The 56120-nt window shown below is 73.1% G+C and carries 54 protein-coding genes and 1 riboswitch (2 of these 55 cut by a window edge); of the genes, 39 read left to right on the top strand and 15 right to left on the bottom strand.

What is annotated here, in order from left to right:
* On the bottom strand, window positions 1–4 hold the beginning of the coding sequence (locus ACGF15_RS05300; RefSeq protein WP_392796954.1) for an ABC transporter ATP-binding protein. It extends 1916 nt beyond the left edge of the window; only the first 4 of its 1920 coding nucleotides appear in the window; the start codon lies at window positions 2–4; its stop codon lies off the left edge, out of view.
* A 132-nt stretch (window positions 5–136) separates the two neighbouring features.
* Complete coding sequence (glgX, locus tag ACGF15_RS05305; RefSeq protein ID WP_392797056.1) at window positions 137–2479, bottom strand: glycogen debranching protein GlgX; 2343 nt, start codon at window positions 2477–2479, stop codon at window positions 137–139.
* A gap of 336 nt (window positions 2480–2815) precedes the next feature.
* Here glgX and ACGF15_RS05310 point away from each other — a divergent pair, with 336 nt between their 5' ends.
* From ACGF15_RS05310 to ACGF15_RS05330, 5 genes are all read left to right on the top strand, one after another.
* Window positions 2816–4039 carry an Ig-like domain-containing protein gene (locus ACGF15_RS05310; protein ID WP_345614217.1) on the top strand — a complete coding sequence of 408 codons (1224 nt, stop codon included), beginning with the start codon at window positions 2816–2818 and terminating at the stop codon, window positions 4037–4039.
* A 292-nt stretch (window positions 4040–4331) separates the two neighbouring features.
* Window positions 4332–5582 carry an Ig-like domain-containing protein gene (locus ACGF15_RS05315; protein ID WP_345614216.1) on the top strand — a complete coding sequence of 417 codons (1251 nt, stop codon included), beginning with the start codon at window positions 4332–4334 and terminating at the stop codon, window positions 5580–5582.
* Window positions 5583–5669: 87 nt separating this feature from the next.
* Window positions 5670–6437 carry an enoyl-CoA hydratase-related protein gene (locus ACGF15_RS05320; protein WP_345614215.1) on the top strand — a complete coding sequence of 256 codons (768 nt, stop codon included), beginning with the start codon at window positions 5670–5672 and terminating at the stop codon, window positions 6435–6437.
* Between the two features lie 260 nt (window positions 6438–6697).
* Window positions 6698–7198 (top strand): ATP-binding protein, encoded by a 501-nt coding sequence (locus ACGF15_RS05325; RefSeq protein ID WP_345614214.1) that lies wholly within the window; start codon window positions 6698–6700, stop codon window positions 7196–7198.
* A gap of 579 nt (window positions 7199–7777) precedes the next feature.
* On the top strand, window positions 7778–7990 hold the full coding sequence (locus tag ACGF15_RS05330; protein WP_345614213.1) for an EF-hand domain-containing protein: 213 nt from the start codon (window positions 7778–7780) through the stop codon (window positions 7988–7990).
* Between the two features lie 124 nt (window positions 7991–8114).
* On the opposite strand, the gene ACGF15_RS05335 is transcribed toward ACGF15_RS05330, so the two are convergent.
* The 4 genes from ACGF15_RS05335 to gcvT form a co-directional block, all read right to left on the bottom strand.
* Entirely contained in the window at window positions 8115–9482 is a 1368-nt protein-coding gene (locus ACGF15_RS05335) for an L-serine ammonia-lyase (protein ID WP_345614212.1), read from the bottom strand.
* A gap of 161 nt (window positions 9483–9643) precedes the next feature.
* Complete coding sequence (gene glyA / locus ACGF15_RS05340) at window positions 9644–10903, bottom strand: serine hydroxymethyltransferase (protein WP_256522905.1); 1260 nt, start codon at window positions 10901–10903, stop codon at window positions 9644–9646.
* Window positions 10904–10914: 11 nt separating this feature from the next.
* Window positions 10915–11292 (bottom strand): glycine cleavage system protein GcvH, encoded by a 378-nt coding sequence (gene gcvH / locus ACGF15_RS05345; protein WP_256522904.1) that lies wholly within the window; start codon window positions 11290–11292, stop codon window positions 10915–10917.
* 97 nt (window positions 11293–11389) lie between these two features.
* Window positions 11390–12505 (bottom strand): glycine cleavage system aminomethyltransferase GcvT, encoded by a 1116-nt coding sequence (gene gcvT, locus ACGF15_RS05350; RefSeq protein WP_392796955.1) that lies wholly within the window; start codon window positions 12503–12505, stop codon window positions 11390–11392.
* A 156-nt stretch (window positions 12506–12661) separates the two neighbouring features.
* Window positions 12662–12757, bottom strand: a riboswitch (glycine riboswitch).
* Between the two features lie 200 nt (window positions 12758–12957).
* Here gcvT and ACGF15_RS05355 point away from each other — a divergent pair.
* The 10 genes from ACGF15_RS05355 (at window position 12958) to ACGF15_RS05400 (ending at window position 23478) form a co-directional block, all read left to right on the top strand.
* A complete protein-coding gene (locus ACGF15_RS05355; RefSeq protein WP_345614210.1) occupies window positions 12958–13623 on the top strand; it encodes an AAA family ATPase in 666 nt (221 codons plus the stop codon).
* Between the two features lie 95 nt (window positions 13624–13718).
* Window positions 13719–14468, top strand: a complete 750-nt coding sequence (locus ACGF15_RS05360; protein ID WP_392796956.1) for an enhanced serine sensitivity protein SseB — start codon at window positions 13719–13721, stop codon at window positions 14466–14468.
* 275 nt (window positions 14469–14743) lie between these two features.
* Window positions 14744–15538, top strand: a complete 795-nt coding sequence (locus tag ACGF15_RS05365; protein WP_362606718.1) for an enhanced serine sensitivity protein SseB C-terminal domain-containing protein — start codon at window positions 14744–14746, stop codon at window positions 15536–15538.
* Between the two features lie 294 nt (window positions 15539–15832).
* Window positions 15833–17503 carry an ABC transporter substrate-binding protein gene (locus ACGF15_RS05370; protein ID WP_392796957.1) on the top strand — a complete coding sequence of 557 codons (1671 nt, stop codon included), beginning with the start codon at window positions 15833–15835 and terminating at the stop codon, window positions 17501–17503.
* Between the two features lie 84 nt (window positions 17504–17587).
* Complete coding sequence (locus tag ACGF15_RS05375) at window positions 17588–18592, top strand: ABC transporter permease (RefSeq protein ID WP_345614206.1); 1005 nt, start codon at window positions 17588–17590, stop codon at window positions 18590–18592.
* Window positions 18593–18602: 10 nt separating this feature from the next.
* Window positions 18603–19556: an ABC transporter permease gene (locus ACGF15_RS05380; protein ID WP_392797057.1), complete on the top strand. Its 954-nt coding sequence runs from the start codon at window positions 18603–18605 to the stop codon at window positions 19554–19556.
* Window positions 19557–19562: 6 nt separating this feature from the next.
* Window positions 19563–20561 (top strand): ABC transporter ATP-binding protein, encoded by a 999-nt coding sequence (locus tag ACGF15_RS05385; RefSeq protein WP_345614204.1) that lies wholly within the window; start codon window positions 19563–19565, stop codon window positions 20559–20561.
* Window positions 20558–21868, top strand: coding sequence for an ABC transporter ATP-binding protein (locus ACGF15_RS05390; protein WP_392796958.1), 1311 nt, complete (start codon window positions 20558–20560; stop codon window positions 21866–21868). Before ACGF15_RS05385 ends, ACGF15_RS05390 begins: the two co-directional genes overlap by 4 nt.
* Before the next feature lie 56 nt (window positions 21869–21924).
* Window positions 21925–22581, top strand: coding sequence for a trimeric intracellular cation channel family protein (locus ACGF15_RS05395; protein ID WP_345614202.1), 657 nt, complete (start codon window positions 21925–21927; stop codon window positions 22579–22581).
* Window positions 22582–22620: 39 nt separating this feature from the next.
* Window positions 22621–23478 (top strand): thioesterase family protein, encoded by an 858-nt coding sequence (locus ACGF15_RS05400; RefSeq protein WP_345614201.1) that lies wholly within the window; start codon window positions 22621–22623, stop codon window positions 23476–23478.
* A gap of 158 nt (window positions 23479–23636) precedes the next feature.
* Here the strand turns inward: ACGF15_RS05400 and ACGF15_RS05405 are convergent, their stop codons facing one another.
* Window positions 23637–24251, bottom strand: a complete 615-nt coding sequence (locus tag ACGF15_RS05405) for a TetR family transcriptional regulator (protein ID WP_360649225.1) — start codon at window positions 24249–24251, stop codon at window positions 23637–23639.
* 98 nt (window positions 24252–24349) lie between these two features.
* Here ACGF15_RS05405 and ACGF15_RS05410 point away from each other — a divergent pair, with 98 nt between their 5' ends.
* From ACGF15_RS05410 to ACGF15_RS05420, 3 genes are all read left to right on the top strand, one after another.
* Entirely contained in the window at window positions 24350–24502 is a 153-nt protein-coding gene (locus tag ACGF15_RS05410) for a hypothetical protein (RefSeq protein WP_362606705.1), read from the top strand.
* A 46-nt stretch (window positions 24503–24548) separates the two neighbouring features.
* Window positions 24549–24890: a DUF4190 domain-containing protein gene (locus ACGF15_RS05415; protein ID WP_362606703.1), complete on the top strand. Its 342-nt coding sequence runs from the start codon at window positions 24549–24551 to the stop codon at window positions 24888–24890.
* A gap of 159 nt (window positions 24891–25049) precedes the next feature.
* Entirely contained in the window at window positions 25050–26213 is a 1164-nt protein-coding gene (locus tag ACGF15_RS05420) for a cysteine desulfurase family protein (protein WP_392796959.1), read from the top strand.
* 96 nt (window positions 26214–26309) lie between these two features.
* Here ACGF15_RS05420 and ACGF15_RS05425 read toward each other — a convergent pair whose 3' ends face one another.
* Window positions 26310–27002, bottom strand: coding sequence for an N-acetylmuramoyl-L-alanine amidase (locus tag ACGF15_RS05425; protein WP_392796960.1), 693 nt, complete (start codon window positions 27000–27002; stop codon window positions 26310–26312).
* Window positions 27003–27063: 61 nt separating this feature from the next.
* Here ACGF15_RS05425 and mnmA point away from each other — a divergent pair, with 61 nt between their 5' ends.
* Window positions 27064–28191, top strand: coding sequence for a tRNA 2-thiouridine(34) synthase MnmA (mnmA, locus tag ACGF15_RS05430; protein WP_360649210.1), 1128 nt, complete (start codon window positions 27064–27066; stop codon window positions 28189–28191).
* Here the strand turns inward: mnmA and ACGF15_RS05435 are convergent.
* Both ACGF15_RS05435 and ACGF15_RS05440 read right to left on the bottom strand, forming a co-directional pair.
* The gene (locus ACGF15_RS05435) at window positions 28160–28369 is read right to left on the bottom strand and encodes a DUF397 domain-containing protein (protein ID WP_362606695.1); all 210 of its coding nucleotides are present in this window, start codon (window positions 28367–28369) and stop codon (window positions 28160–28162) included. The genes mnmA and ACGF15_RS05435 overlap by 32 nt on opposite strands.
* Window positions 28370–29224, bottom strand: a complete 855-nt coding sequence (locus tag ACGF15_RS05440) for a helix-turn-helix domain-containing protein (protein ID WP_392796961.1) — start codon at window positions 29222–29224, stop codon at window positions 28370–28372. It abuts the gene before it with no gap.
* A gap of 249 nt (window positions 29225–29473) precedes the next feature.
* Between ACGF15_RS05440 and ACGF15_RS05445 the strand changes: the two genes are divergently transcribed.
* Window positions 29474–29959 carry an ATP-binding protein gene (locus ACGF15_RS05445; protein WP_392796962.1) on the top strand — a complete coding sequence of 162 codons (486 nt, stop codon included), beginning with the start codon at window positions 29474–29476 and terminating at the stop codon, window positions 29957–29959.
* Between the two features lie 2 nt (window positions 29960–29961).
* Here ACGF15_RS05445 and ACGF15_RS05450 read toward each other — a convergent pair whose 3' ends face one another.
* A complete protein-coding gene (locus ACGF15_RS05450) occupies window positions 29962–30159 on the bottom strand; it encodes a hypothetical protein (RefSeq protein ID WP_392796963.1) in 198 nt (65 codons plus the stop codon).
* Window positions 30160–30231: 72 nt separating this feature from the next.
* On the opposite strand from ACGF15_RS05450, the gene ACGF15_RS05455 reads away from it, so the two are divergent.
* From ACGF15_RS05455 to ACGF15_RS05475, 5 genes are all read left to right on the top strand, one after another.
* Complete coding sequence (locus ACGF15_RS05455) at window positions 30232–31137, top strand: alpha/beta fold hydrolase (protein ID WP_392796964.1); 906 nt, start codon at window positions 30232–30234, stop codon at window positions 31135–31137.
* 249 nt (window positions 31138–31386) lie between these two features.
* Window positions 31387–31812: a hypothetical protein gene (locus ACGF15_RS05460; RefSeq protein WP_345614188.1), complete on the top strand. Its 426-nt coding sequence runs from the start codon at window positions 31387–31389 to the stop codon at window positions 31810–31812.
* A gap of 19 nt (window positions 31813–31831) precedes the next feature.
* Window positions 31832–34093 carry a hypothetical protein gene (locus ACGF15_RS05465; protein WP_392796965.1) on the top strand — a complete coding sequence of 754 codons (2262 nt, stop codon included), beginning with the start codon at window positions 31832–31834 and terminating at the stop codon, window positions 34091–34093.
* Window positions 34093–34620: a hypothetical protein gene (locus tag ACGF15_RS05470; RefSeq protein ID WP_392796966.1), complete on the top strand. Its 528-nt coding sequence runs from the start codon at window positions 34093–34095 to the stop codon at window positions 34618–34620. Before ACGF15_RS05465 ends, ACGF15_RS05470 begins: the two co-directional genes overlap by 1 nt.
* Window positions 34621–34759: 139 nt before the next feature.
* Window positions 34760–35326, top strand: coding sequence for a hypothetical protein (locus ACGF15_RS05475; protein ID WP_392796967.1), 567 nt, complete (start codon window positions 34760–34762; stop codon window positions 35324–35326).
* Window positions 35327–35432: 106 nt separating this feature from the next.
* Here ACGF15_RS05475 and ACGF15_RS05480 read toward each other — a convergent pair whose 3' ends face one another.
* Window positions 35433–36065: a hypothetical protein gene (locus tag ACGF15_RS05480; protein ID WP_392796968.1), complete on the bottom strand. Its 633-nt coding sequence runs from the start codon at window positions 36063–36065 to the stop codon at window positions 35433–35435.
* Window positions 36066–36456: 391 nt separating this feature from the next.
* Between ACGF15_RS05480 and ACGF15_RS05485 the strand changes: the two genes are divergently transcribed.
* From ACGF15_RS05485 to ACGF15_RS05530, 10 genes are all read left to right on the top strand, one after another.
* Window positions 36457–36996 carry a TIGR00730 family Rossman fold protein gene (locus tag ACGF15_RS05485; RefSeq protein WP_345614183.1) on the top strand — a complete coding sequence of 180 codons (540 nt, stop codon included), beginning with the start codon at window positions 36457–36459 and terminating at the stop codon, window positions 36994–36996.
* A gap of 16 nt (window positions 36997–37012) precedes the next feature.
* The gene (locus tag ACGF15_RS05490) at window positions 37013–37702 is read left to right on the top strand and encodes an SDR family oxidoreductase (RefSeq protein WP_345614182.1); all 690 of its coding nucleotides are present in this window, start codon (window positions 37013–37015) and stop codon (window positions 37700–37702) included.
* 157 nt (window positions 37703–37859) lie between these two features.
* Entirely contained in the window at window positions 37860–38864 is a 1005-nt protein-coding gene (locus ACGF15_RS05495) for a methionine synthase (protein WP_392796969.1), read from the top strand.
* A gap of 30 nt (window positions 38865–38894) precedes the next feature.
* Window positions 38895–41093: an NAD-dependent DNA ligase LigA gene (gene ligA / locus ACGF15_RS05500; protein ID WP_362606666.1), complete on the top strand. Its 2199-nt coding sequence runs from the start codon at window positions 38895–38897 to the stop codon at window positions 41091–41093.
* 413 nt (window positions 41094–41506) lie between these two features.
* Window positions 41507–43621 carry a putative bifunctional diguanylate cyclase/phosphodiesterase gene (locus ACGF15_RS05505; RefSeq protein ID WP_392796970.1) on the top strand — a complete coding sequence of 705 codons (2115 nt, stop codon included), beginning with the start codon at window positions 41507–41509 and terminating at the stop codon, window positions 43619–43621.
* Between the two features lie 184 nt (window positions 43622–43805).
* Complete coding sequence (gene gatC, locus ACGF15_RS05510; protein ID WP_256522873.1) at window positions 43806–44102, top strand: Asp-tRNA(Asn)/Glu-tRNA(Gln) amidotransferase subunit GatC; 297 nt, start codon at window positions 43806–43808, stop codon at window positions 44100–44102.
* A 5-nt stretch (window positions 44103–44107) separates the two neighbouring features.
* Complete coding sequence (gene gatA, locus ACGF15_RS05515; RefSeq protein WP_345614178.1) at window positions 44108–45607, top strand: Asp-tRNA(Asn)/Glu-tRNA(Gln) amidotransferase subunit GatA; 1500 nt, start codon at window positions 44108–44110, stop codon at window positions 45605–45607.
* Window positions 45604–45846, top strand: a complete 243-nt coding sequence (locus tag ACGF15_RS05520) for a hypothetical protein (protein WP_256522871.1) — start codon at window positions 45604–45606, stop codon at window positions 45844–45846. Before gatA ends, ACGF15_RS05520 begins: the two co-directional genes overlap by 4 nt.
* Window positions 45847–45860: 14 nt before the next feature.
* Entirely contained in the window at window positions 45861–47369 is a 1509-nt protein-coding gene (gatB, locus tag ACGF15_RS05525; protein ID WP_345614177.1) for an Asp-tRNA(Asn)/Glu-tRNA(Gln) amidotransferase subunit GatB, read from the top strand.
* A gap of 280 nt (window positions 47370–47649) precedes the next feature.
* Entirely contained in the window at window positions 47650–47934 is a 285-nt protein-coding gene (locus ACGF15_RS05530) for a hypothetical protein (protein ID WP_345614176.1), read from the top strand.
* A gap of 63 nt (window positions 47935–47997) precedes the next feature.
* Here the strand turns inward: ACGF15_RS05530 and ACGF15_RS05535 are convergent, their stop codons facing one another.
* On the bottom strand, window positions 47998–48912 hold the full coding sequence (locus ACGF15_RS05535) for a hypothetical protein (protein WP_345614175.1): 915 nt from the start codon (window positions 48910–48912) through the stop codon (window positions 47998–48000).
* 277 nt (window positions 48913–49189) lie between these two features.
* On the opposite strand from ACGF15_RS05535, the gene ACGF15_RS05540 reads away from it, so the two are divergent.
* From ACGF15_RS05540 to ACGF15_RS05555, 4 genes are all read left to right on the top strand, one after another.
* Window positions 49190–51295 (top strand): phosphocholine-specific phospholipase C, encoded by a 2106-nt coding sequence (locus tag ACGF15_RS05540; protein ID WP_392796971.1) that lies wholly within the window; start codon window positions 49190–49192, stop codon window positions 51293–51295.
* Window positions 51296–51464: 169 nt separating this feature from the next.
* Window positions 51465–53702, top strand: coding sequence for an MMPL family transporter (locus ACGF15_RS05545; RefSeq protein WP_362612783.1), 2238 nt, complete (start codon window positions 51465–51467; stop codon window positions 53700–53702).
* Between the two features lie 71 nt (window positions 53703–53773).
* Window positions 53774–54343 (top strand): GNAT family protein, encoded by a 570-nt coding sequence (locus tag ACGF15_RS05550; protein ID WP_362612786.1) that lies wholly within the window; start codon window positions 53774–53776, stop codon window positions 54341–54343.
* An 82-nt stretch (window positions 54344–54425) separates the two neighbouring features.
* Entirely contained in the window at window positions 54426–55187 is a 762-nt protein-coding gene (locus tag ACGF15_RS05555) for a GNAT family N-acetyltransferase (RefSeq protein ID WP_392796972.1), read from the top strand.
* A gap of 55 nt (window positions 55188–55242) precedes the next feature.
* On the opposite strand, the gene ACGF15_RS05560 is transcribed toward ACGF15_RS05555, so the two are convergent.
* A complete protein-coding gene (locus tag ACGF15_RS05560; protein ID WP_392796973.1) occupies window positions 55243–55521 on the bottom strand; it encodes a DUF6191 domain-containing protein in 279 nt (92 codons plus the stop codon).
* A 107-nt stretch (window positions 55522–55628) separates the two neighbouring features.
* On the bottom strand, window positions 55629–56120 hold the 3' portion of the coding sequence (locus tag ACGF15_RS05565) for a PQQ-dependent sugar dehydrogenase (RefSeq protein WP_392796974.1). It continues 669 nt past the right edge of the window; 492 of the gene's 1161 nt are visible here — the last part of the coding sequence; the start codon falls outside the window, past its right edge; it ends in the stop codon at window positions 55629–55631.

Raw genomic sequence — 56120 nt, forward strand, 5'->3', positions numbered from 1 at the left:
GCATCAGGACCGAGAGTACGGTTCGCCACTGACAGGCTCATCCGAATTTCGCCGCCGGATTCGCCGCCGGATTCCGCCGCCGGGCGAGGGGCGACGGCGGCCTCGGCACACGGGCGCGCCGCGGCCCCGGTCGCCCTCAGCCGTCGGGCGTGTCGTGGGCGCCGGGCGTGTCGGGCGCGCCGGGTGGGTTCTGCGGGTCGGGCGCGTCGTGGGCGTCGGGCGCGCCGGGTGTGTTCTGTGTGTCGGGCGTGTCGGGCGTGCCCCGGGCGGCCGCGGTGCCGGGCGGCTCCCCGGCCGCGCCCCCGGCGGTCACCCGCAGCAGCAGCACCGACCGCGCCGGAACCGTCACCCGCGCGCCTGCCGGGTACGTGGTGCCCGGCGGCCCGGACTGGTCCTCCCGCGAGGTGTCCACCACCGACTCGTACGCCGCCGCCCAGGGCGGCCCGGGAAGCCGGAAGACCACCGGGGCGTCGCCCGCGTGCAGGATCGTCAGGAAGCTGTCGTCGGTGACCTGCCGCCCCCGCGCGTCCCGCCCGGGGATGTCGCGGCCGGAGAGGAACAGCGCCAGGGTCGCCGACGGCGCGTACCAGTCCGCCTCGGTCATCTCGGTGCCGTCGGGCGTGAACCAGGCCAGGTCGCGCAGCCCGTCCGGGGCCTGCGGACGGCCCGAGAAGAAGGCGCGGCGGCGCAGTACCGGATGCGCGTGCCGCAGGGCGATGAGCCGGCGGGTCAGGGCCAGCAGCTCCCTGCTGCCGGGCTGCTCGGGCAGCGACCAGTCCAGCCAGCTGATCCCGTTGTCCTGGCAGTAGGCGTTGTTGTTGCCCCGCTGGGTGCGGCCCATCTCGTCCCCGGCGACCAGCATGGGCACACCGGTCGACAGCAGCAGGGTCGTCAGCAGGTTCCGCAGCTGCCGTCGGCGCAGGGCGTCGACCGCCGGGTCCTCGCTCTCCCCCTCCGCCCCGCAGTTCCAGGAGCGGTTGTCATGGGTGCCGTCCCGGTTGCCCTCGCCGTTGGCCTCGTTGTGCTTGTGGTGGTACGAGACGAGGTCGCGCAGGGTGAACCCGTCGTGCGCGGTGACGAAGTTGACCGAGGCGTAGGGCCGCCGCCCGCCCCAGGCGTAGAGGTCGCTCGATCCCGAGATCCGGTAGCCCAGGTCGCGCACGTCGGGGAGCGCCCCGCGCCAGAAGTCCCGTACGGCGTCCCGGTAGCGGTCGTTCCACTCCGTCCACAGCGGGGGGAAGGCACCCACCTGGTACCCGCCGTCGCCCACGTCCCACGGTTCGGCGATCAGCTTCACCCGGCGCAGCACTGGGTCCTGGGCGATCACCGCGAGGAACGGCGAGAGCATGTCGACGTCGTGCATGGACCGGGCCAGCGCCGCCGCCAGGTCGAAGCGGAAGCCGTCGACGCCCATCTCGGTGACCCAGTAGCGCAGCGAGTCCGTGATCAGCCGCAGCACCTGCGGCCGCACCACGTGCAGGGTGTTCCCGCAGCCGGTGTAGTCCGCGTAGCGCCGGGCGTCGTGCGGCAGGCGGTAGTAGCCGCGGTTGTCGATCCCGCGCAGCGAGAGCATCGGCCCCAGCTCGCCCGCCTCGGCCGTGTGGTTGTAGACCACGTCGAGGATCACCTCGATGCCGGCCGCGTGGAGGGCGCGGACCATCCGCTTGAACTCGCCCACCTGCTGCCCCGCCGTGCCCGAGGCGGCGTACGCGGCGTGCGGGGCGAAGTAGCCGATGGAGTTGTAGCCCCAGTAGTTCACCAGCCCGCGGCGCAGCAGGTGGTCCTCGTGGGCGAACTGGTGGACGGGCAGCAGCTCCACGGCGGTCACGCCGAGCGAGGTCAGGTGCTCGATCGCGGCGGGGTGGGCCAGTCCCGCGTAGGTGCCGCGCAGCTCCTCCGGGACGCCCGGGTGGCGCCGGGTGAAGCCCCGCACGTGCATCTCGTAGATGACCGTGTCCGACCAGGGCGTCTTGGGCCGCCGGTCGTCCTGCCACTCGTCTCCGCCCCCCGTGTCGTCGGCCACCACCACGCCCTTGGGCACATGGGGGGCCGAGTCCCGGTCGTCGCGCACGGTGTCGGCGACGTGCTGGTCGGGCCAGTCGCGCACATGCCCGTACACCTCCGCCGGGAGGGTGAAGTCGCCGTCGACGGCCCGGGCGTAGGGGTCCAGCAGGAGCTTGGCCGGGTTCCAGCGGGCCCCGGTCCACGGGTCCCAGCGACCGTGGACCCGGTAGCCGTAGTGCCGGCCCGGGCCCACGCCCGGGACGAAGCCGTGCCAGATCTCGTGCGTCAGCTCGGTGAGCGGGACGCGGGTCTCGGCCGCCGACGGGCCGGGCCCGTCGAACAGGCACAGCTCCACCCCCTCGGCCCCGCCCGCCCACAGCGCGAAGTTGGTCCCCGCCACGCCGTCGGGCCCCACCCGGCAGCGGGCGCCGAGGGGGGTCGGGGTGCCCGGCCACGCGGGCGGCCCGCTGCGCACCGGCGGGCGATGACCGGTGGCCGGCCCCGGCGAGGGGCCCGCCGGTCCGGGGCCCCGCTCGTCCTGGACCGCCGTCTGCTGCTCGGCTGCGCTCGACACCTGTCCGCCTCCCGCGGCTCGTCGGGCCCTGACCCGAGAGGCGACGCGGCCCGGACGCCGGTCCGCGCCCGGACGCCGGTGCACGGCGTCCCGGCCGCGCGCCGCTCGTCGCTCCCGAGTCCATGTCTTCCCGCGCGGCCCGCCTCCCAACATCGCCCCCGCCGCCCCGGGGCCCGGCATCCCCCCATCGGACGCGGGGGACGTTGCCCGGGACGGGGGAGCGTCGTTGGCGGGGGCGTGAGAGACCTACTGAAGCGGGCGGCACGGCGCGCGGGGCTGGCAGTGGCAGGAGCGGGACTGGTCGCGGGACTCGCCGCGTGCACGGGGGGACCCGCGGAGGGCGGCGACAAGGGCCGGCCGGACGAGGCGATCCAGGTCATGCCCCGGGACGGCGCGACGGGGGTGTCCCCCGACGGGCCGCTGCGGGTGGAACTGGACGCCGGACGGCTGGAGCAGGTGAGGGTCACCCGGATCGAGTCCGAGGGCCGCGCCACCGTGCCGGGCCGGATCTCCGGGGACGGCCTGAGCTGGTCCCCGTCCGAGGGCGCGCGGCTCAGCGCGGAGGCCAAGTACAGCGTCGACGTGGTGGCCCGGGACGCGCAGGGGCGGCGCACCGCCCGGCACACCACCTTCACCACCGCGGTCCCCGGGAACCGCTTCATCGGCTACTTCGTGCCGGAGAACCGGGCCACGGTGGGCACGGGCATGATCGTGTCCTTCACCTTCAACCGCGAGATCGCCGACCGGGCGGCGGTCGAGCGGGCCATCCGGGTCACCTCCCGGCCGCATGTGGAGGTCGCCGGGCACTGGTTCGGCCGGGACCGGCTGGACTTCCGGCCCGAGCGCTACTGGAAGCCCGGGACCCGGGTCACCGTCGAGATGCGCCTGCAGGGCGTGGCCGCGGCGCCGGGCGTGCGCGGGGTCCAGGACCGGACCCTCACCTTCACCGTGGGGCGCTCCCAGGTGTCCACGGTCGACGCCCGGGAGCACACCATGCGCGTGGTCCGCGACGGCGAGGCCCTGGCGACGCTCCCGATCACGGCGGGCGCGGACGAGACGCCCACCTACAACGGCAGGATGGTCGTCTCCGAGATGCACGAGGTGACCCGGATGAACGGCGCGACCGTCGGCTTCACCACCGAGGACGGCCGCAGCGAGTACGACATCAAGGACGTGCCGCACGCCGTCCGGCTGACCACCTCGGGGACCTTCCTGCACGGCAACTACTGGGCCGAGACGGAGGCCTTCGGCGCCGAGAACGTCTCCCACGGCTGTGTGGGGCTGCGCGACGACAAGGGCGGCAGCAGCGAGTCGCCGGCGGGCTGGTTCTTCGACCGGACGCTGATCGGGGACGTCGTCGAGGTCGTGCACTCCGACGACCGCACGGTCTCCCCGGACAACGGCCTCAGCGGGTGGAACCTCGGCTGGCGGGAGTGGAAGGAGGGCTCCGCCCTCGGCTGACCGCCCCGGCTCCGGGGCCTGCCCGGCGGACCCCGGAGCCCGCCTGCCTCCCTCCGCGCCCCGCGCACCCGCCGCCCCTCGCGCCGCCGCCCCCGCACCCGGCCCGCACCCGGCCCGCACCCGGCCCCGCCAGGCGTTTCCCTGCCTGACCGGGAGGACAGGTTGGGACCGAACGGTGACATCCGGGAGGACGTCTCATGACCTTCCGTGTGATTTTCTGAGTTCCGTGCGCACGCGAGGGGCGCGGGGGCGCGGGCCGGGTGACGCCGGTCCGCTGCGAGGGGAGACGCGAGTGAACGGGCAGCCGGTATCGGGGGCATCGGCCAGAGCCGGGCGGGAAGGACGCGGGCGGGCGGCCGCCCGTCTGACGGCACTGGCGCTCGGCGCGGTGCTGGTGCTCACCGGATGCGGGGGCGGCAAGAGCGGCACGGCGGACGCGGGGGACGGCGGGCCCGGCGCGACGGCCGTGGCGGACGGGCCCTCCGAGGCCGTGGTGACGATCGCCCCCAAGGACGGCGCCGAGGCGGTGGCGACGACGGGGGCGCTGAAGGTGACGGCCCGGAAGGGCAAGCTGACCGCGGTCACCGTGCAGGACGACAAGGGCACCACGGTCGACGGCAGGATCGCCGAGGACGGCGCGTCCTGGACGCCGCTGCACCACCTGGCCGCCTCGACCAGGTACAAGGTGCACGCGGTCGCGAAGGACGGCCAGGGCCGGGAGTCGGCCAAGGACACCGTGTTCACGACCCTGGTCCCGCAGAACACCTTCATCGGCCACTACACGCCGGAGGACGGCTCGACCGTCGGCGTCGGCATGCCCGTCTCCCTCAACTTCACCCGCGGGATCACCGAACCGGAGGCGGTGGAGAAGGCCATCACCGTCACCGCCGATCCGGAGGTGCCGATCGAGGGCCACTGGTTCGGCAACGACCGCCTCGACTTCCGCCCCGAGAAGTACTGGGCGGCGGGCACCAAGGTCACCGTGCGGCTCAACCTCGACGGCGTCGAGGGGCGCCCCGGGGTCTACGGCAAGCAGGCCAAGTCCTTCAGCTTCACCATCGGCCGCTCCCAGGTGTCCACCGTCGACGCGAGCGCCCACACCATGACGGTCGTCCGGGACGGCAAGGAGTTCAAGACCCTCCCGATCACCGCCGGCGCCCCGTCGACCACCACCTACAACGGGCAGATGGTGATCAGCGAGAAGTACGAGGTGACCCGGATGAACGGTGCCACCGTGGGCTTCGGCGGCGAGTACGACATCAAGGACGTGCCGCACGCGATGCGCCTGTCCACCTCCGGCACCTTCGTCCACGGCAACTACTGGGCCTCGGCGGGCACCTTCGGCTCGGCCAACGTCTCCCACGGCTGCGTCGGCCTCCAGGACGTGCGCGGCGGCTACGACAAGGACATGCCGTCGGCGTGGTTCTTCGACAACTCGATCATCGGGGACGTCGTCGTCGTGAAGAACTCGAAGGACAAGCAGATCGCGCCCGACAACGGGCTGAACGGCTGGAACATGCCCTGGGCGGAGTGGATCGCCTGACCCCGGGCGGGGGACGGCGGGGCGGGGCCCGGTGCTGTGAGCAACGGCACCGGGCCCCGCCGCGTTAACGAGGGCTAACCTCGGGCCATGACTGTTTCCCTCGAAGTCTCCGAAGGCGTCGGCACCATCCGCCTGGACCGCCCCCCGATGAACGCCCTCGACGTGGCCGTGCAGGACCGGCTGCGCGAGCTCGCCGAGGAGGCGACCCGCCGCGAGGACGTGCGGGCCGTCATCCTCTACGGCGGGGAGAAGGTGTTCGCGGCCGGGGCGGACATCAAGGAGATGCAGGCGATGGACCACACCGCCATGGTGCTGCGCTCCCGCGCCCTCCAGGAGTCCTTCACCGCCGTCGCGCGCATCCCCAAGCCCGTCGTCGCGGCGGTCACCGGCTACGCCCTCGGCGGCGGGTGCGAGCTCGCGCTCTGCGCCGACTACCGCATCGCGGCGGACAACGCGAAGCTGGGGCAGCCGGAGATCCTCCTCGGCCTGATCCCCGGCGCCGGAGGCACCCAGCGGCTGTCCCGCCTCCTCGGGGCCTCCCGGGCCAAGGACCTCATCTTCACCGGCCGCATGGTGAAGGCGCAGGAGGCGCTCTCCCTGGGGCTGGTCGACCGGGTGGTCCCCGCCGCGGAGGTCTACGAGCAGGCCCGTGCCTGGGCCGGGCAGCTCGCCAAGGGCCCCGCGCTGGCGCTGCGCGCGGCCAAGGAGGCGGTCGACGCCGGGCTGGAGACGGACATCGAGACCGGTCTCGCCGTCGAGCGGACCTGGTTCGCGGGGCTGTTCGCGACCGAGGACCGCGAGCGGGGGATGCGCAGCTTCGTGGAGGAGGGGCCGGGGAAGGCCGAGTTCCTCTGATGCGGTAGCGGTTGCCGCCCGCACGGGCCGCGCGTCAACCCGATGCGCGGCTCCGCGCTCCGTGCGGGTGGCCCGACTCCTTCCGGCCGCCCGGCTCGGGGCTTGTCCGGCCGCGGGCGGTGCCGTCGCAGGTCCGGCCGGTCGCCCGGGAACGTCCCACGCGTCCGTCATATGCCGTAGCGGGTTCGGGATTGAGTCAAAGGGGGGCGCGTTCCGGTGGAAGGCCCTCGGGTCCAGCACACAGCGGCCATCATGGAGCCATGGCGGGCCTGGAGGGTACGGGACAGCCACGGCAGCGCGCGGGCGCGACCGCAGCGCGGTGGGTTCCGGCCGTGGACGACGAACAGGCGCTGAAGGCGCTGGAGTTGTACGGGAGCCCGGCGGACGGCGAGGTGCGCCTGCCGTCCCGCCCCGAGTCCGCGGGCGTGGCCCGCCGGCTGACCTCGGGGGTGCTGCTGCGCTGGGCGCTGCCGGCCCAGACCTGCGAGCACGCCGTCCTGCTGGTCTCCGAACTCGTCGGCAACGCGGTGCGCCACACCGGCGCCCGCGTCTTCGGGTTGCGGATGGTCCGCCGCCGCGGCTGGATCAGGATCGAGGTGCGGGACCCCTCACGGGGGCTGCCCTGCCTGATGCCCGTCCAGGAGATGGACACCAGCGGGCGCGGTCTGTTCCTCGTGGACACCCTCTCCGACCGCTGGGGGGTCGATCTGCTGCCGCGCGGGAAGACCACGTGGTTCGAGATGCGGATCATGGAGCGGTGAACGGGCCGGGCCCTGCGGCGCGGGTACACGGAAGCCCCCGTGCGCCATGGTGGGCGGCTGGGGGCTTCCGTGTGCAGTGCCGTGGACGGGGTGGGGTGTAGCCACGGCAACCGTGGACGACCTGGCCCGGGTCAATGGGGGTCGTGCCACCGACTATGACAGATGGACGCTGCAGCTCCAAAACGGCAAATCGACCACATGTGAACATAGCTCTGATTGTGCAAATGAATCCTAGGTGAGATTGACTACTTGCCTGCAAATCAATGCATGATTATGAGATCTGATGAGTGAATCATTGATGAAAGCTGCGTGGCGGACGGCGGGTCGCAGTCCTGCGCGGCGCGGCCCGGGGCCGGGGCTCCAGGGCGGCGGCCGGGGGGTGCCCGTGTCTCCCGGGAGGGGTGCGCGGGAGACCCCCGGCCGGGTGTCGCCCGACCGCCGTCCATGATCGTCTCACGTCCGCCGCCGCGCGCTCGCCCGTGCCGTACCGCCCCGGCCGGGAGGCGGCCTCCCCGCCGGGCCGGGAGCGGCGACCGCTAACCTGATCACCCTCAGCAAGGCATCGAGAAGGGGTGGACCGTGGCGGACATCGAGACGGCACGCGAGACGTTCAGGCGCTTCGACGCGGACGGCGACGGCTACATCACCGCGGCCGAGTACAAGACGGCCATGGCGCAGATGGGCGACTGGAACGTCACGGAGCCGGTGGCCGAGGCAGTGATCGCGGCGCAGGACGCCGACGGCGACAAGCTTCTGTCCTTCGACGAGTTCTGGGCCCACCTGAACAAGTGACGCGGTGCCCGTCCCCTCCCTGCGACGGGCACCGACGGCCCCTGGCGCTCTGGGCGCCGGGGGCCGTGGCGCTCGCCCGCCGGCCCGTGCCCGACGGTGCGGATGCCGGTCGGGGCCTGCCCCCTCAGCACTCGATGATGTTCACCGCGAGACCGCCGCGGGCGGTCTCCTTGTACTTGACCGACATGTCCGCACCCGTGTCCTTCATGGTCTTGATGACCTTGTCCAGGGAGACCTTGTGGCTGCCGTCGCCCCGCATGGCCATCCGGGCGGCGGTCACGGCCTTCACCGCCGCCATGCCGTTCCGCTCGATGCACGGGATCTGCACCAGGCCGCCGACGGGGTCGCAGGTCAGGCCCAGGTTGTGTTCCATGCCGATCTCGGCGGCGTTCTCCACCTGCTCCGGGGAGCCGCCGAGGACCTCGGCGAGCGCGCCGGCGGCCATGGAGCAGGCGGAGCCGACCTCGCCCTGGCAGCCGACCTCGGCGCCCGAGATGGAGGCGTTCTCCTTGAACAGCATGCCGATGGCGCCCGCGGCGAGCAGGAAGCGCACCACGCCGTCCTCGTCCGCGCCGGGCACGAAGTTCACGTAGTAGTGCAGGACCGCCGGGATGATGCCCGCGGCGCCGTTGGTCGGTGCCGTGACCACCCGGCCGCCCGCGGCGTTCTCCTCGTTCACGGCCATCGCGTAGAGCGTGATCCACTCCATGGCCAGGGCCGTCGGGTCGCCCTCGGAGCGGAGCTTGCGGGCGGTGGTGGCCGCCCGGCGGCGCACCTTCAGGCCGCCCGGGAGGATGCCCTCGCGGGACATGCCGCGCGAGACGCACGCCTGCATCACGCGCCAGATCTCCAGCAGCCCCTCGCGGATCTCCTCCTCGGTGCGCCAGGCCTTCTCGTTCTCCAGCATCAGCGCGGAGATCGACAGCCCGGTGTCCCGGGTGAGCCGCAGCAGCTCGTCGCCGGTGCGGAAGGGGTGCTTGAGCACCGTGTCGTCGAGGACGATCCGGTCCTCGCCCACGGCGTCCTCGTCGACGACGAAGCCGCCGCCGACCGAGTAGTAGGTCTTCTCCAGGAGGGTCGCGCCCTCGGCGTCGAAGGCGGCGACGGTCATGCCGTTCGCGTGGTAGGGCAGGGCCTTGCGCCGGTGCAGTACCAGGTGCTCGTCGGCGTCGAAGGCGATCTCGTGCATGCCCAGGAGGCTGAGGCGGCCCCCGGAGGTGATCCGCTCGACCTGCTCGTCGGCGGTCTCCACGTCGACGGTCCGCGGCGAGTTGCCCTCCAGGCCCAGCAGGACGGCCTTCGGCGTGCCGTGGCCGTGCCCGGTGGCGCCGAGCGAGCCGTACAGCTCGGCGCGTATGGAGGCGGTGTGGGCCAGCAGGCCCTCGTTCTTCAGGCGCCGGGCGAACATGCGGGCCGCGCGCATCGGGCCCACCGTGTGGGAGCTGGACGGGCCGATGCCGATCGAGAACAGGTCGAAGACCGAGATGGCCACGGGGGACTCCTTGAGGGTGGTAGACGGCGGTGTCTGCCGGGCGGTGCAGGGCGGTGCGTGGGGGCGTGGTGCGGGGCACCCCGCCCGTCGCACGGCGGGCGGGGTGCCCCGTTGTCGTCGTGCCGGCGACTCACGCCGGGCAGCGACGGTGTCCGGTCCGGTTACAGACCAGGGTAAAGCGGGTGCTTCCCGGCCAGGGCGGTCACCCGGGCGCGCAGCGCCGCGGCGTCGTAGCTGGGCTTCAGCGCCTCGGCGATGATGTCGGCGACCTCGCGGAAGTCCTCGGCCTGGAAGCCGCGGGTGGCGAGGGCCGGGGTGCCGATCCGCAGGCCCGAGGTCACCATCGGCGGCCGCGGGTCGTTCGGGACGGCGTTCCGGTTGACCGTGATGCCGACCTCGTGGAGGCGGTCCTCGGCCTGCTGGCCGTCCAGCTCCGAGTTGCGCAGGTCCACCAGGACCAGGTGCACGTCGGTGCCGCCGGAGAGCACGGACACGCCGTGCTCCGTGACGTCCTCGCGCACCAGGCGCTCCGCGAGGATGCGGGCGCCGTCCAGGGTGCGCTGCTGGCGCTCGCGGAAGTCCTCGGAGGCCGCGACCTTGAAGGAGACCGCCTTGGCCGCGATCACATGCTCCAGCGGACCGCCCTGCTGGCCCGGGAAGACCGAGGAGTTGATCTTCTTGGCCAGCTCGGAGGTGCAGAGGATCACGCCGCCGCGCGGGCCGCCGAGGGTCTTGTGGGTGGTCGTGGTCACCACATGGGCGTGCGGCACCGGGTTGGGGTGCAGGCCCGCGGCCACCAGGCCCGCGAAGTGGGCCATGTCCACCATGAGGTAGGCGCCGACCTCGTCCGCGATCCGGCGGAACGCGGCGAAGTCCAGCTGGCGGGGGTACGCCGACCAGCCGGCCACGATCAGCTTCGGCTTCGACTCCTTGGCGAGGCGCTCGACCTCGGCCATGTCGACCTGGCCGGTGGCGTCGTCCACGTGGTAGGCGACCACGTTGTAGAGCTTGCCGGAGAAGTTGATCTTCATGCCGTGGGTCAGGTGGCCGCCGTGGGCCAGGTTCAGGCCCATGATCGTGTCGCCCGGCTTCAGCAGGGCGAACATCGCGGCGGCGTTCGCCTGCGCACCCGAGTGGGGCTGCACGTTGGCGTGCTCGGCGCCGAACAGCTCCTTGATGCGGTCGATCGCGATCTGCTCGACCACGTCGACGTGCTCGCAGCCGCCGTAGTAGCGGCGGCCGGGGTAGCCCTCGGCGTACTTGTTGGTCAGGACGGAGCCCTGGGCCTCCATGACGGCCACCGGAGCGAAGTTCTCCGAGGCGATCATCTCGAGGGTGGACTGCTGGCGGTGGAGCTCGGCGTCGACGGCGGCGGCGACGTCCGGGTCCAGCTCGTGGAGAGGGGTGTTCAGAAGCGACATAGGGATGATCCTCAGTTGCCGGAGAACTCGGTGTACTCGTCAGCGGAGAGCAGGTCCTTCGGCTCCTCGCTGACGCGCACCTTGAAGAGCCACCCGCCCTCGAACGGAGCGGTGTTCACCAGGGACGGGTCGTCCACCACGGCCTGGTTCGACTCGACGACCTCGCCGGTCACCGGCGAGTAGAGGTCGCTCACGGACTTCGTCGACTCCAGCTCGCCGCAGGTCTCGCCCGCGGTCACCGTGTCGCCGGCCTCGGGGAGCTGGGCGTACACCACGTCGCCCAGCTGGTTGGCCGCGAACTCGGTGATGCCGATGGTCGACACGCCGTCCTCGGCGGGCGACAGCCACTCGTGTTCCTTGCTGAAACGCAGCTGCTGGGGGTTGCTCATGACCTGAATTCTCCTGTACGCGGGGGAGTGGTGGTGAACGTGTACGGCATGTGGACGGTCGTGCGCCGCCGCACCGGGCGGGGGCCCGGTGCCGGGGTCACTTCCGGCGCTTGTAGAAGGGCAGCGCGACGACCTCGTAGGGCTCGTGGCTCCCGCGGATGTCGACGCCCACGCCCGCGGTACCGGGCTCGGCGTGCCCGGCGTCCACGTACGCCATGGCGATCGGCTTGCCCAGGGTGGGGCTCGGGGCGCCCGAGGTGACCTCGCCGACGACCTCGCCGCCGGCCACGACCGCCATCCCGGCGCGCGGCACCCGGCGGCCCTCGGCGACGAGGCCGACCAGCCTGCGCGGCGGCGCGGTCTCGGCCCGGTCGGCGGCGGCGCGCAGGGCCTCGCGGCCGACGAAGTCCCCGGCCTTCTCGAACTTCACGACCCGGCCCAGACCCGCGTCGAAGGGCGTCAGGGCGGTGGTCAGCTCGTGGCCGTACAGCGGCATCCCCGCCTCCAGGCGGAGGGTGTCGCGGCAGGACAGCCCGCAGGGGACGAGCCCCTTCTCCCGGCCCGCCTCGGCCAGCGCCAGCCAGAGCTTCTCCGCGTGCTGCGGCTCGACGAACAGCTCGAAGCCGTCCTCGCCGGTGTAGCCGGTGCGCGCGATCAGCGCCGGGACGCCGGCGACGGTGCCGGGCAGCCCCGCGTAGTACTTCAGCCCGTCCAGGTCCGCGTCGGTCACCGAGGCCAGGATCCCCGGGGACTCGGGGCCCTGCACGGCGATCAGCGCATAGGCGTCGCGGTCGTCGCGGACGGTCGCCTCGAAGCCGGCGGCGCGCTCGGTCAGCGCGTCGAGCACCACCTGGGCGTTGCCCGCGTTGGCGACGACCATGTACTCGGTGTCACCGAGGCGGTAGACGATGAGGTCGTCCAGGATCCCGCCGTCCTCGCGGCAGATCATCGTGTACCGCGCACGGCCGGGGCCGACGGTGGAGATGTTCCCGACCAGGGCGTGGTCGAGCAGCTGGACCGCCTGCGGGCCGGTCACGGTGATCTCCCCCATGTGGGAGAGGTCGAAGAGCCCGGCCCGGGTGCGGACGGCCTGGTGCTCGTCGCGCTCGCTGGTGTATCGCAGCGGCATGTCCCAGCCGGCGAAGTCGGTCATGGTCGCGCCCAGCGAGCGATGCAGGGCATCGAGCGCTGTACGGCGGGGGGAAGTGCTCATGGATCTGGCTCCCAGGGCATGGCGACGAGGACAATCCTCCCCATCTGTCATCGGAACCTGAGAGGTTCGCCGAGACCCCGCGTACGGATGGTGTACGGACGGTCACGGCTTGCACCTTGGGTGGGACCGCAGGGCGGCCCGCTTTTCAGATCTGCCTCGTCGCGCGCGGTACGGGGCCTGAGAGATTCAAGGGAGGAACTTGCTCCTTCGGCGCCCGCCACCGGGTGGCAGGGACTCTCCCGCGCGGATTCAAGCGGCCGGTATGCAGTTGGCGCGCACATCATGACACGCATCGGGGAAGAGTGGGGGAGTGCGGTACCGGAACCCTCGGCGAGGACCCGGTCCCGTTCGGCACACCGCCGCGGAAATGGACCAATGTGTATTACCCGTTCTTTACACTGCGTGAGCAGGCTCAAGGCGACGGGCCACGGGGCCCGGCGAGGGGGAGGGTGATGACGGTGCAGCGGTCCGGTGCATACGCCGCGGCCACGGGGGTCCCGGCCCGGCCGGGCGCCCCGGCCGGCGGGACCGTCGGCGCGCCCGCGCCCGTCCTGCGCGACCTGCGCGACCGGCCGGGGCGCAGCCCCCGGCGGCTGACCTTCGCCGCGGGGGACCTCGTGGTCGTGTCCGGCCTGCCCGGAAGCGGCAAGACCACGCTGATCCAGCGGTCCGCCGGGGGGCTCGGCGTCGACTCCCAGGACACCCGCGACCGCTTCGACTCCTCCACCCCCCGGTGGCTGCCCTACGCCGTCTACCGCCCTCTCGTGCGGATCGCCCACTACGCCGGGCTGCGCCGCGCGTTGCGCGCCGGGGGGAGCCTCGTGGTGCACGACTGCGGCACCCAGGCGTGGGTCCGGCGCTGGCTGGCCCGGGAGGCCGCGCGGCGCGGCCGGGCCCTGCACCTGGTGCTGCTCGACGTCTCGGCCGAGGTGGCCCGGGAGGGGCAGCGCGAGCGCGGCCGCGGGGTCTCCTCCTACGCCTTCGCCCGCCACCGCCGCGCGGTGGGCCGCCTGGTGCGCCGGGCGGAGGAGGGGCGCCTGCCCGCGGGGTGCGCCTCCGCGGTGCTGCTCGACCGCCCGGCGGCGGGAGCCCTGCGCTCCGTCGCCTTCTCCGGCTGAGGCGCCCGGGGGAACGGCGGGGCGGGGCGGGGCAATAGAGTCGGGGCGTCCCCGGGGACGCCCGGGTCGTGGGACCGCGACGAAGAGACGAGCAGATGGACTACCCGCAGCACGGCTGGCCCGCCAACGAACTGGAGGAGACGCTGGCCGCGTCCCTCGGCAACCCCTCCGCAGGCGCCCGTATCGTCGAGGTGCTCGCCCGCAGCCACCTCTGGATACCCCTGCCCAACGGAGGCGGCCCCGACAGCCCCCATCTGGACCTGCCGACCACCGAGATCGACGGTGCCGCGTACGTCCCCGTCTTCAGCTCCGAGCAGCAGTTCCGCGCCGCTGCCGGGGCGCACCTGGCATTCACCGTGGCCCCCGCGGTCGGCTTCGCCCGCGGTCTGCCGCCGCAGCTGGGCATCGCCGTGAACCCGGGCGGCGCCGTCGCGGTGCCCCTGCCCCCTCCCGCCGTCGCCGAGCTGTGCCGGGGCGGCCGCACCCCGCCGGAGGGCGAGCCCACCGGCGGGCGGGTCCGGCTGTTCGAGCCGGACTGGCAGGAGGAGCCCGTCGACTTCCTCGCGGCCGCGGCCGGCGAGTTCGAGGCCTCCGGTGCCGTGCTCACCGCCTGCCGCGCGCTGGCCTCGGTCGAGGCGGCGCCGCCCGCGCTCTTCGTCGCCGTCCGGCTCTCCGCGCCGGACGAGGCCGGCCGCCGGGCCGCCATGGACGCCCTCGGCCGCGCCCTCGGGCGTGTCGCGGTCCCCTGGCCGGTGAACCTGGTCCTGCTGGACCTCGCGCAGGACCCCGTGGGCGACTGGATGTCGGAGCGGGTCCGCCCGTTCTACGCCCGGCACCCCCTCTGAGCACCTGCCGGGCCCGGCGCGCCCACCCGCCGGCACCCGCGCCCGGGCGCCCGTGGGCACGGTGTCCGGGCCCCGGCGGCACCGTGTGCGGACACCCCGTGAGGAGGTCCGGGGGCCGGGCCTGTGTCGCCGCGCCCGCCTAAGCTGGTTTGATGGCCTGAACGGATGTACCGCGGGCCATCCCGGCGGGCGCAGGGCGCGACCGGCAGGCGGCGGGCGGGGGGATCGTCGGATCGTGCCCCCGGATCGATGAGGACGAAGGGGCGGAACCCAGGGTGAGCGCGCAAGGCACCGCGGCGACCGGGCAGGTCGAGCACATGCTGCGCCAGGTGACTCCCGGACGCTTCGACGCGTACGAGGCGCTGCTGCGCGCCCTCGCGGATCCGGCCGGCGGCCGGGTCTGGATGCTGCTCTGGCACGGGCAGCCCGGGTCCCCCGACGCCCGGTACGGCGCGATGGAGGTCGAGGGCCTCGGCTACGTGCCCTGTGTGACCTCCGCCCAGGAACTCGCCGTCTCCGGCTGGAACCGCGCCCACGACGTCACCCCGGCGGTCGAGGTCGCCCGCTCCCTCTACCCGGAGCGCCTCGGGATCTGGCTCAACCCGCACGCCCCCGGCGGCGGGGTCGGCATCCCCTGGCCGGACCTGCGCCGTATCGCCACGGGGCTGGACCGGATGCCCGCGGGGCCGCTGAGGCTGTCCGAGCCGGCCGTCGAGATCCCGCAGTTCTACGCCCTGCTCACCCAGCACGCGCACCGCACCCCGGCGGTGCGCTCGCTCCGCCGCGCCTGGGTGCAGCCCTCCGTCGGCGTGGCCTACCTGGCCGTCGGCCTCGACCTGTACGACGGCTCCCCCGCCTCGGTCGACGCGGCCCGGGCGATGATGCGGCAGGCGGTGGCGGCCGTCCCGGAGGGCCTGCCGGTCTCCACCGTCGCGCTGTCCGACGACTACGACCCGGTCGCGCTGTGGATGCGGGCGGCCTCCCGCCCCTTCTACGACCGGGAGGCGCACATCGGCGCCCCCGCCGCACCGGGATACGGCTACCCGCAGCCCGGCTCCGCCCCGCGCTGAGCCCCCGCCGGGGCGCTCGTCGTGGTGGGCGCTTCGGGGGTGTCTGGTCAGGAAGGCGCGGTGCGTGCGGAGTTGTCCGGAACGCGGGATGTAATTCCGAGAATGCACCTCTGAACCGCCGTAAATGTCAAGAGTGTTAACCGGCCCGATAGGGATGTCCCGTATCCGGCCGGTTTGTTGAACGTCCGGGTCTCGACTAGGTATCACCGCTATCCGGACTGTTCTCCCGGGTGGTTCCCGTCTGTAGTGTTCGGCCGTCAAGACCTCTCCACATGGTGAACCAGGGGTGGACCCATGCGAATATTCAAGTCCGGGGCGATCCGGGCGATCACGGCGGCGGTCTCCGTCGGCCTGATCGCGACCGGTTGTGCCAGTGAGCGGGGCCAGGACGGTGACAAGGCGGACGGCAAGGACACGTTCGTGTTCGCCGGCGCCGGTGACCCCGGGTCGCTGGACCCCGCACTGGCGAGTGACGGAGAAACGTTCCGTGTCACGCGCCAGGCCTTCGAGGCCCTGCTGGAGCACGAGTCCGGCGGCAGCGAACTCGTGGGCGGTCTCGCCGAGACCTGGTCGAGCAATCCCGAGGGGACCGTGTGGACCTTCAACCTCCGCAAGGGTGTGAAGTTCCACGACGGTGAGGCATTCGACGCCGCCGCCGTCTGCGCGAACTACGACCACTGGTTCAACTGGAAGGGCACCTACCAGCTGGACGCGGTCTCCTACTACTGGCGCAAGGTCATGGGCGGCTTCGCCCAGAACGAGGACCCGAAGGCATCTCCGGCGAACTACAAGTCCTGCACCGCGAAGGACGAGAGCACCGCCGTCATCGAGGTCAACGAGCCCTCCGCGAACCTTCCCGGCGGATTCTCCCTCCAGGCCCTGGCGATCCACTCGCCGAAGGCCATCAAGGAGTACGAGAAGCAGGAGGCGACCGCCAAGGGCGACGCCATCACCTACCCCAAGTACAGCCAGGAGGCCGGCACGGTCGCCGGCACCGGCCCGTACCGGATCACCAAGTGGAACAAGGGCAACAAGGAAGTCACCCTCGAACGCTTCGAGGACTACTGGGGTGAGAAGGCCAAGGTGAAGAACCTGGTCTTCCGCACCATCAACACCGAGGACGGCCGCCGCCAGGCGCTCCAGGCCGGTGACATCGACGGCTACGACCTGGTCGCCCCGGCCGACGTCAAGACGCTGGAGGGCGAGGGCTTCGAGGTCCCGACCCGCGACGTCTTCAACCTCTTCTACGTCGGCATGACGCAGACGGCCAACCCGGCGCTGACCAAGCCCGAGGTCCGCCAGGCCATCGCCCACGCCATCGACCGCGAGGGCATCGTCAAGACGCAGCTGCCCGAGGGCGGCAAGGTCGCGACCCAGTTCATGCCCGACACGGTCGCCGGCTTCTCCGACGCGGTGAAGACCTACCCCTTCGACACCGCCAAGGCGAAGGCGCTCCTCAAGAAGGCCGGTGAGGAGAGGCTCTCGATCGAGTTCTGCTACCCGACCGAGGTCACCCGCCCCTACATGCCCGCCCCGCAGGACATGTTCGAGCGCATGAAGGCCGACCTGGAGAAGGCCGGCGTCACCGTCACCCCGAAGGCCATGAAGTGGGCCCCGGACTACCTGGACGCCACCGAGTCGGGCTCCTGCGCCCTGCACATGCTCGGCTGGACCGGTGACTTCAACGACGGCTACAACTTCATCGGCACCTGGTTCGCGAAGAAGGACAAGCAGTGGGGCTTCGATGAGAAGGCCGTCTTCGACGCGGTGAACGCCGCGTCCAAGGTCGCCGACCCGAGCAACCGGGTGGAGGCCTACAAGAAGGCCAACGAGACGATCATGGAGTACCTGCCCGGTCTCCCGATCTCCTCCTCGCCGCCGGCCATCGCCTTCGGCAAGAACGTCAACCCGCCGAACGTCTCCCCGCTCACGCAGGAGAACTTCGCCGAGGTCTCCTTCAAGTAACGCACACCTGCGGGTCCGCCCGGCCACCGCGTCACGGTGGCCGGGCGGACCCGCATCGACGCACGTGAGAAAGGGGCATGCGGGGTGCTGCGACTTGTCGTACGAAGACTGCTACAGCTCATTCCCACCCTGCTCGGCCTGTCGGTCCTGCTGTTCCTCTGGCTGAACCGACTGCCCGGCGGACCCGCCTCAGCGATCCTGGGCGAGCGGGCGACCGAAGCCGAAGTGGCACGTATCAACCGGGCTCTGGGACTCGACGAGCCCGTCCACGTCCAGTACTGGCGCTTCCTCAAGCGCATCGCCGAGCTGGACCTCGGAACCTCCACCCAGACCGGGCAGCCGGTCTGGGACGAGTTCACCCTGCGCTTCCCGGCCACCGTGGAGCTCAGCGTCGCGGCGATCCTCATCGCCGTCGTCGTCGGCATCCCGCTCGGGTACCTGGCGGCCAGGCACCGCGGCGGCTGGATCGACGTGGCCTCCGTCTCCGGCTCGCTCATCGGGATCTGCATCCCGGTGTTCTTCCTCGCCCTGCTCCTCAAGGGCGTCTTCGCCGTCGAGCTGGGCTGGTTCCCCAGCTACGGACGGTTGTCCACGGGTCTGGACGCCACCCAGGTGACCGGCTTCGCGATCCTCGACGGCCTGCTCACCGGCGAGTTCGACGCCAGCTGGGACGCCGTGATGCACCTGGTCCTGCCCGCGGTGGCGCTGGCCTCCATCCCGCTCGCGGTGATCGTGCGCATGACCCGGGCCAGCGTGCTGGAGGTGCTGGGCGAGGACTACGTCCGCACCGCCGAGTCCAAGGGCCTGGAGAAGAGGGTCGTCCGGGGCCGCCATGTGCTGCGCAACGCGATGCTGCCCGTGGTCACCGCCGTCGGTCTGCTGACCGGCAGCCTGCTCTCCGGAGCGGTCCTCACCGAGTCGGTGTTCTCCTTCGGCGGCATCGGCTCCTTCATCCGCACCTCGATCGACGCGCGCGACTACCCCGTGCTCGTCGGGTTCATCCTCTTCATCGCGATGGTGTACGTGGTCATCAACCTGCTGGTCGACCTCGCGTACAGCCTCATCGACCCGAGAGTGCGGGTGCACTGACGTGACGACCATGACCAAGAAGGCCGACAAGATCGACCGGCTCGCGGAGCTGATGCAGTCCTCCGAGTCCACCAGCGGCGCCAGCCTCTGGCGCGAGGCCATGAGGCGGCTGCGCCGGAGCAAGATGGCGGTCATCGGCGCCGTCGTCATCGCGGTGTTCGTGCTGCTCGCGGTCGTCGGTCCGTGGATCGCCCCTTACACACCGACCGCCCAGACCTGGCGCGGCGAGGTGTTCGCCAACCAGGGGAAGTTCGTCGGCATGCGCGGCGAGAACTGGTTCGGCCTGGACCACCTGGGCCGCGACATGTTCTCCCGGATGCTCGTCGGCGCCCGCCAGACGCTGCTGGTGGGCGTCGTCTCCATGCTCATCGGCCTGCTCGTCGGCGCCCTGGTGGGCGTGCTCTCCGGCGCGGCCGCCACCCTCGGCGGGCGGGCCGGGCAGCGGGTCGACACCGTGATCATGCGCATCACCGACATCATGCTGTCGCTGCCGTCCCTGCTGCTCGCCGTCTCCATCGCGGCCGTGATGGGCCAGTCCCTGACCACCGTGATGATCGCCGTGGGTGTCGTGCAGATCCCCATCTTCGCCCGCCTGCTGCGCGGTTCGATGCTCGCCCAGGGCGGCTCGGACTACGTGCTCGCGGCGAAGGCCCTCGGCATCCGCAACAGGCGGATCGTCCTGACGCAGATCCTGCCCAACTCGATCAGCCCCGTGATCGTGCAGGCCACCCTGAGCCTGGCCACCGCGATCATCGAGGCCGCCGCCCTGTCCTACCTGGGCCTCGGCAACCCCGACCCGGCCATCCCCGAGTGGGGCGTGATGCTCTCCCAGGCGCAGCGCTTCTTCGACAACGAGCCCATGATGGCCGTCTACCCGGCGGTCGGGATCATCATCACCGCCCTCGGCTTCACCCTGCTCGGCGAGGCCATGCGCGAAGCCCTCGACCCCAAGCTGCGAGGCTGAAGCCCCATGGCACTGCTCTCTGTCGACGAACTCAGCGTCACCTTCACCGCCAAGGGCCGCAAGGACTCCACCGCCGTGGACGGCGTCTCCTTCGACGTCGACCAGGGCCAGGTCGTCGGCCTGGTGGGCGAGTCGGGCTGCGGCAAGTCGGTCACCTCGCTGGCGCTCATGGGCCTGCTGCCCGACAAGGGCGTCCGCGTCGGGGGCCGGGCCCTGTTCGAGGGCGAGGACCTGCTCACCATGAGCCCCCGCAAGCGGCGCGACCTGCGCGGCAGCCAGCTCGCGATGATCTTCCAGGACCCGCTGTCCTCGCTGAACCCGGTCGTCCCCATCGGCGTCCAGGTCACCGAGATCCTCCAGCGCCACCGCGGCATGAAGGGGGAGGCCGCCCGCAAGGAGGCCGCCCAGCTGCTCGACCGGGTCGGCATCCCCGACCCGGACCGGCGGCTCAAGGAGTACCCGCACCAGCTCTCCGGCGGCATGCGCCAGCGCGCGCTGATCGCCATGGCGGTGGCCTGCGCTCCGCGCATGCTGATCGCGGACGAGCCGACCACCGCGCTCGACGTGACCATCCAGGCCCAGATCCTGGAGCTGCTCAAGGAACTGGTCGACCAGGAGGGCACCGCCCTGCTGATGATCACCCACGACCTCGGCGTCGTGGCGGGCCTGTGCGACCAGGTGAACGTCCTGTACGCCGGGCGGGCGGTGGAGTCGGCGGGGCGGCGCGAGCTGTTCGCCCACCCGACGCACCCCTACGCCCACGGGCTGCTCGGCTCGATCCCGCGACTGGACGCGCCGCGGGGGGAGCCGCTGAGCCCGATCCGCGGGTCCATCAACGACCGCATCTCCTGGGCGGACGGCTGCGCCTTCGCCCCCCGCTGCGACCACTACACGATGGAGTGCCTGACCGGCACGCCCGAACTGACCGAACCGCGCGCCGCGGGCCACCAGGTGCGCTGCGTCAACCCGGTCCTTCCCAAGCCCCAGGCGGAGGTCTCGGCATGAGTCTGCTCGAACTGGACGACGTCAAGGTCCACTTCCCGGTGCGCAAGGGCATCCTGTTCGACCGCACGGTCGGCCATGTCTACGCCGTCGACGGCATCTCGCTCACGGTCGAGGCCGGCCAGACCTACGGCCTGGTGGGCGAGTCGGGCTGCGGCAAGACCACCCTGGGGCGGGCGGTGCTGCGGCTGGTGGACATCACCAGCGGCGGGGTCGTCTTCGACGGCACGGACCTGGCCCGGCTGCCCGGGGAGGAGATGCGCGGCTTCCGCAGACGTCTGCAGATGGTCTTCCAGGACCCGCTGGGCAGCCTGAACCCGCGCCAGAACATCGAGTCGATCCTCAGCGAGGGCATGGCCGCGCACGGGATCGGCAGGGACCAGGGCGAGCGCCGGGAGAAGATCAAGGACATCCTGGCCAAGGTCGGGCTCCCGGCCAACGCGCTGTCCCGCTACCCGCACGAGTTCTCCGGCGGCCAGCGCCAGCGCATCGGCATCGCCCGCGCGCTGGTGCTGGAGCCGGACGTGATCATCTGCGACGAGCCGGTGTCGGCCCTCGACGTCTCGGTGCAGGCCCAGGTGATCAACCTGCTGGAGGAGCTCCAGCAGCAGCTGGGCCTGACCTATCTGGTCATCGCCCACGACCTGGCCGTCGTCCGGCACATCTCCGACGTCATCGGCGTGATGTACCTGGGCGGACTGGTGGAGGAGGCGCCGAGCGACGCCCTCTACGAGTCGCCCCGGCACCCGTACACCAAGGCGCTGATGTCGGCGGTGCCCGTACCGGACCCGGAGGTGGAGGACGCCCGCGAGCGGATCCTGCTCGCGGGCGACCTCCCGTCGCCCGCGAACCCGCCGAGCGGCTGCCGCTTCCACACCCGGTGCCCCTGGGCGCAGGAGCGGTGCGCGAGCGAGCGGCCCGTCCTGACCGACCTGGGGGAGGGGCACAAGGTCGCCTGCCACTTCGCCCGCGAGATCGAGGAGGGCACCGTCGAGCAGACGCGCTCGACCGGGATCGACGCGGTGGTCGCGACGAAGGCGGTGGTGCGCAAGGACGCCGAGGTCGCCCAGGAGTCCGGGGACCCGGCGGCGGCCGGGGTCCCGTCCGCCGCCGCGGAGTCCGGGGCGGACGCCTCCGGCGACACCGGCCGGCCAGGGGCCGCCCAGGATGCCGACGCCGCCGGCCGGCCCGCTACCGGGCCCGCCGCGGCGGAGGCCGACGCCGGCGGGGCGGACGAGGCCCCGGCCGTGCCCGCGCAGAGCACGGCCGAGTCCGCGGACGCGGCGGAGCGGTCCCCGGGGACGGGCTGAGCGGTCCCGGAGGCGGCGGGGACACCGGACGGGGACGCACACGGTAGAACTGTCCGGTGTTCCAAGAACTCTTCACGCCCTCCGTCCAGCACGCGCTCGACCTCATGGGGATCTTCGTCTTCGCGATCTCGGGCGCACTGCTCGCCGTGCGCAAGAACTTCGACGTGTTCGGCATCGCCGTGCTCGCCGAGGCCACGGCGCTGGGCGGGGGGCTCTTCCGCGACCTGGTGATCGGGGCCGTGCCCCCGGCCGCCTTCACCGATCTCGGCTACTTCCTGATGCCGCTGGTCGCCGCGGGTCTGGTCGTCTTCCTCCACCCCCAGGTGGAGCGCATCCAGACCGGGGTCAACGTCTTCGACGCGGCCGGGCTCGGCCTGTTCTGCGTGACCGGGACGACGAAGGCGTACGAGTACGGCCTCGGCCTCACCTCCTCCGCCGTCCTCGGGCTGGCGACGGCCGTGGGCGGCGGTGTGCTGCGCGACGTCCTGGCCAACGAGGTGCCCTCGCTGCTGCGCTGGGACCGCGACCTGTACGCGGTACCGGCGATCGTCGGGGCCACCATGGTGGTGCTCTTCATCCGCTTCGACACCCTCAACGCCGTCACCAGCGGGCTGGCCGTGGTCACGGCCTTCAGCCTGCGGTTGCTGGCCCTGCGCTACCGCTGGCGTGCCCCGCGTGCCTGGAACCGCAGGTCGGAAGCGACCGAAGAGTAAAAGCTACCGCTTAGTAATTGCCTGTTGTACGGTACCGCCATGGCACAGGCACAGGCACAGCCGACGCGCGCCGCCGTCGGCGACAGCGAGTTCGACCGCGACACCGCCGTGACGCGGCGCGAGCCCGGCGTCTACGACGCGGAGCTCTCGGCGGGCTGGACCATCATCTCGGCCGTCAACGGCGGCTATCTGCTGGCGCTGCTCGGACGGGCGCTCGGCGAGGCCCTGCCCCACTCCGACCCCTTCACGGTCTCCGCCCACTACCTCACCGCCTCCCGGCCCGGCCCGGCCGTGATCCGCACCGAGGTGGTGCGCACCGGCCGCACCCTGTCCACCGGACAGGCCTCCCTGGTCCAGTTCGAGGACGACGGCACCGAGGTGGAGCGCATCAGGGTGCTGGCCACCTACGGCGACCTCGACGGGCTGACCCCGGAGGTCCGCACCAGCGCGGCCCCGCCCGCGATCCCGCCGATCGAGCAGTGCCTCGGTCCCGGGGACGGCCCCGCGCCCATCCCCGGCAGCTCCGCGATCACCGACCGCCTGGACATCCGCCTCGATCCGGCCACGGTCGGCTGGGCGGTCGGCGCCCCCTCCGGCAGGGGCGAGATGCGCGGCTGGTTCGGTCTCGCGGACGGCCGCGACCCCGACCCGCTGTCCCTGCTGCTGACCGTGGACGCGCTGCCGCCCACCTCCTTCGAGCTCGGGCTGACCGGCTGGACGCCGACCGTGGAACTGACCACGCATGTGCGCTGCCGCCCCGCGCCCGGCCCGCTCCGGGTGTCGATCACCACCCGCAACCTTGCGGGCGGCTTCCTGGAGGAGGACGCCGAGGTCTGGGACTCGGCCGACCGCCTGGTCGCCCAGTCCCGCCAGCTGGCGAGGGCCCCGAGGCCCTGAAGCCGCGGGTCCGGGCCTCCCGGGCGACGGGCCCCTGAGGCCCCCGGGCGGTCCGCTGTCCCCGTACGGGAGCCCCGTTTCCCCCGGCCGGTGAGGCCGGGGGAAACGGGGCTGCCGCCGTCGTGCCCGCACCGGTTCCGGCGCCCCGCGGAGCGCCGTCAGTCCAGCCAGTGCCGGCGCCCCAGGCTGATGAGCCGGAGCCTCCTGCGTGCCAGCCCGGCGATCTCCTCCTCGCCCCCGGGCCCCGCCTCCAGCAGCGCCGAGGCGGTCACGACCATGTGGTCGACGTACAGGCCGGCGAGCATCCGCAGGTCCTCCGGGCTCCACCCCGCCGCCTCCGGTTCGTCCGCGAAGGCCGCCGCGACCTCGTCGCCGAACTGCCGCAGCTGTCTCCCGATCGCCTCGCGCACCGGAGCGACACCGCCGTGCTGCTCCCGGGCCAGGAAGCGCACATGGGCGGGTGAGGTGCGCACCAGCGCGGCGACCACCGCGACGGAGTGGTCGATCCTCGCCGCGTCGTCGGCCTCCGCCAGCGCCTCGCCGATCGTGGCGTGCAGGGCGCCCAGCGACTCCTCGACGAGCGCGACGCCGAGGTCCGCCATGTCCCGGAAGTGGCGGTAGAAGGCCGTGGGGGCGACGCCCACCGCCCGGGTGACCTCCCGCAGCCCCACGCTGGACAGGCTCTGCGTCTCCAGGAGGCGCAGCGCCGCGTCCATGAGGGCCTGGCGGGTCTTCTGCTTCTGCGCCTGGCGGATTCCGACCGTGTGACTCATGCCATTCAGTAAACAACCGTTCGCCGCGGAGGGGAATGGGTAGACTCAGATTCAGTGAACAGTCGTACTCTCAAGCTCCGTTCACCGGAAGGAAGACCGTGATCATCCTCGTAGCCGCCCTCCTGCTGATGGGCGTGATGCTGGGCGCCGTGGTCCACCTCCCCGCCCCCGTCTCGCTCGCCGCGGCCGCCGCCATCGGTGCCTGGCTGCTCGTCTTCGCCGTACGCGAGCGCCGCGCCCGGCGCGGCTGAACCGCTCCGCGCCGCCCACCCGACCCACGGAAGGAGAACCACCGCCATGACCCTGCTGCTCCCGCCGCACCACACGGAGCGCGACCGCGCACGGCCCGCGGGCCGCGCCCCCCGCGACCCCGGGACCCCCGCCCCCCAGGGGCGCCGGCCGCGGGGCGACGCCGACGGCATGGCCGTCGCCGCCTTCGTCCTCGGCCTCGTCGGCCTCCTCGTGATGAACATCGTCCTCGGCCCGGCCGCCGTCGTGCTCGCCTCGCTCGCCCTGCTGCGGGGCACCACCCGCCGCGGACGCGCCCTCCTCGGGCTCGCCCTCGGCATCGCCGACCTCGTGGTCCTCGCCGCCGTGGTGACCGCGGGCGGCAACGTCGTCTGGGGCTTCGGCTCCTGACGACGGGCCTCCTCCCTCCGCACAGGGCGGAGGGCGCACGCGGGGAGAGCCGCCCCGCCCCTTGCGGGCCCCCGAGGTCCCGGGGGCGCACGCCGGACGAGCGTGCACCCCTGCGCCGCGTCCGCGCCCCCGCGGCCGCCTCGTAGAATCGGGGCCACCATGGCATACCTCGACCACGCCGCGACCACCCCGATGCTTCCGGAGGCGGTCGAGGCGATGACCGCCCAGCTCGTCGCCACCGGCAATGCGTCGGCCCTCCACGCCGCCGGCCGCCGGGCCCGCCGCACCGTCGAGGAGGCCCGCGAGAGCCTCGCCGAGGCGCTCGGCGCGCGACCCAGCGAAGTCGTCTTCACCTCGGGCGGCACCGAGGCCGACAACCTCGCCGTCAAGGGCCTGTACTGGGCGCGCAGGGACGCCGACCCCGCCCGCACCCGCGTCCTCGCCAGCCCCGTCGAGCACCACGCCGTCCTCGACGCCGTCGACTGGCTCGCCGAGCACGAGGGCGCGACCGTCGAGTACCTGCCCGTCGACCCCCACGGCCGGGTCCGCCCCGAGGCCCTGCGGGAGGCGATCGCCCGCAACCCCGACGACGTGGCCCTGGCCACCGTGATGTGGGCCAACAACGAGATCGGCACCGTCTTCCCCGTGCACGAACTCGCCTCCGCGGCCTCCGAGTTCGGTGTGCCGCTGCACGCCGACGCGGTCCAGGCCGTCGGCCAGCTCGACGTGGACTTCGCCGCCTCCGGCCTGGCGGCCATGACCGTCTCCGGCCACAAGATCGGGGGCCCCTACGGCATCGGGGCCCTCCTCCTCGGCCGCGAGTACACCCCCGTGCCCGTCCTCCACGGAGGCGGCCAGGAACGCCATGTGCGCTCCGGCACGCTGGACACCCCGGCCATCGCCGCCTTCGCCGTGGCGGGCCGTCTCGCCACCGGGCGCCGCGAGGAGTTCGCCCGCACGGTGGGCGCCCTGCGCGACTCCCTGGTGCGCGCCGTCCTCGACGCCGTCCCGGACGCGGTCCTCGGCGGCGACCCGGTCGACCGGCTCCCCGCCAACGCGCACTTCACCTTCCCCGGCTGCGAGGGCGACTCCCTGCTGCTGCTCCTCGACGCCCAGGGCATCGAGTGCTCCACGGGCTCCGCCTGCACCGCGGGCATCGCCCAGCCCAGCCACGTCCTCCTGGCCACCGGCACCGACCCGGACCTGGCCCGCGGCACGCTGCGCTTCAGCCTCGGCCACACCTCCACCCAGGCGGACGTGGACGCCCTCGCCGCCGCCATCGGCCCGGTCGTGGAACGGGCCCGCACCGCCGGTCTCAGCTGAGGCCGACGACCCCCGGCCCGGCGGGCCCCGGCGGGATGCCCCGGGCTGCGCGGCGGGCCGGGGCGGCCCGGCCCGCTCCGCCCGGGAGCGGTCCCCTCAGGCCCCGCGGTCCGCGGCGCGGCGCGCCTGCGGCAGCGCCTCACGCACCAGCCGCAGGTAGCGGTCCCAGTCCCAGTGCGGGCCCGGGTCGGTGTGGTCGGTGCCGGGGACCTCGACATGGCCGACGATGTGCTCGCGGTCCGCGGGGATGTCGTAGCGTGCGCAGACGTCGGCCGTCAGCCGGGCCGAGGCCGCGTACATCGCGTCGGTGAAGTCCTCGGGGCGGTCCACGAAGCCCTCGTGCTCGATACCGATGCTGCGCTCGTTGAAGGAGCGGTTGCCCGCGTGGTACGCCACGTCCAGCTCGCGGATCATCTGGGCCACGTGCCCGTCCTTGCGGACCACGTAGTGCGTCGCGGCCCCGTGTGTCGGGTCGCGGAACACCTTCAGCGCGGTCGGGTAGCTGCCCTGGACGACATGGATCACGACACGGTCGATCTCGTAGTCGTCCGGCCGGTAGGCCAGCCGCCAGTTCGCCGCGTTGGCCGCGATCCACTGGGCGCCCGCGTGGTCGATCTCCCCCTCCTTGCGGGGCGGCCGCACCCACGGCATACCGCGCCACAGCCGCCGGACCTCGTCCTGGACGAGATAGCCCCCGCCGAGGACCGCCGCACCGCCCCCGAAGAGCACGGCCCGGCGCGTGACCCTGCCCTTGCCGCCGCCGCCACCGTGCCCGCTCTCGTTCCCCATGCCCGTGACAACGCCTATCCGCGAGCTTTCGGTTCCCCGGCACCCTTACCCTGGTGGGGCTATGACTGAGACCTCTCCGCGTCCCCTCCGCGTCCTCGCCGCCATGTCCGGCGGAGTCGACTCCGCCGTCGCCGCCGCCCGGGCGGTCGAGGCGGGGCACGACGTCACCGGCGTGCACCTGGCCCTCTCCGCCAACCCGCAGTCCTTCCGCACCGGAGCGCGGGGCTGCTGCACGATCGAGGACTCACGCGACGCCCGCCGCGCGGCCGACGTCATCGGCATCCCCTTCTACGTGTGGGACCTCGCCGACCGCTTCCGTCAGGACGTGGTGGACGACTTCGTCGCCGAGTACGAGGCCGGGCGCACGCCCAACCCCTGCCTGCGCTGCAACGAGAAGATCAAGTTCGCCGCACTGCTCGACAAGGCCCTTGCGCTCGGGTTCGACGCGGTGTGCACGGGGCACTACGCCACGGTCGTCCTCCGCGAGGACGGCGTCCGCGAGCTGCACCGCGCCAGCGACATGGCCAAGGACCAGTCCTACGTCCTCGGCGTGCTGGACGAGCGGCAGCTCGCCCACGCCATGTTCCCGCTGGGCGACACCCTCACCACCAAGGACGAGATCCGGGCGGAGGCCGAGCGGCGCGGTCTCGCGGTCGCGAAGAAGCCCGACAGCCACGACATCTGCTTCATCGCCGACGGCGACACCCAGGGCTTCCTCGCCGACCGCCTCGGCCGGGCGGAGGGCGACATCGTCGACGAGAGCGGGACCAGGCTCGGCAGCCACGAGGGGGCCTACGGCTTCACCATCGGGCAGCGCAAGGGCCTGCGCATCGGCCACCCCGCCCCCGACGGCAAGCCCCGCTACGTCCTGGACATCTCCCCGGTGGACAACACGGTCACCGTCGGTCCCGTCGAGGCGCTGGACGTGACCGGCCTCACCGCGATCAAGCCCCGCTGGTGCGGCACCGCCCCCGAGGGCCCCGGCCGCTACACGGCGCAGCTGCGCGCCCACGGCGGCGAGTGCGCGGTCTCGGCGGAGCCGGTCGACGGCGCCGAACTGCGCGTCACCTTCGACGAGCCGGTCCGCGGTGTGGCGCCGGGGCAGGCGATCGTCCTGTACGACGGCACCCGCGTGGTCGGTTCCGCGACGATCTCCGCTACCGTCCGCCGGACGACCGAGGCCGCCTGAGCGCGCCGAGGAACGCGGCGAAGGCGGGGGCGCCGACACGCAGGGCCCGGTCCGGGGCGACGCTGTCCCGGACGGCCACGGCGTCCTCGCCGAGGCGGGCCATCTCCACGCAGTTGTTGCCGCCGCCCGCGCAGTACGACGATCTGCGCCAGCGGGCGGCGGGTGTGCGCCGGTCCATTCACAGTCCTTTCGCCATGGACCGGATGAAGTCCTGTGAGTCGTCGGCCGGCAGCGCCGACTGTTCCATCAGGTCCAGCAGCGAACGATAGTTCGCCAACGGCGTCGGTGCGTCAACGAAGTTGGCCCCCAACGCGGTGTCGAGCTGCACCGTGTCCAAGGCCCGCACCGGACCCTCCGCGTACAGGACCGACTGCCCCGCGCCGTGGAACTCGCCTGCGCTGAACGGGATCACCAGCAACCGGATGTGCGGCTGGGCGCAGGCGTCCGCGAGGCGCTCCAGCTGCCTGCGCGCAACGGATCGGCCGCCGAACTCCAGCCTGAGGGCGGCCTCGTGGATGATCCCGGTGTACGGCGTCGGGGTGTCCCCCTGGAGCACCGACTGCCGCTGCATGCGATGCGCCACGCGCAGCTCGACATCGAGACGGGACAGTCTGGGCACGGCCAGCCCGAAGATCGCGCGGGCGTGGTCCTCCGTCTGCAGCAGGCCCGGCAGATGCACGGTCTGGGCGGTCCGGATGCGGACGGCGTGGTGCTCAACCTCCGAGACGTCGAGATGGCCGTCCGGGAGCCGTCCCCGGTAGTCACTCCACCAGTGGTGGCGCCGACGGCTCGCCGCCATGGCGCTCAAGGCGTCGATCAGGTCCTCGTCGGGGCAGCGGTAGTGGCAGGCGAGTTGCCTGACACGGTCCTCGCTGACACTCGTGCGACCGGCCTCGATGTTGGAGATCATCGTTCGGTCGGCCCCCAGCATCGCCGCCGCCTCGCGGATGGAGACGCCCGCACCCTCGCGCATGCGGCGCAGCTCGGTCGCCAGCCGACGCTGACGGCCCGTGGGTGCGGCTCGCGACACCATGGAACGGCTCCCCTTCCTCCTGCTGTCCGGGCAAGCCTGTCAGATCATCGACCCGCGTCGATCAGGGTCGAGTTCTGATTCACTCGTTCGTGAATTCTGACTCACATGTGAGTCCGCAGCGGCCAGGCTTGTGGATCGAGCGGGGGAGCCGACGCGCTGCGGAGCGCACGTCCCGATCCGGGCCGCATGCCTCCATCGAGTCGAGCCCCCACGCCAGAACCCAGCCACCCACCCCCTCACGGAGACGCGATGACCCACGAGGCGACAGCCCCGCACCCCGCCCCCCGGCCCATCCCCCTCACCCGCCCCTGGGAGTACGAGCTGCACTTCCCGCGCGACCCCCGCGCACCCCGCATCGCGCGAGGGCTGCTGCGTGCCGTGCTGTGCGCGCACGAGCTGGGCGAACTCGCCGACCGGGCAGAGCTGCTGGCCTCCCAGCTGGAGACCAACTCCGTCCGGCACACCCCGGGTCCGGCCGCGATGCGGCTGCGCTGGACGCACCCCGTGCTGAGGGTGAGCGTCAGCGACCCCAGCCCCGTCTTCCCGGCGCGCCTCGCCGTGCCCTGTCCGGCGGACCGGGAGGGCGGACGCGGCCTGGAACTCCTCGACCACCTCGCGGACACCTGGGGCGGGGGCGCGCGGGAGGCGGCGGCCCCGGGGCAGACGGGCAAGGTCGTCTGGTTCGAACTCCGCCTCCCCGCAACACCCCCGACACCGCCCGCCCTCGCCGCCTGAGCTCAGGGCGACGGGCGCTCCGGCCAGGCGAAGCCCAGCGCCCGCGCGTACGCGGGTGAGCCGCCGCACACGGTGGCGGCCTCCTTGGGGTCCCGCTCACCGATGCCCCGCAGCACCGGGCGGGACCGCGAGCCGACCGGTCGGTGCCCGGCCGGTCGGCGTGGGACGTTGTCCCGGGTGGGGTCCCGGTGCAGGATCACCTCCGGTACACGTCATTCCGGGACAGTCCTGTCGAAGGATCGGTGTCCCCGGTCGGAGGGACGAGCAGCGACATGCCCGCGGCACCACGGAGGACCGGGACGTACGACGCGCGCAGCGGCTCCGTGACCACCGACGACGGTGTCCGCCTCCACTACCTGGAGGCGGGCTCGGGGCCGGACATGCTCCTCGTGCCGGGCTGGTCGCAGACCGCGGCGCAGTGGCGGCACCAGATCGACCACTTCGCACGGACCCACCACGTCGTCGCGGTGGACCACCGCGGCCACGGGGACTCCGACCGGCCCGACCACGGCTACCGGATCGCCCGCCTCGCGAACGACCTCCACCAGCTCGTCCACGGCCTGGACCTGGACGAGACCGTGCTGGTGGCCCACTCCATGGGCTGCTCCGTCACCTGGTCCTACTGGGACCTCTTCGGCGGCGACCGGCTGGCGCGCCTGGTGCTCTTCGACGAACCCCCGGTCCTGGTCCGGCAGCCCTACTGGCCGGACGGGCTGGCGGACCGTGTCGGCGCGCTCTACGACCTGGCCGTGATCGCCGAGGTCGTGACGGGCCTGCGCGCCCCGGGGGCGGACGCCGAGAGCCTGAGCGCCGAGTTCCTGGACGGCATGTGGAGCCCGGCGGCCCCCGAGGAGGACCGCCGCTGGGTCCTGGCCCGGAACCTGCTCCTGCCGAGGGAGTACGCCGGGAGGCTGCTCCTGGACAACGTGGTGCAGGACTGGCGCGACATCCTGCCCCGGATCACCGTCCCCACCCTCGTCCTCGGCGGTGCCGACAGCCTGATCCCCACCGCCGCCGCCCGCTTCACGGCCTCGGCCGTGCCGGGCGCGGCCCTGCGCATCCTGGAAGGCCGCGCGAGCCACTTCGCTTTCTGGGAGAACCCCGACGCCTTCAACCGGGAGGTCCGCGCCTTCCTGGACGTGCCGGCCGCCGCGGACGGACCCGCCGCCTCGGCCTGAGGCCGCCCGGGCCCCGGGTGGGCGGCCCGCCGGGTGGGCCGCGCCGTGCCACGTAGGATGCGGGCGGCGGGACGGCGGGGGTGAGAGTTCTGAGGCGTGACACACCGGCAGGCGGCCGTGAACGGCGGCAGAGCCGGGCACGCCCGGGACACGGCCGCCACGGCGGCGTCCGGGTGCTCGGACCGTCCTGCCGGGCCGCTGCGCGGTACGCCACCGGCATCGACACCACACATCGTCACGGGGAGAGCAATGGGTTGGGACGAGTGGGACCAGATCAAGTCCGACGTCGCCGCGCGGAGCGACGGCGGCACGCAGCTGAACAGCGCCTCGGGGGCCGACGGCGCCGCCGACCTGCGGACGCACTCCCAGGGCAAGAAGGCCGCGATCAACGCGCTTGAGGTCCACATACGGCCCGGGCTGCGCAGGGTGGGCGTTCACGCCGACGACTCCACGAACTCCACGGAGCGCGAGTTCCTCACCTGGGACACCGGGTCGGGCCTCAAGGACGCGCACGAGGAGTGGGCGAGGCAGGTGGAGATGCTCCAGACCCGGCTCGAAGGCGACCAGGCCGCGCTCACACAGGCGAAGAGCGACTTCCGGTTCGTGGACCACGAGGTGCACGGCCAGGCGTCGTCGGTGACCGTGAACACGTCCGCGACGCGTCGCGACGCCTGAGGGACGGGGGAACACCGACATGCTCAGCTACCGGGACGTCGTCTCCGCCGACCTCGGCTCGCTCACCTCGACGGCCGACGACTGGGACGACATGGCCGACGGTTTCCGCAGGCTCGAAGAGGCCTACAGCGGCACGGTCCTCGGGGTCGCGACAGGGGGTGAATGGGTGGGCATCAGCGCGGCCGCCGCCGCGGTCAAGTTCAGCGCCACCAAGGCCGAGTTCGCGGCGGGCCAGACCGAGGCCCGGGCCATCGCCGACATCCTCAGGGACGCCCACGGCCAGTTCACGCTTCTCGTGGGCGCCGTGCGCGACGTCGTGGAGCAGGCGAAGAAGGACGGGATGGAGGTCGACTCCAACGGGACGGTCCACTTCGACTTCACCGAGCTGAACAAGTACCGGAACGACCCGGACTCCAAGGACCTGGCGGCGGAGAAGCGAGCCGCGGTGGGCGTCTGGAACGAGAAGGTCAAGCAGGCCGTGAAGGCCGTCGACGACGCCGACAAGGGCGTCAAACTCGCCCTGCACGACGCGGCGGGCGTCAAGAGCTTCTTCGAGCGGATGTTTGACTCCGTTCTGGGGCGCGACGGGTTCAACGCGAACGCGGTCGGTGACATCGAGCTGGTGGAGGCCCGCAGGGCCAAGGCCTACGCGGACCAGATCCTGGCCGGTGGCGAGCCGTCCGACCTCGCGGAGTGGGAGCGCCTGATGCGCGACAACTCCCAGGACAGGGTCTTCAGCCAGACGCTGCTCAACTCGCTCGGGCCCGAGGACACGCTCAAGCTGTCGAACCGGCTCAACGACCTCGCGTACCTCGACGACGCCAAGGACAAGCGCTCCTATCTGCACATCAACACGGGGCTGGCGAACTCGCTCGCCACCGCGACACGCGTCCCCGAGTTCCTGGGACCCCGGGGCGCCGACGGCAAGCGGCAGCCGCTGAAGTACGGGAGCGAGGAGTACCAGGAGCGGTTCGGCGAATGGCGGGCCTCCTCCGACGGGCGCTTCTACCGCGAGTGGATCGACGAGCTCGACAGGCTCGGGGACGACGAGTTCGACTCCGAGGTCGTCGGGGAGAAGATCTCGCTGGGCCACGGCCACGGCCAGGAGGTACGGGGCTACCAGAGCCTGGTCACGCTCATGCAGCAGGGCGAGGGGTACTCCCCGTCGTTCGTCTCCGAGGTGACGGACAACATGATCGCGATGGAGAAGAAGGACCCCGACATCTGGGACCTGCGGGGAGACTTCAGCGGCGACAAGGACGGCTGGTTCGCCAACGACCCCGTCGACGGGGCGCTCGGTGTGATGAGCCGCGACCCGGAGGGTACCGCCGTCTACCTGGACCCGGCCACGGACGAGGGCAAGAAGCGCTTCGAGTACCTGCTGGGACAGGGCGACGGCGCGCGCGACTGGGACGTCGTCGACACCAGGGAGTACCGCAAGGTCGAGACCTCCGGTCCGGACGTCGAGGACGCGGACACCCGGGCGGGCCTGGGCGCGGCCCTCACCGCGGCGGCCACGGGCGTGGACCCCTCGGGCGGCGAACCGCGGCCCACGTCGCACAGCGAGGCCAACGACCGCGTCTTCAAGCACAGCCTGGAGTTCCTGTCGAAGCAGGGCGACGAGATGCACTCCGCGCTGCGGGACGACATGGCCAAGATCCTCATCAACCACGGCCGGGAAGTGCACGAGGAGATGAGCGACACGTCGAACCTGGTCTCCAAGGTTGATGAGGATCACCTCCGGGAGATGGCCAAGCAGATTTCTAGAAGCCGTGACTCCTACGACATCCTCAACGCCGGCATAAACTATGCGATCGTTGAGTCATTTCACGATGACGGTGAAGAGCCCTCGAACACTCTGTCCGCAGCTGGTCGCACAATCGGCTTCCTTGAGGAAGCTCGATACAACGCCATGCAGGGAGACCTGCGCGACCTCTCCTGGGAAAAGGCGTGGAGTTATCATACGTCCGGCGCTGTCCTGAACTTCATCCCTGTTGTCGGCGATATCGCGCAACGCGGGGCCGACATGGTCACTTCGTATTGGGTTCAGAGCGAGACCGAACGGCTTGAGGGTGAAGCTGTGCAAGAAAACCAGAGGACGTACGACCGGCGTCAAGCGCAACTGAAGTCGCTAGCCGATCAATGGTACACGGCAAATCCTGAGTGGGCGGCAGAGGAAGCTCAGTACTCAACCCCCAAGGGTAGGTACTACCGAATTGAAGAAGCCGCAAACGCTGGCAACTCTGCTTTCGATGGAAGCTCCGGAGAGAAGGAGTCGTGATGAGGGTTTGGGGGAAGGGGCTTGTCTCCTTTGCGGCTCCGGTCCTAGCCGCGCTGCTTGCTGGATGTGGTTCCGGTGGGCGCGAGTATGCCGTTCCTGAGAAGTTCTGCGGGTACGAGGTCGCCCCTGGTTCCATTTCTCCGCTGCTCCCGGACGGTCAGTCTGTGAAGGACTACTCGAAGAAGCGCTCCGGTTTCATCGCCCACTGTCGGCTCGGAGTTGATGAGCGCATGGCCATCTCCGTCGATGTGGAGCAGAACACCGGGCCCTTGGAGCCCGTGGATATGGACCCGAAGAAGTTCAAGGACGGGGTCGCTGTGAATGTTCCGTTCGCTCAGAGTGCGATTGCGGGGAGTGAGCGGGCCAGGGTTGTCGCGCAGTGCGGCGACCTGTATCCCTGGATGGTCTTCGATTTCTCCTTCTACTCGCCGTACGGCGGAGCGGGCGAGCAGAGGGCCGCTGATGTCGCGGGATTCGTCGAGAACTTCGTGGCAAGCGTGAACCGGGGGCTTCGGTGCGCCACGTAGTTGAGAGGGAGCGGGAGTTTGTTTATGAACTTCGTGGGCGGAGCTGCGCCGGCGTCCTGACCCTGCGTGGCGAACGATGGCTCTCCTTCGGAGTGGGTTTCGTGGGGAATGTGCAGCCGACTCCGAGGGGTAGGGACTCGTGAGGAGAGTTGAACGCCGGCGTGAGCGGGCGGGGGCGGCGCGCAACCCGTACGGGACGGGATTGCTTGCGGGGGTGTTCGCGGCGAGCCTGCTTGCCGGCTGCGCCTCCGAAGCGCGTGGCTACTCCGTTCCCGAGGAGTTCTGCGGTTTCGAGGTCCAGGAGGCCGCGTTGTCCCCGGTGCTGCTCGACGGCGAGAGCCTTGCCGACACATCGCAGGCGGGGGCTGGGTACGTCGCGTTCTGCCGGATCCGTATCGACGGCCGGATTGCCGTGACGGTCGAGGTCAGGGAGTCGAAGGAGGGTGGGCTGCATCCCGAGGACTGGGAGCCCGCGAACTTCAAGGACGGTGCGACGGCGCGGATTCCGTCCACGGAGAAGGCCCTCGTGGGCAGTGACCGGGCGTTGGCTCTCGCCGGGTGCGAGGATCCCTACTCGGCTCTCTTCTTCCGCTTCTTCTTCGACCCGGACCACGGTGTGGAGACCGAGCAGCGTGTGGCCGATGTCGAGGCGTTCGTCGCCGACTTCGTCCCCAGCGTGAAGCGGGGAGTGGGCTGCACCGCCTGACGCCGCGGGCCCGTCGATGCGCACGGCCGCCCTGCGCATCGACGGGCCCGGGGCGTCGGCTCCCCTCCGTGTCCGTGCCGGGGACGCCCGGCCCGTCCGCAGGTCCTCAGCCGATGACCTTCCTGCTGCTGCTGACGATGGAGACCCGCGGGTCGTCCGGGACCGGGCCGCCGGGATCGGTGAAGGTCAGCTCGGTCGGCCAGGACGCGCCCGGGTAGACGCCCACCGTGTCGGTCTCCAGGGAGCGCGTGGCGTCGAAGCCGCCCGCACCGGTCACGCGGACCTCCACGCGGTAGATCGCCCGCCGGGCACCCGTGTTGGCGATCTCCACCGGCACCGCGATCTCCTCGCCGCGCCTGACGGGCGGGAACAGGGTCACGTCCCCCTCCTGTGCGACGGGGGTGCCCGGCGCACCGGCCTCCGCCGTGCCGGGCGAGACCGGAACGGCGCCCGGGACCGCCTCCCGCCGGGCGCGCTCCCTGCTCACCTCGTCCAGCTCCTGCTCCTGCTCGACTTCCTGCTCCGTTGCCTGCTCCTGCTCCTGGCCCTGCGACGGCGACGCGGCAGGAGACGCCGCGGGCGAGGCCGGTGCGGACTCCGCCGGTACCGCGGGCTGCTGACGGGCCGAGGTCTCCGCCGGGGCGTCCGAGGGGGAGCCGCAGCCGGTGGCAAGGACACCCAGCGCGAGCGCCGGGCCCAGCAGGGCGGCACGCAGACGGCCGGTCGCAGGAGGGGACATGGGGTGCTCCGAATTCCGAGGTGCGGCACGAGGACGTGCGGTACGCGGTGGATGCGCGGGCGGTGCGGAACCGCTCCGGAGGGCCGGGGGGCCGACGGCCCCTCCACGGGGCAGCTCCACCGCGCCCACCGCGAGCAGGCGGCCGGACGCGGTGCGGCACCCCACCCGCACCTGCTCCACCAGATCACGTCTCGCGCCCCAGGCGCACCGGGCGGCCGCCGGTAGGGCCGGTTCCCCCGTCGGACATGACCTGATCACGACGGTGGCCGCCTCCCCGTCCCGCCGCCTTCCCGTCCCGCCCCGACGCGCACCAGGGGTGCGCACCGGGCCGGACGGGGGACCCGGTCGACGCGGCGGCAGCCGGAGCCCCGGCGGGCCGTACCGTGGGGCCATGGACATCTGCGTCTTCCTCTCCGCCGCCGACCTCGATCCCTGCTACACCGGCCCCGCCCGGGAGTTCGCCGAGCTGATCGGCAAGGGCGGGCACACCCTGGTCTGGGGCGGTTCGGACTGCGGGCTGATGAAGGTCGTGGCCGACGCGGTCGAGGACACCGGCGGCCGACTGGTCGGCGTGTCCGTGGAGTTCCTCCACGACAAGGTCCGGGCCCGGGCCGACGAGATGGTCGTCGCACGGGACCTCGCCGAGCGCAAGGCGCTGCTCCTCGCCAGGTCCGACGCCGTCGTGGTCATGGTGGGCGGCACGGGCACCCTGGACGAGGCCACCGAGATCCTGGAACTGAAGAAGCACGGCCACCACGGCAAGCCGGTGGTCCTGCTGAACACGGCCGGGTACTACGACGGCCTGAAGGAGCAGTTCCGGCGGATGGACGCGGAGGGCTTCCTGCCGCTTCCCCTCACCGACCTGGTGTTCTTCGCGGAGGACGGCGTCGGGGCGATGGCCTACCTGGAGGAGGCCGCGGGCATCCGGTAGTGCGAGCATGGCGGACATGCCTACACATGTGATCACCGGTGCCGGATCCGGAATCGGCGCCGCCGTCGCCCGGCGGCTGCACGAGCGCGGCGACGGCCTCGTCCTCGTCGCACGCGACGCGGGCCGTGCGAGGGAACTCGCGGAGCGCTTCCCCGGAGCCCGGACGCTCGTGGCCGACCTCGGCGACCCGGACCGCATCTCCTGGGCCCTGGGGCACCAGGAGCTGCCGGAGCGTGTCGACGGCCTGCTGCACATCGCGGGCGTCGTGGACCTCGGACCGGTCGGCGAACTCACCCCCAAGGCATGGCGCCACCAGCTGGAGGTCAACCTGATGGCGCCCGCCGAACTGACCCGGCTGCTCCTGCCGCAGGTGCGGGTCTCCCGCGGGCACGTGGTGTTCGTCAACTCCGGTGCCGGGCTGAACGCCCACGCCGAGTGGTCCGCCTACGCCGCCTCCAAGCACGGCCTCAAGGCGCTCGCGGACTCGCTGCGCGCCGAGGAGCACGCGTCCGGGGTGCGGGTCACCTCCGTCTACCCGGGGCGCACCGCCAGCCCGATGCAGGCCAAGGTGCACGCCCAGGAGGGCAAGGAGTACGAGGCCGGCCGCTGGATCGACCCCGAGTCGGTGGCCACCGCCGTGGTCATGGCCCTCGACCTGCCGCGCGACGCCGAGGTCAACGACCTGACGGTCCGTCCGGGGCGCTGACCCGGACCGCCGGGAGGGCCCCCCGGGGCCGCGGGCCGCCGGTGCGCGCCGCCCGCCCCGCCCGGAGGCGGCGCCCGGCGGAGCCCGGGGCCGGGCATCGGGCCCCCGCCGGGCACCGGTCCCGCGGTCCTCCCCGCGCGCCGCGTACGCTGCCCGGGTGAGCGACACGAACACCTTCCCCTGGGCCCCGGCGACCGGAGTGGGGTCCATGCCCGGCGGGGACGCCCGCGAGAGCGCGAAGACCGTGACCGGCACCTTCGAGGACTTCCCCCACCTCGCCGAGCTGCCCGCCCGCGGCCCCGGCGCCGACATGATCGGCCGCAGCCTCGGGCTCCTGGTCGAGATGTACGCACATGTGGAGCCCAGCGGCTGGCGGGTCAGCGACCGTCCCGGACGGGACACCCGCCGGGCCCACTCCTGGCTCGGCGAGGACCTCGACGCGCTGGAGGAGTTCACCCAGGGCTACCGGGGGCCGCTCAAGGTGCAGGCCGTCGGCCCGTGGACGCTCGCCGCGGCCCTGGAACTCCGGGGCGGCGAGGCGGCCCTCGGCGACGCCGGGGCCTGCCGCGACCTCGCCGCCTCGCTGGCCGAGGGCCTGCGCGGGCACCTCGCCGACGTCCGCCGCCGGGTCCCCGGGGCCCGGATCGTGCTCCAGCTCGACGAGCCCTCGCTCACCGCCGTGCTCCGCGGGCGCGTCCGCACCGCGAGCGGCTACCGCACCCACCCCGCGGTCGACCGGCAGGTCGCCGAGTCCGCGCTGCGCGACCTGGTGGCCGTGCACGACGGCCCGGTGGTCGTGCACTCCTGCGCCCCGGAGGTCCCGTTCGCGCTCCTGCGCCGGGCCGGGGCGGCCGGCATCTCCTTCGACTTCGGGCTCCTCACCGAGCGTGAGGACGAGGCGATCGGCGAGGCCGTCGAGGGCGGCACCCGGCTGCTCGCGGGCGTGGTGCCCTCCACGGAGGCCGCATTGTCCGACCCTGGCGGTAGCGTCAGGGGTGTCAGGACGCTGTGGCGCAGGCTGGGGCTGAATCCGGGGACTCTCGCCGAGTCCGTCACCCTCACCCCGTCGTGCGGTCTCGCGGGTGCCTCGCCCGCGTTCGCACGCGCCGCGCTGGCCCACTGCGTCCGGGCCGCGAGATCACTCGCAGACAACCCTGAGTGACGGGGTCACGGAACACGGGAGGACGAGACGGTGGCTGGCGAAGAGCAGACGGCCGAGACGGGGGCGGCGCTGCCCGCCGACGTGCGGGAGCGGCACGCCCGGCTCGCCGAGCAGATCGAGGAGCACCGCTTCCGCTACTACGTGAAGGACGCCCCGGTCGTCAGCGACGCGGAGTTCGACACGCTCCTGAGGGCCCTGGAGGCCGTCGAGGAGGAGTACCCGGCCCTGCGCACCCCCGACTCGCCGACGCAGAAGGTCGCCGGGGACTACGAGACGGAGCTGACCAAGGTCGAGCACCGCGAGCGCATGCTCTCCCTGGACAACGCCTTCGACGACGAGGAGCTGGCCGCCTGGGCCGAGCGCGTCGCCCGGGAGGTGGGCGCGCCCGGCCACCACTTCCTGTGCGAGCTCAAGGTCGACGGCCTGGCCGTCAACCTCACCTACGAGAAGGGCCGCCTGACCCGCGCCGCCACCCGCGGCGACGGGCGCGTCGGGGAGGACATCACCCCCAACGTGCGCACCATCGCGGAGATCCCCGAACGCCTCCACGGCGACCGCGTCCCGGACCTGGTGGAGATCCGGGGCGAGGTCTACTTCCCCATGGACCAGTTCCTCGCCCTCAACGAGCGGCGCGTCGCCGCGGGGGAGCAGCCCTACGCCAACCCCCGCAACTCCGCCTCCGGTTCGCTGCGGCAGAAGGACCCCAGGGCCACCGCCACCCTCCCGCTGCACATGGTGGTCCACGGCATCGGCGCCCGGGAGGGCCTGGACATCGAGAGGCTCTCCGAGGCCTACGAACTGCTGCACGAGTGGGGCCTGCCCACGGCGCGCCACTACAAGGTCGTCTCCTCGCTGGAGGAGGTCCGCGCCTTCATCGCCCACTACGGCGAGAACCGCCACTCCGTTGAGCACGAGATCGACGGCGTCGTCGTGAAGCTCGACGAGATCCGGCTCCAGGGCCGCCTCGGATCCACCGCGCGCGCCCCCCGCTGGGCCATCGCCTGGAAGTACGCCCCCGAGGAGGTCAACACCAAGCTGGTCGACATCCGCGTCGGGGTCGGCCGCACGGGCCGGGTGACGCCCTACGCCCAGGTCGAGCCGGTCACCGTGGCCGGTTCGGAGGTCGAGTTCGCCACCCTGCACAACCAGGAGGTCGTCAAGGCCAAGGGCGTGCTGATCGGCGACACCGTGGTGCTGCGGAAGGCCGGCGACGTCATCCCGGAGATCCTCGGGCCCGTCGTCGACCTCCGGGACGGCACCGAGCGGGAGTTCGTGATGCCCGCCGAGTGCCCCGAGTGCGGCACCGCCCTGCGGGCGATGAAGGAGGGCGACATCGACCTCCGCTGCCCCAACGCCCGCTCCTGCCCGGCCCAGTTGCGTGAGCGCGTGTCCTACCTGGCCGGCCGGGAGGCGCTCGACATCGAGTTCTTCGGGGAGGTGGTCGCCGCGGCGCTCACCAGACCGCTGGAGCCCGCCGAGCCGCCCCTGGCCGACGAGGGCGGCCTGTTCGACCTCACCATCGAGCAGCTGCTGCCCATCAAGGCGTACGTGGTCGACAAGGACAGCGGCCTGCCGAAGCGGGACCCGAAGACCGGCGAGGACAAGACCGCCATGGTCTTCGCCACCAAGGCGGGCACACCCAAGGCCAACGCGCTGAAGCTGCTGGCCCATATCGAGGCGGCCAAGCAGCGACCGCTGGCGCGCATCATCAACGGGCTGTCCATCCGGCACGTCGGGCCCGTCGCCGCCCAGGCGCTCGCGCGCGAGTTCCGCTCCATCGAGCGGATCGAGCAGGCGACCGAGGAGGAGCTCGCGGCCACCGAGGGCGTGGGCGCCACGATCGCGGCCGCCGTCAAGCAGTGGTTCGCCGAGGAGTGGCACCAGGAGATCCTGCGGCGGTGGCGCGCCGCGGGCGTGCGCATGGAGGACGAGGCCCCCGAGGGGGACGAGGGCCCCCGGCCGCTGGAGGGGCTCACCGTGGTGGTCACGGGCACCCTGGAGCACCACACCAGGGATGGCGCGAAAGAGGCGTTGCAGAGCCGCGGAGCGAAAGTGGCCGGTTCTGTCTCCAAGAAGACGTCCTTTGTCGTCGTCGGGGACAATCCCGGCTCCAAGTACGACAAGGCCGTCCAGCTCAAGGTGCCCGTCCTGGACGAGCCGGGCTTCGCCGTCCTGCTGGAGGAGGGGCCCGACGCGGCCCGTGAGGCGGCTGTGCCCGGGGAGGAGTGACACCGGGGCGCGCCCGGGCCGCCCGGGCGTCCGAAGGCGGCCCGCCCCGGGCGCGCGCGGGGGTTCGGGCCGGGGTGCGCTCGGCCGAAACGCGCCGTATTCCGCGCCGGTGGAACGCCGAGTACAGGTCACACGTTCCGTGCATATCAGAAGAAGAAGGGTGGCCGGGTCGCATTCGGGCAAGAGCAGTAGAGCGCTGCCCGTTCACCCGTCCCGCGTCCTACTGTTGAGCTGTGCGCCCGCCGTGCACAGCAGCGCAGGGGCCCCGCGGCAGCGGGGGCACGGCACGGGCAACCACCACCGGTCGCCGTCCGGTTCCCGCCGGGGCGGCCGGGCGCACGGCCGGGCGGTCCCGGCGCGAACGACCGGAAGTCACCCGGGCATCGGTACCGCCGGCTGTGAGAGGGACGGGAATGAAACCGACCGAGAGCGCCGCCACGGTCTCGCGACCGCGTGCACTCGCGGCCCTGGCCAGGGCGGTCCCCGTGCTGCCCGCTGCGGTCGTCGCCGCCGGGCTGATGGTCCTCGCGGGCGTGGCCACCACGCTCGCGGCGGGCGGCGCGCTCTTCCCCGGCGGCACGGCCGGCTGGTCCCTGGCCGTGCTCTCCGGCACCATCGTCGCCCATCTGGTCGCCCTCGGGCGCGAACGCTGGTGGGGCGGGACGGGCTCCGGCTCCGCGCTCGCCCTGGCCACCCTGCTGCTCTACGGCTGGGTGCCCGCCTCCCTCGTCGGCCTCGCCGTGGCCGCCCTCGTCGCGTCCGTCGGCCGCACCCGGCGCCGCCAGGGCCTGGTGCACGGCGCCGCCGACATCCTCGGCATAGGCGCCGCGGCGCTGGTGCTGGCCTGCTTCGGCACCGTCCCCACGGTCGAGGAGCCGTGGGACCCGCTCCGCTGGGGGATCGGCGCCGCTCCCGAGATCGTGCTGGCCGCCACCGCCTGCATCGCCGTCACCCGGCTGCTCCTGTGGTACGCCCTCGCCCCGCAGGGCGGCGGGCTGCCCACCCTCGCCCGCACCGCGCTGCTGCGGCAGGGCCTGTTCGCCGTGGCCCTGGTCGGCATCGCGCCCCTGATCTGCGTGGTGGCCGTCGCCGTGCCGCTGCTGCTCCCGCTGTTCGCCGTGCCGCTGATCGCGCTGGACTCCACCCTCTGGATAGCCCGGGCCCGGGCCGAGGAGCAGCTGAAGGACCCGCTGACCGGGCTCCCCAACCGCCAGTGGCTCCTGGAGCGCACCTGGACCGCCCTGGAGGACGCCGAGAACTCCGGCGCCCGCTCCGCGCTGGTGCTGATCGACCTCGACCGCTTCCGCTCGGTCAACGACACCCTCGGCCACCTGGCCGGGGACCGGCTGCTGCTCCAGATCGCCGAGCGCCTGCGGCTGGCCCTGCCGCGGGGCGCCGAGGCCGCCCGCCTCGGCGGTGACGAGTTCGCCGTGCTGCTGCCCGCCGCGGACTCCACGACCAGTGCCCAGCGCGTCGCCCGGCACCTGGTCGCGGAGCTGTCCTCCCCGCTCGACCTCGACGGGCTCACCCTCGTCCTGGAGGCCAGTGCCGGCCTCGCCGTCTTCCCCGACCACGCCCTCGACGCGGAGGGCCTGCTGCGCCGCGCCGACGTGGCCATGTACCAGGCCAAGCGGGACCGCACGGGCGTGGAGGTGTACGAGTCCAAGCGGGACAGCAACACCCCCGACCGCCTCGGCCTCCTCGGCGACCTGCGCCGGGCGCTCGACGCGGGCGAGGTGGAGCTCCACTACCAGCCCAAGGTCCGCTTCGACGGCCAGGTCTCGGGCCTGGAGGCCCTGGTGCGCTGGGTGCACCCGGAGCGCGGCCGGGTGCCCCCGGACGAGTTCATCGCCATTGCCGAGTCCTCCGGACTGATGCCGCACCTGACGGAGTACGTGCTGGAGACCGCCCTGGCCCAGGCGGCCGCCTGGCGGGCCCAGGGACTGGACGTCCCCGTCGCGGTGAACGTCTCGCCCCGCGACGTCCACACCCCCGGCTTCGCCGGTGCGGTGGCCGCCCGGCTGGCCCGCCACGGCGTGCCCCCCGCCGCGCTCCAGCTGGAGATCACTGAGCATGTGCTGCTGGAGGAGCCCCAGCGTGCCGCCGACACCCTCGCCGGTCTCGCCGACCACGGGGTGAAGATGTCGCTGGACGACTTCGGCACCGGCTACTCCTCCCTGGTGCACCTGCGGCGGCTGCCCGTCAGCGAGCTGAAGATCGACCGCTCCTTCGTCGCCCGGCTGGCCCGCGACGCCGAGGACGCCGAGATCGTCCGCTGCACGGTGGACCTCGCCCACTCGCTGGGGCTGCTGGTGGTCGCCGAGGGCGTGGAGGACGACGAGACCTGGGAGCGGCTGCGCGACCTGCGCTGCGACGCGGTGCAGGGGTGGCTGGTCGCGGCGGCGATGCCGCCCGCCGAGACCACCGCGTGGCTGCTGGCGCGCGGCGGGCGCGGCTGGGGCCGCCCCGCCCTCCCGGCCGGGGAGCGGCCCCCGCCGCAGCCCTCCCCGCGCCGCGCGGTCACCTGACGGCGGCCTCGGCTCCCGGCCCCTCCCGGCCGCGGTGCCGCCGTGGACCGGCCCGCGGCGGGGGCGGCGGCGGGAGGCGGGCCCGGCAGCCGGTGCGGGGGCGGGCCGCATCCGTTGCACGGGCACCCTGCCCCGCCCCATAGGATTGGGCCAAAGCCCACACACTCACCCTGAGGATCGCTGCATGCCTGGCATCACGCGCGAGGAGGTCGCCCACCTCGCCCGGCTGGCGCGCCTGGAGCTGTCCGGTGAAGAGCTCGACCACTTCGCCGGACAGCTCGACGACATCATCGGCGCGGTCGCCCGCGTCTCCGAGGTCGCCGACCAAGACGTACCGCCCACCTCCCACCCGCTGCCGCTGACCAACGTCATGCGCGCGGACGAGGTCCGCCCGTCGCTCACCCCCGAGCAGGCGCTCTCCGGCGCGCCGGCCCAGGAGCAGCAGCGTTTCAAGGTGCCGCAGATCCTGGGTGAGGAGTGACCGCCATGACGGACAACAGCATCATCAAGCTCACGGCCGCCGAGACGGCCCGGCGGATCGCCGCCGGCGAGCTCACCGCCGTCGAGGTGACCGAGGCCCATCTCGCCCGCATCGAGGCCGTGGACGAGAAGGTCCACGCCTTCCTGCACGTCGACCGCGAGGGCGCCCTGGCGCAGGCCCGCGAGGTCGACGCCAAGCGCGCCCGCGGCGAGGAGCTCGGCCCGCTGGCCGGCGTGCCGCTCGCGCTGAAGGACATCTTCACCACGCGGTCCATGCCCACCACCGTGGGCTCGAAGATCCTCGAAGGCTGGATCCCGCCCTACGACGCCACGCTGACCCAGCGGCTCAGGGACGCCGACGTGGTCATCCTCGGCAAGACCAACATGGACGAGTTCGCCATGGGGTCCTCCACCGAGAACAGCGCCTACGGCCCGACGGGCAACCCGTGGGACCTCACCCGGATCCCCGGCGGCTCCGGCGGCGGCTCCTCCGCCGCCCTCGCCTCCTTCCAGGCCCCGCTGGCCATCGGCACGGACACCGGCGGCTCCATCCGCCAGCCCGCCGCCGTCACCGCCACCGTCGGCGTCAAGCCCACCTACGGCGCGGTCTCCCGCTACGGCATGGTGGCCTTCTCGTCCTCGCTGGACCAGGGCGGCCCCTGCGCCCGGACCGTCCTCGACGCGGCCCTGCTGCACGAGGCCATCGCGGGCCACGACCCGCTCGACTCCACCTCGATCGACGCCCCGGTCCCGCCGGTCGTCGAGGCGGCCCGCAACGGCAGCGTGCAGGGCATGCGCGTGGGCGTGGTCAGGCAGTTCCGCGGCGAGGGCTACCAGGCCGGCGTCGTGCAGCGCTTCGAGGAGTCCGTCGAGCTGCTGAAGGAGCTCGGCGCGGAGGTCGTCGAGCTGGACTGCCCCTCCTTCGACCTGGCGCTCGCGGCGTACTACCTGATCGCGCCGTCCGAGTGCTCCTCGAACCTCGCCCGCTTCGACGCCATGCGCTACGGGCTGCGGGTCGGCGACGACGGCACCCGGTCCGCGGAGGACGTCACCTCCCTCACCCGGGAGGCCGGCTTCGGCGCCGAGGTCAAGCGGCGCATCATGCTCGGCACCTACGCGCTGAGCTCCGGCTACTACGACGCCTACTACGGCTCCGCGCAGAAGGTCCGCACCCTCATCACGCGCGACTTCGAGAAGGCGTTCGAGCAGGTCGACGTGATCGTCTCCCCGACGACCCCGACCACCGCCTTCCCGATCGGCGAGCGCGCCGACGACCCGATGGCGATGTACCTCGCCGACCTGTGCACCATTCCGACCAACCTGGCCGGCAACGCGGCGATGTCCCTGCCGTGCGGTCTCGCGCCCGAGGACGGCCTGCCCGTCGGCCTGCAGATCATCGCCCCCGCCATGAAGGACGACCGGCTGTACAAGGTCGGAGCCGCCGTCGAGGCCGCCTTCGTGGAAAGGTGGGGCCATACCCTGCTGGAGGAGGCACCCTCGCTATGAGCGCCATGGCAAAGAAGGCCAAGAACTTCAAGAAGTCCAAGACCGGTCTGTACGTGTCGCTGGCCAGCACCGCCTTCGGTGGGATCAGCGTGGCCAAGCAGATCAAGATGGCCCGCAAGGACAACGACTTCCTGCGCCTCGCCGACGCCGCGGTGTCCGCCGCCGCGATCGTCACGGGCCTCGCCATCCTGTACCGCGAGCTCAAGCGGCTCGGCGACGACGACGTCCTGCTGGGCTGAGAGGGAAGTTTCACGTGACCGTCACTGACCTGGTGTCGTACGAGGACGCCCTGGCGTCCTACGACCCCGTCATGGGCCTGGAGGTCCATGTCGAGCTCGGCACCAAGACCAAGATGTTCTGCGGGTGCTCCACGGAGCTGGGCGCCGAGCCCAACGCGCAGACCTGCCCCACCTGCCTCGGCCTGCCCGGCTCCCTCCCGGTCGTCAACGCGACCGGCGTCGAGTCGGCCGTCAAGATCGGCCTCGCGCTGCACTGCGAGATCGCCGAGTGGTGCCGCTTCGCCCGGAAGAACTACTTCTATCCGGACATGCCGAAGAACTTCCAGACCTCCCAGTACGACGAGCCCATCGCCTTCGACGGCTACCTCGACGTGCAGCTGGAGGACGGGGAGGTCTTCCGCGTCGAGATCGAGCGCGCCCACATGGAGGAGGACACCGGCAAGTCGACCCACGTCGGCGGGGCCACCGGCCGCATCCACGGCGCCTCCCACTCCCTGCTGGACTACAACCGCGCCGGTATCCCGCTCATCGAGATCGTCACCAAGCCGATCACCGGCGCGGGCGAGCGCGCCCCCGAGGTCGCCAAGGCGTACGTCGCCGAGCTGCGCGAACTCATCCGGGCCCTCGGCGTGTCCGAGGCCCGCATGGAGATGGGCCAGATGCGCTGCGACGTGAACCTCTCGCTGATGCCGAAGGGCTCCGAGCGCTTCGGCACGCGCTCCGAGACGAAGAACGTCAACTCGCTGCGCAGCGTGGAGCGGGCGGCGCGCTTCGAGATCCAGCGGCATGCCGCGGTGCTGTCCTCCGGGGGCAGCATCGTGCAGGAGACCCGTCACTTCCACGAGGACGACGGCTCCACGACCTCCGGCCGGATCAAGGAGGAGGCGGAGGACTACCGCTACTTCCCCGAGCCCGACCTGGTCCCCGTCGCGCCGCCGCGGGCCTGGGTCGAGGAGCTGCGGGCCACCCTGCCCGAGCTTCCCCGGCTGCGCCGCAACCGGCTCCGCGAGGAGTGGGGCGTCCCGGCACTGGAGATGCAGGCCATCCTCAACGCGGGCGCCGTCGACCTGATCGCGGCCACCGTCGAGGCCGGTGCGCAGCCCGCCGCGGCCCGCAAGTGGTGGATGGGCGAGCTGGCCCGCAGCGCCAACGAGTCGGGGCGCTCACTGGACGAGCTGGACATCACCCCGGCGCAGGTCGCCCGGATCGCCGCGCTGGTCGCGGCCGGCGAACTCAACGACAAGCTGGCCCGCCAGGTCATCGTGGGTGTGCTCGCGGGCGAGGGCGACCCGGACACGGTCGTCGAGAAGCGCGGCCTGAAGGTCGTCTCGGACGACGGTGCGCTGGGCGCGGCCGTCGACGAGGCCATCGCCGGCAACGCGGCCGTCGCCGACAAGATCCGCGGCGGCAAGGTGGCGGCCGTCGGCGCACTGGTCGGCGCGGTCATGAAGACCACGCGCGGCCAGGCCGACGCGGCACGCGTCAAGGAGCTGATCCTCCAGCGGCTGGGCGTCGAGGGCTGACACCGGCCGACCGCGGTCGGGAGGGGCGGTGCGCACAGCGGTGCGCGCCGCCCCTCCTGCGTCCCGCCCCTCCTGCGTCCCGCCCCTCCTGCGTCCCGCCCCTCCTGCGTCCCGCCCCTCCTGCGTCCCGCCCCTCCTGCGTCCCGCCCCTCCCGCGTCCCGCCCCTCCCGCGTCCCGCCGGGGCGGTGGGCCCGCCGGGGCGGTGGGCCCGCCGGGGCACGGGGCACCCGCCGCGCGGGCACCCCGTGACCGATGGCGGGCGCGGGGCGTTGTCACGGCATGAGCACTGCACAGCGTGTAATGGCAGCCGTGGCCCTCGCCGCCGGGGCGTCCGCCCTCGCGGCGCCCGCCGCCACCGCGGCCCCCGTGTCCCCCCTCCAGCCGCTCTCCGTGATGGACGAGCTCGACGCCCTCTCCGCCGACTCGGTCGGCCCCGAGCACGGCGAGGCCCTCCCCGCCCCCTCCGAGCAGCTGGCCGGCCTCAACCGGCTCGCCGGAGTCCCGCACGACCTGGACCCGCTGACGAGCCAGCTCGCGCCGGTCACCGGCCTCCTCGGCTCCTGACCCGCCTCCCGGCGGCCCCGGGCCCGGTCCGGGGCGCGGGGGCCGCCCGGTGGGCGGACCGGTTCAGTGGCGGATGCCCAGGCCCGGCAGCCGCATGTCGCCGTTGTCCTTGCAGCTGATGTCGCGGGCCCGGAGCTCCTCCGGCGCCCCCGTGCCGCGGGCCCGGAGTTCGGTGATGACCAGCCGGGCCAGGGCCGCCGTCTCCGGACGGTCGGGAACCGGGTACTCCGTCTGCCACCAGCCCCGGTCGTGCGACTGCCAACCCCGGTCCCGCATCGTCCGGGTGCGCAGCTCGTCCCACGGGGCGTCCCGGTCGTCGATCGCCGCGTGCAGCCCGTCCTCGACGCTGAAGGACACCACCAGCTGCCGGCCCCGGTCGGCGGCGCTGGTCAGGCAGAAGCTGGCCCAGTCCGTGCCGACCTGCACCGGCAGCTGCTCGATCCACGCCGCCAGCAGCAGTTCCAGGCTGCTGCCGAAGTGGTCGAGGCTCGCCGCGCACCGGGCCGGGGGCGCCTCCACGGGCCGCTCGCCCGGACCGCCGCGGTCCAGCTGCCAGACGTAGGGCAGGAACCCCGTGTCGTACGGGGCGTCGTCGCGGCCGGTGCCGCCCCAGGCGAAGACACGGTGCTCCTCGCACTCCAGCGTCGCCGTGTCGTGCACGGACAGGCCCACGCTCTGCTGGTCCCCGGAGAGCAGGACCGTGCGGCGCCCGTCGCGCCACCGCACCCGCGGGCCGTACGCCGAGCCCCCGTAGAGCGTCGGTTCGCCCAGCCGGGCCACGATCGCCCGGTACACCTCGCGCAGTGACTCCCGGCGCTCGGCCAGCGAGGCGCCGGGCCGGTGCACGACGACCGGAAAGGGCGCCGTCCCGGCCCCCGGGAGCGGGCCGGGCGAGGTGTGGAGCGCACGGGCGAACTCCGCGGACTCCACCGGCGTCAGCGCCGCCTGACGAATCCCCCAGTTGTCCATGTCGGCCATCGTGCCAGCAGAGGGTGACACCGCGCTGCCTCCCCGCGACCGCGGACCGATTCCCGACGGGCTGGTCCGCCGCCACGCAGGGCCGCCGCGCGCCGTGGCCGGAAGTCGACTCGGGGCCCCCGTCGGCGCATTCACCCCCGTGCCGCCCGCACGCCGCCTCGGCGCCATCCGCGCCGACTAGCGTCCCGCCGTGTCCGGTGCTCGGGCCCGGCCACCGGGCCGGCGCCGTCCGCCGGACCGCCAACGAACCGTCGAGGACCGGACGAAGAGGTCGCGGATGCCACCGGACATGTCCCGCAGAAGGATGCTCGCACTCGGCACCGGGGCGCTCGGCGCCGCGGCGGCCGGATCGGTGCTGCCGCCCTCGCTGCACACCGCGCTCGCGGCCGGGCCGGCCGCGGGAGGGCTCGACGCCGTGCGGCACGTGGTGATCCTGATGCAGGAGAACCGGTCCTTCGACCACTACTTCGGCGCCCTGCGCGGCGTCCGCGGCTTCGGCGACCGCAACGCGGTGGAACTCCCCTCCGGGCGGAGCGTCTTCGCGCAGCCGGGCCCCTCGGGCCGCAGCGTCCTGCCCTTCCCGGTCCGCGAGGCCGCCGAGGCGCAGAGCAGGGACCTCCAGTACATCGGCGACCTCGACCACTCCTGGACCGGCGGCGCCCGGGCCTGGCGCGAGGGGTGGATGGACGGCTGGGTCACGGCCAAGACGGCCGCCACCATGGCCTACTACGACCGCAGGGACCTCCCCCTGCACTACGAGCTGGCCGACACCTTCACCGTCTGCGACGCCTACCACGCCTCGGTGCACACCTCCACCAGTCCCAACCGCAACCACCTGTGGAGCGGCTGGACGGGCTACGAGGCCGACGGCACCCGGGCCGTGACCAACGCGGCCTACGCCGAGGACACCCATCCCGGCTATCCGTGGCCCACCTACGCGGAGCGGCTGGAGCGGGCCGGGCGCACCTGGCGGACGTACACGGAGTGGGAGAACTTCACCGACAACAACATCGAGTTCTTCACCACCTTCAAGGAGATCGCGCGCAAGGCCCTGGCCCGCACGGGCGGCGGCCACACCCATATGGAGGCGTTCTACGCGGCGGTGCGCTCAGCCGCTCCGGCCGAGCGCGCCCGGCTGCTCGCCGCGCTCGACGAGGGCGTGGCCGCCCTGGACGAGGGCGAGCGCTCCCTCTTCGAGCGGGGGCTGCGCAGGGTCGGGACGGGGACCCTCGCGGAGGCCTTCCGCGCCGACGTGGCCGCCGGCACCCTGCCGGAGGTGTCGTACCTGGTCCCCTCCGCGGTCGACTCCGAGCACCCGGGCGCCTCCTCGCCCGCCGCGTCCGCCTCCCTCGTCTACCGGATCCTCGACGCGCTGGCCTCCCACCCCGAGGTGTGGCGCCGGACGGTGTTCCTGATCACCTACGACGAGAACGACGGCTTCTTCGACCACGTGCCCCCGCCGGTGCCGCCCGGGGAGGACACCGAGGAGCGCTGGCAGGGCCTGCCGACCGGCCTGGGCGTGCGGGTGCCGATGCTGGTCGTCTCCCCCTGGTCCGTCGGCGGGTACGTGTGCTCGGAGGTCTTCGACCACACCTCGGTGATCCGGCTGCTGGAGCGGTGGACCGGGGTCGAGGAGCCGAACATCACCCGCTGGCGGCGCACCGTCACCGGCGACCTCACCTCCGCCTTCGACTTCCGCCGCGGCCGCCGCCAGCCCGAGGTGGCCCGGCCCGCCCCGGTGCCGCCGTTCTCCGGCCGCTGGCGCCCCGCCCCGCCGGACGAGCAGCGGATGCCCGTGCAGGAGCCCGGGGTGCGGCCCTCGCGGCCGCTGCCCTACCAGCCGGACGCCCACGGCAGGGAGGGGCGCGGCGGGGCCGCGGAGTTCGTCGTCACGCTCCGCAACACGGGCCCCTCCAGCGCGCACTTCGCGCTCTACCCGTACGCGGGGGAGTTCGCCGTCCCCCAGCACCGGGACGTGCGCGGCGAGGCCCGCTGGCGGGTGCCCCTCACGGGCACCGGGTACCGCTTCACGATCACCGGGCCGGGCGGCTTCCGGCGCGAGTTCGCGGGCCGCCGCGGCGGCACCGGGGAGGTGGCCTCCCGGGTGGACCCCCGCGAGCGCGACATCCACCTGCGCCTGCGCAACCACGGCAGCCGGCCGCTGACCTTCACGCTGCGGCCGCTGGGGTACGTCGACGAGGCGGACCTGCACGACTGGACCCGGGAGATCACCGTCCGGCCGGGGCGCAGCCGCAGTGTGGTCCACTCCGCCGCCGACGCGCACGGCTGGTACGACCTGGAGGTGACGGCCGCGGAGGACGAGGGCTTCCGGCGGCGGCTGATGGGCCGCATAGAGAACGGGCGCCCCGGCGTCTCCGGCTGACCCGCGGGGACGTGCACAGGGGGGTGGCGGCCCGCGGGCCGCCCCCCTGTGACGATGCACACGAACCGGACAAAGGATCACCAACTGCTGCGACAGTGGCTTCTGCAGGTCATGAGCCACTAGCCGGGCATTCCCGCCCGTAGGGCCTCGAACCCCCTGGGAGCAGTCGTTGGCAGCCATCGCCCGGTGGTGCGTCAGGCACCGTCTCGTCGTCGTCCTGCTCTGGCTCCTCGCCCTGGGCGGCACCGCCGCCGGAGCGGTCGCCGCCGGGTCCGCCTACTCCAACGACTACGACGTCCCCGGAACGGAGTCCGGCCGCGCCGCCACCCTGCTCCAGGAGGGCTTCCACGGTCTCGGCGGGGACAGCGACACCGTGGTGTGGCACACCGACGACGGCAGCGTCCGCGCCCCCGGGGTCGAGGAGCGGATGACGGCGATGCTCGACCGCGTCGCCGGGCTCGACGGGGTCGCCACGGTCGCCGGACCGTACGGCGACGAGGGCACGGGCCGGATCAGCGCCGACGGGCGCACCGCCTACGCCGTGGTGACCTTCGACGAGCAGGCGGACGACATCCCGCCCGCCCAGGTGCAGGCCCTGGTGGACACCGCCCGGGCGGCGGCCGGCGAGGACGTCCAGGTCGAACTCGGGGGCACCGCGATCGCCCAGTCCGAGGCCCCCGGCGGGCACCTCGCGGAGGCCGTCGGGGTGGCGGTGGCCGCCGTGGTCCTCTTCCTCGCCTTCGGCTCCTTCGCCGCCAGCCTGCTGCCCATCGCCACCGCGCTCGTCTCGGTCGGCACGGCCTACGCGGGCACCGTGCTCCTCGGCCACGTCATGACCGTGGCGGACTTCGCGCCCATGCTCGGGCTGCTCATCGGACTGGGCGTCGGCATCGACTACGCCCTGTTCATCGTCACCCGGCACCGGCAGGGCCTCAAACGCGGGCTGCCCGTCGCCGACGCGGCGCGCGAGGCCACCGCCACCACCGGGCGGGCCGTCGTCTTCGCCGGGGCGACCGTCTGCATCGCCCTGCTCGGCATGCTCATCCTGCGACTGAGCTTCCTCAACGGCGTGGCCGTCGCGGCCTCGCTGACCGTCGTACTCACCGTCGCCGCCTCCGTCACCCTGCTCCCGGCGCTGCTGTCCTTCATCGGCATGCGGGCCCTCGGCCGCCGGGAGCGCCGGCGGCTCGCCGAGCACGGCCCCCGCCCCGAACTGCCCACCGGCTTCGCCGCGCGCTGGTCGGCCTTCGTCGAGCGCCACCCCAAGCTCCTGGGCGCCCTGGCCGCGGCCGCCATGGCCCTGCTCGCCCTCCCCACGCTCTCGCTCCACCTCGGCACCTCCGACCAGGGCAACGGCCCCGCCACCTCCACCACCCGCCAGGCCTACGACCTGCTCGCCGACGGCTTCGGCCCCGGTGTCAACGGCCCCCTGACCGTGGTGGCCACCCTCGACGGCGCCGACGACAAGGTCGCCATGGACGGGCTGTCCGAGACGCTGCGCACGACGCCCGGCGTCGCCGAGGCCTCCCCGGTGGTCTACAACGGCAGCGGCGACACCGCCTTCCTCACCGTCGTCCCCGAGACCTCCCCGCAGTCCAAGGCCACCAGCGAACTGGTCGACCGGCTGCGCGAGGACGTGCTGCCCGCCGCCGGACAGGGCACCTCGCTCCAGACCCACGTCGGCGGCGTCACGGCCGGCTACGACGACTTCGCCTCGATCATCGTCGGCAAGCTGCCCCTGTTCATCGGCGTCGTCATCACCCTCGGCTGCCTCCTGCTGCTCCTCGCGTTCCGGTCGATCGGCATCCCGCTCAAGGCCGCGGCGATGAACGTCGCCGCCGTCGCCTCCGCCTTCGGCGTCGTCGTCGCGATCTTCCAGTGGGGGTGGGGCAGCGAGCTGATCGGCCTGGGCCGGGCCGGGCCCATCGAGCCCTTCCTCCCGGTGATCATGGTGTCGGTCCTGTTCGGGCTGTCCATGGACTACCAGGTGTTCCTGGTGAGCCGGATGTACGAAGAGTGGCTGGAGACCGGGGACAACCGGCGCGCGGTGCGCGTGGGCCTCGCGGAGACCAGCCGGGTGATCAACTCCGCGGCGGTGATCATGATCTCGGTGTTCCTCGCCTTCGTGCTCAGCGGCGACCGGGTCGTGGCCATGTTCGGCATCGGCCTGGCCACCGCCGTCGCGCTGGACGCCTTCGTGCTCCGCACCCTGCTGGTCCCCGCGCTGATGCACATGCTCGGCGGCGCCAACTGGTGGCTCCCGCGCTGGATGGACCGCCTGCTGCCCCGGATCAGCATCGAAAAGCCCGGGTGCCGGGAGACCGCACGTGCGAAGATCCCCGTGCAGCGCACGGGCGGGGACGAGTCCCTCGTCCGCCAGGGCGGCGGCGGGGAGTCCGCCTCCTGAGAGGCTGGCAGAACGGCAGAGGCGGGACCCGCCGGGAGCACCGGCGGGCGGGCATGGGGAGCGGTGGGGCCGTGTACGCGGTGGAACTCGGGGAGGACGGCGCGGTGCTCGCGCCCCTGGAGCCCTGGCAGGCCGGGGAGTTCCTGGCCCACATGGACCGCGGCAGGGAGGCCATCGGCCGCTATGTCGGCCTCGCGGACGCGGTGACGGACCCGGACACGGCCCGGGCCTTCCTGACCTCCTACGCGGAGAAGGCGGCCGCGGACACCGGGCGCCTCCACGGCATCCGCGAGAAGGACGGCACACTCGTCGGCGGGGTCCTGCTGCGCACCCTGGACCTGGTCCAGGGGGTCTGCGAGGCGGGGTGCTGGCTGGAGCCGTCGGCCACCGGACGGGGCCTGGTCACCCGGGCCGCCACCGCACTGATCGACTGGGCGGTGGAGGAGCGGGGCATCCACCGCGTGGAGTGGTACGCCTCCTCGGCCAACGCCGCCAGTCTCGCCGTCGCCGCCCGGCTGGGGATGACCCGCGAGGGGGTGCTGCGCCAGAGCTACCTCCACCGCGGGGAGCGGCACGACATGGAGGTCTGGGCGGTGCTCGCCCCCGAGTGGCGCGCCCGGCGCGAGGACGCCCGGCGCTGAGGCGGCCCCGTGCGCCGCGGGCGGGGGCGCCCGCGGCGGAATTCGCTGGCCCCCGGCCGCGCGCCGTGCTCTGCTGTGGCCCATGGACCCCATTGCCCTGCGCGACGCCTACGACCTCCGGGTACGCCGGGGACCCGCCACCGCACCCGGGGTGCGCCGCTTCGACGCGGAGGAGGAGGGCTGGTGCGGCGTCGTCTGGTCCGACCTCGACGCGCACACGGCCGACGCGGCGATCGCCGGGGAGGTGCGCCGTGCCGAGGCCCTCGGCCGGGACACGGAGTGGAAGCTCTACGACCACGATCTCCCGGCGGACCTCGGCGACCGGCTGCGCAGGGCGGGCTTCGTCCCCGAGCCCCCCGAGACCCTGATGATCGCCGAGACCGCGGCGCTGGACACCCGTGTGCGGCTCCCGGAGGGCGTCCGGCTGGTGGACGTGCGGGACGCCGACGGCGTGGACCTGGCGATCCGGGCGCACGACGCGGCCTTCGGCGGCGACGGCGAGCCCCTGCGCGCCCGCCTGCTGCACGCCCTGGAGACCACTCCCGGGGACCTCACGCTCACCGTGGCGCTCGCCGAGGGCGGCCTCCCGGTGTCCGCCGCCCGCATCGAGTACCTCCCCGGGACCGGCTTCGCCGGCCTGTGGGGCGGCGGCACCCACCCGGGGTGGCGCGGGCGCGGCATCTACCGCGCCCTGGTGGCCCACCGGGCGCGCGCCGCGGCCGCACGGGGCGTGTCCTTCCTCCAGGTGGACGCGTCCGAGGAGAGCCGCCCGATCCTCCGCCGGCTGGGCTTCGCCGCCGTGGCCACCACGACGCCGTACGTGCTGCGGGCCCGCCGCGGCTGAGGGCGGGGCCGTCCGCCGGTCCGGCTCTCCCCCGGAGGCGTGAGGGGGTGTCCCCTCAGGCCCCGGTGTCCCCTCGCGCCTCCGGGGGCGGCGCGGCGGCCTCGGGGCGCTCCCCGCCCGCCGCTTCCGCCCCGTCCGCCGCTTCTGCCCCGTCCGCCGCTTCCGCCCCGCCCGCGGCGGGTCTGCGTATGGTGACCTTGCCCGAGGCCAGGTCGATGGGCCCGCCGCCGGGGGCGCCGTCGCCGGGGTCCTCCCGGGTGAGCGCCAGCCGGTTGCGCTCCTCCTCGGTGTGCCTGCGCCCGGGAGCGAAGATCTCGTCGAACAGGTTGAACACCGATCGGCCCGCCTTCCGTGGAGGGCGCCCCCGGTCCCTCCGGGAACGGTTGTGCCGTGCCGTGCCGTGCCGTGCCGTGCCGAAGCCAGGGCCGGCGCCGCCCCTGGCTAGCGCACCCGCAGGCCCAGGATCCTGTCGTCCCCCGGCCCCGGGGTGCCGCGCGTGTCCGTCTCGCTGGTGACCAGCCAGAGCCGGTCCCCGCCGGCCGCCACCACGGTGCGCAGACGGCCGTACTCCTCCTCCAGGAACGCCCGGGGCTCCGCGGAGGGTTCCGCTCCGGCGAGCGGGATCCGCCACAGGCGCTCCCCGCGCAGCCCGGCCATCCAGATCGACCCCTCGGCCCAGGCGATGCCGCTCGGCGACGCCTCGGAGGTACGCCACTGCGCCACCGGGTCGGTGAAGTCCGCCCCGCCGCCCCTGCCCTCCACCTCGGGCCAGCCGTAGTTCGCGCCCGGCTCGATCAGGTTCAGCTCGTCCCAGGTGTTCTGCCCGAACTCGGCCGCCCACAGCCGCCCGTCACCGTCCCAGGCCAGCCCCTGCACGTTGCGGTGGCCCAGGGAGTAGACGATGGAGTCCGCCTCGGGGTTGCCGTGCACCGG

Origin of the sequence: Streptomyces sp. NPDC048001, assembly GCF_043203115.1 — a bacterium.
Classification (GTDB): domain Bacteria; phylum Actinomycetota; class Actinomycetes; order Streptomycetales; family Streptomycetaceae; genus Streptomyces; species Streptomyces sanyensis.

Coding starts and splice junctions, on each gene's coding strand:
- ACGF15_RS05320 (WP_345614215.1), top strand. CDS start 5,670: ATGACTGTTTCCCTCGAAGTCTCCGAAGGCGTCGGCACCATCCGCCTG.
- ACGF15_RS05325 (WP_345614214.1), top strand. CDS start 6,698: ATGGCGGGCCTGGAGGGTACGGGACAGCCACGGCAGCGCGCGGGCGCG.
- glyA (WP_256522905.1), bottom strand. CDS start 10,903: ATGTCGCTTCTGAACACCCCTCTCCACGAGCTGGACCCGGACGTCGCC.
- gcvH (WP_256522904.1), bottom strand. CDS start 11,292: ATGAGCAACCCCCAGCAGCTGCGTTTCAGCAAGGAACACGAGTGGCTG.
- gcvT (WP_392796955.1), bottom strand. CDS start 12,505: ATGAGCACTTCCCCCCGCCGTACAGCGCTCGATGCCCTGCATCGCTCG.
- ACGF15_RS05355 (WP_345614210.1), top strand. CDS start 12,958: ATGACGGTGCAGCGGTCCGGTGCATACGCCGCGGCCACGGGGGTCCCG.
- ACGF15_RS05360 (WP_392796956.1), top strand. CDS start 13,719: ATGGACTACCCGCAGCACGGCTGGCCCGCCAACGAACTGGAGGAGACG.
- ACGF15_RS05370 (WP_392796957.1), top strand. CDS start 15,833: ATGCGAATATTCAAGTCCGGGGCGATCCGGGCGATCACGGCGGCGGTC.
- ACGF15_RS05380 (WP_392797057.1), top strand. CDS start 18,603: ATGACCAAGAAGGCCGACAAGATCGACCGGCTCGCGGAGCTGATGCAG.
- ACGF15_RS05385 (WP_345614204.1), top strand. CDS start 19,563: ATGGCACTGCTCTCTGTCGACGAACTCAGCGTCACCTTCACCGCCAAG.
- ACGF15_RS05390 (WP_392796958.1), top strand. CDS start 20,558: ATGAGTCTGCTCGAACTGGACGACGTCAAGGTCCACTTCCCGGTGCGC.
- ACGF15_RS05400 (WP_345614201.1), top strand. CDS start 22,621: ATGGCACAGGCACAGGCACAGCCGACGCGCGCCGCCGTCGGCGACAGC.
- ACGF15_RS05405 (WP_360649225.1), bottom strand. CDS start 24,251: ATGAGTCACACGGTCGGAATCCGCCAGGCGCAGAAGCAGAAGACCCGC.
- ACGF15_RS05415 (WP_362606703.1), top strand. CDS start 24,549: ATGACCCTGCTGCTCCCGCCGCACCACACGGAGCGCGACCGCGCACGG.
- ACGF15_RS05420 (WP_392796959.1), top strand. CDS start 25,050: ATGGCATACCTCGACCACGCCGCGACCACCCCGATGCTTCCGGAGGCG.
- ACGF15_RS05425 (WP_392796960.1), bottom strand. CDS start 27,002: ATGGGGAACGAGAGCGGGCACGGTGGCGGCGGCGGCAAGGGCAGGGTC.
- mnmA (WP_360649210.1), top strand. CDS start 27,064: ATGACTGAGACCTCTCCGCGTCCCCTCCGCGTCCTCGCCGCCATGTCC.
- ACGF15_RS05435 (WP_362606695.1), bottom strand. CDS start 28,369: ATGGACCGGCGCACACCCGCCGCCCGCTGGCGCAGATCGTCGTACTGC.
- ACGF15_RS05440 (WP_392796961.1), bottom strand. CDS start 29,224: ATGGTGTCGCGAGCCGCACCCACGGGCCGTCAGCGTCGGCTGGCGACC.
- ACGF15_RS05445 (WP_392796962.1), top strand. CDS start 29,474: ATGACCCACGAGGCGACAGCCCCGCACCCCGCCCCCCGGCCCATCCCC.
- ACGF15_RS05455 (WP_392796964.1), top strand. CDS start 30,232: ATGCCCGCGGCACCACGGAGGACCGGGACGTACGACGCGCGCAGCGGC.
- ACGF15_RS05460 (WP_345614188.1), top strand. CDS start 31,387: ATGGGTTGGGACGAGTGGGACCAGATCAAGTCCGACGTCGCCGCGCGG.
- ACGF15_RS05465 (WP_392796965.1), top strand. CDS start 31,832: ATGCTCAGCTACCGGGACGTCGTCTCCGCCGACCTCGGCTCGCTCACC.
- ACGF15_RS05470 (WP_392796966.1), top strand. CDS start 34,093: ATGAGGGTTTGGGGGAAGGGGCTTGTCTCCTTTGCGGCTCCGGTCCTA.
- ACGF15_RS05480 (WP_392796968.1), bottom strand. CDS start 36,065: ATGTCCCCTCCTGCGACCGGCCGTCTGCGTGCCGCCCTGCTGGGCCCG.
- ACGF15_RS05485 (WP_345614183.1), top strand. CDS start 36,457: ATGGACATCTGCGTCTTCCTCTCCGCCGCCGACCTCGATCCCTGCTAC.
- ACGF15_RS05490 (WP_345614182.1), top strand. CDS start 37,013: ATGCCTACACATGTGATCACCGGTGCCGGATCCGGAATCGGCGCCGCC.
- ACGF15_RS05505 (WP_392796970.1), top strand. CDS start 41,507: ATGAAACCGACCGAGAGCGCCGCCACGGTCTCGCGACCGCGTGCACTC.
- gatC (WP_256522873.1), top strand. CDS start 43,806: ATGCCTGGCATCACGCGCGAGGAGGTCGCCCACCTCGCCCGGCTGGCG.
- gatA (WP_345614178.1), top strand. CDS start 44,108: ATGACGGACAACAGCATCATCAAGCTCACGGCCGCCGAGACGGCCCGG.
- ACGF15_RS05520 (WP_256522871.1), top strand. CDS start 45,604: ATGAGCGCCATGGCAAAGAAGGCCAAGAACTTCAAGAAGTCCAAGACC.
- ACGF15_RS05530 (WP_345614176.1), top strand. CDS start 47,650: ATGAGCACTGCACAGCGTGTAATGGCAGCCGTGGCCCTCGCCGCCGGG.
- ACGF15_RS05535 (WP_345614175.1), bottom strand. CDS start 48,912: ATGGCCGACATGGACAACTGGGGGATTCGTCAGGCGGCGCTGACGCCG.
- ACGF15_RS05540 (WP_392796971.1), top strand. CDS start 49,190: ATGCCACCGGACATGTCCCGCAGAAGGATGCTCGCACTCGGCACCGGG.
- ACGF15_RS05555 (WP_392796972.1), top strand. CDS start 54,426: ATGGACCCCATTGCCCTGCGCGACGCCTACGACCTCCGGGTACGCCGG.